This is a genomic window from Actinomycetota bacterium, from assembly GCA_030019255.1.
GTDB lineage: Bacteria > Actinomycetota > Geothermincolia > Geothermincolales > RBG-13-55-18 > Solincola_A.
Genome location: JASEFK010000015.1, coordinates 1 through 51,904, shown reverse-complemented (window position 1 = coordinate 51,904; position 51,904 = coordinate 1). Strand labels below are relative to the sequence as shown.

At 62.5% G+C, this 51,904-nt stretch carries 36 protein-coding genes and 1 tRNA gene; 13 read left to right on the top strand and 24 right to left on the bottom strand.

Features of this window, described 5'->3' with window-relative positions:
* Window positions 1-177 precede the first annotated feature (177 nt).
* Window positions 178-1,755 (bottom strand): AMP-binding protein, encoded by a 1,578-nt coding sequence (locus tag QME84_11185; protein MDI6874827.1) that lies wholly within the window; start codon window positions 1,753-1,755, stop codon window positions 178-180.
* A gap of 636 nt (window positions 1,756-2,391) precedes the next feature.
* On the opposite strand from QME84_11185, the gene QME84_11180 reads away from it, so the two are divergent.
* Window positions 2,392-3,750 (top strand): SdrD B-like domain-containing protein, encoded by a 1,359-nt coding sequence (locus tag QME84_11180; GenBank protein MDI6874826.1) that lies wholly within the window; start codon window positions 2,392-2,394, stop codon window positions 3,748-3,750.
* A gap of 270 nt (window positions 3,751-4,020) precedes the next feature.
* On the opposite strand, the gene QME84_11175 is transcribed toward QME84_11180, so the two are convergent.
* A complete protein-coding gene (locus QME84_11175) occupies window positions 4,021-5,871 on the bottom strand; it encodes a DUF3160 domain-containing protein (GenBank protein MDI6874825.1) in 1,851 nt (616 codons plus the stop codon).
* 775 nt (window positions 5,872-6,646) lie between these two features.
* On the opposite strand from QME84_11175, the gene QME84_11170 reads away from it, so the two are divergent.
* Entirely contained in the window at window positions 6,647-7,624 is a 978-nt protein-coding gene (locus QME84_11170; protein ID MDI6874824.1) for a histidine kinase dimerization/phospho-acceptor domain-containing protein, read from the top strand.
* A gap of 81 nt (window positions 7,625-7,705) precedes the next feature.
* On the opposite strand, the gene QME84_11165 is transcribed toward QME84_11170, so the two are convergent.
* The 3 genes from QME84_11165 to QME84_11155 form a co-directional block, all read right to left on the bottom strand.
* A complete protein-coding gene (locus QME84_11165; GenBank protein MDI6874823.1) occupies window positions 7,706-8,092 on the bottom strand; it encodes a gamma-glutamylcyclotransferase in 387 nt (128 codons plus the stop codon).
* A gap of 1 nt (window position 8,093) precedes the next feature.
* Window positions 8,094-9,773, bottom strand: coding sequence for an FAD-binding oxidoreductase (locus tag QME84_11160; GenBank protein MDI6874822.1), 1,680 nt, complete (start codon window positions 9,771-9,773; stop codon window positions 8,094-8,096).
* A gap of 251 nt (window positions 9,774-10,024) precedes the next feature.
* The gene (locus tag QME84_11155; protein MDI6874821.1) at window positions 10,025-10,714 is read right to left on the bottom strand and encodes a hypothetical protein; all 690 of its coding nucleotides are present in this window, start codon (window positions 10,712-10,714) and stop codon (window positions 10,025-10,027) included.
* A 257-nt stretch (window positions 10,715-10,971) separates the two neighbouring features.
* Between QME84_11155 and QME84_11150 the strand changes: the two genes are divergently transcribed.
* From QME84_11150 to QME84_11135, 4 genes are all read left to right on the top strand, one after another.
* Window positions 10,972-11,847 carry a metallophosphoesterase family protein gene (locus tag QME84_11150; protein ID MDI6874820.1) on the top strand — a complete coding sequence of 292 codons (876 nt, stop codon included), beginning with the start codon at window positions 10,972-10,974 and terminating at the stop codon, window positions 11,845-11,847.
* A gap of 49 nt (window positions 11,848-11,896) precedes the next feature.
* Complete coding sequence (locus tag QME84_11145) at window positions 11,897-12,664, top strand: HEAT repeat domain-containing protein (GenBank protein ID MDI6874819.1); 768 nt, start codon at window positions 11,897-11,899, stop codon at window positions 12,662-12,664.
* A 492-nt stretch (window positions 12,665-13,156) separates the two neighbouring features.
* Window positions 13,157-13,438 (top strand): HU family DNA-binding protein, encoded by a 282-nt coding sequence (locus QME84_11140; protein MDI6874818.1) that lies wholly within the window; start codon window positions 13,157-13,159, stop codon window positions 13,436-13,438.
* 189 nt (window positions 13,439-13,627) lie between these two features.
* Window positions 13,628-13,704: transfer RNA gene (locus QME84_11135), tRNA-Lys, on the top strand.
* A gap of 180 nt (window positions 13,705-13,884) precedes the next feature.
* Here QME84_11135 and QME84_11130 read toward each other — a convergent pair.
* From QME84_11130 to QME84_11120, 3 genes are all read right to left on the bottom strand, one after another.
* A complete protein-coding gene (locus QME84_11130) occupies window positions 13,885-14,991 on the bottom strand; it encodes a 4Fe-4S binding protein (GenBank protein MDI6874817.1) in 1,107 nt (368 codons plus the stop codon).
* A gap of 283 nt (window positions 14,992-15,274) precedes the next feature.
* Complete coding sequence (locus QME84_11125; GenBank protein MDI6874816.1) at window positions 15,275-17,431, bottom strand: S8 family serine peptidase; 2,157 nt, start codon at window positions 17,429-17,431, stop codon at window positions 15,275-15,277.
* 70 nt (window positions 17,432-17,501) lie between these two features.
* A complete protein-coding gene (locus tag QME84_11120; protein MDI6874815.1) occupies window positions 17,502-18,497 on the bottom strand; it encodes a uroporphyrinogen decarboxylase family protein in 996 nt (331 codons plus the stop codon).
* A gap of 1,296 nt (window positions 18,498-19,793) precedes the next feature.
* Between QME84_11120 and QME84_11115 the strand changes: the two genes are divergently transcribed.
* From QME84_11115 to QME84_11105, 3 genes are all read left to right on the top strand, one after another.
* Window positions 19,794-20,324, top strand: coding sequence for a hypothetical protein (locus tag QME84_11115; protein ID MDI6874814.1), 531 nt, complete (start codon window positions 19,794-19,796; stop codon window positions 20,322-20,324).
* The gene (locus QME84_11110; protein MDI6874813.1) at window positions 20,321-20,662 is read left to right on the top strand and encodes a cupin domain-containing protein; all 342 of its coding nucleotides are present in this window, start codon (window positions 20,321-20,323) and stop codon (window positions 20,660-20,662) included. The genes QME84_11115 and QME84_11110 overlap by 4 nt, the downstream gene beginning before the upstream one ends.
* Before the next feature lie 329 nt (window positions 20,663-20,991).
* On the top strand, window positions 20,992-22,572 hold the full coding sequence (locus QME84_11105; GenBank protein MDI6874812.1) for a long-chain fatty acid--CoA ligase: 1,581 nt from the start codon (window positions 20,992-20,994) through the stop codon (window positions 22,570-22,572).
* 23 nt (window positions 22,573-22,595) lie between these two features.
* Here QME84_11105 and QME84_11100 read toward each other — a convergent pair whose 3' ends face one another.
* The 6 genes from QME84_11100 to QME84_11075 form a co-directional block, all read right to left on the bottom strand.
* Window positions 22,596-23,495 carry a metallophosphoesterase gene (locus tag QME84_11100; protein ID MDI6874811.1) on the bottom strand — a complete coding sequence of 300 codons (900 nt, stop codon included), beginning with the start codon at window positions 23,493-23,495 and terminating at the stop codon, window positions 22,596-22,598.
* Between the two features lie 144 nt (window positions 23,496-23,639).
* Window positions 23,640-26,915 carry an ATP-binding protein gene (locus tag QME84_11095; GenBank protein MDI6874810.1) on the bottom strand — a complete coding sequence of 1,092 codons (3,276 nt, stop codon included), beginning with the start codon at window positions 26,913-26,915 and terminating at the stop codon, window positions 23,640-23,642.
* A 723-nt stretch (window positions 26,916-27,638) separates the two neighbouring features.
* The gene (locus QME84_11090; GenBank protein ID MDI6874809.1) at window positions 27,639-27,917 is read right to left on the bottom strand and encodes a hypothetical protein; all 279 of its coding nucleotides are present in this window, start codon (window positions 27,915-27,917) and stop codon (window positions 27,639-27,641) included.
* The gene (locus QME84_11085; GenBank protein MDI6874808.1) at window positions 27,805-30,585 is read right to left on the bottom strand and encodes a hypothetical protein; all 2,781 of its coding nucleotides are present in this window, start codon (window positions 30,583-30,585) and stop codon (window positions 27,805-27,807) included. Before QME84_11085 ends, QME84_11090 begins: the two co-directional genes overlap by 113 nt.
* 545 nt (window positions 30,586-31,130) lie before the next feature.
* Window positions 31,131-31,634 (bottom strand): nitroreductase family protein, encoded by a 504-nt coding sequence (locus tag QME84_11080; GenBank protein MDI6874807.1) that lies wholly within the window; start codon window positions 31,632-31,634, stop codon window positions 31,131-31,133.
* Window positions 31,635-31,691: 57 nt separating this feature from the next.
* Window positions 31,692-35,966, bottom strand: coding sequence for a HEAT repeat domain-containing protein (locus tag QME84_11075; GenBank protein ID MDI6874806.1), 4,275 nt, complete (start codon window positions 35,964-35,966; stop codon window positions 31,692-31,694).
* A gap of 393 nt (window positions 35,967-36,359) precedes the next feature.
* Between QME84_11075 and QME84_11070 the strand changes: the two genes are divergently transcribed.
* Complete coding sequence (locus QME84_11070) at window positions 36,360-37,013, top strand: DivIVA domain-containing protein (GenBank protein MDI6874805.1); 654 nt, start codon at window positions 36,360-36,362, stop codon at window positions 37,011-37,013.
* Between the two features lie 266 nt (window positions 37,014-37,279).
* Here the strand turns inward: QME84_11070 and QME84_11065 are convergent, their stop codons facing one another.
* From QME84_11065 to QME84_11045, 5 genes are all read right to left on the bottom strand, one after another.
* The gene (locus tag QME84_11065) at window positions 37,280-38,860 is read right to left on the bottom strand and encodes a thiamine pyrophosphate-binding protein (GenBank protein ID MDI6874804.1); all 1,581 of its coding nucleotides are present in this window, start codon (window positions 38,858-38,860) and stop codon (window positions 37,280-37,282) included.
* A gap of 84 nt (window positions 38,861-38,944) precedes the next feature.
* Window positions 38,945-40,753 (bottom strand): thiamine pyrophosphate-binding protein, encoded by a 1,809-nt coding sequence (locus QME84_11060; protein MDI6874803.1) that lies wholly within the window; start codon window positions 40,751-40,753, stop codon window positions 38,945-38,947.
* 307 nt (window positions 40,754-41,060) lie between these two features.
* Entirely contained in the window at window positions 41,061-41,567 is a 507-nt protein-coding gene (locus QME84_11055) for an SDR family NAD(P)-dependent oxidoreductase (protein ID MDI6874802.1), read from the bottom strand.
* Window positions 41,568-41,987: 420 nt separating this feature from the next.
* Window positions 41,988-42,482: a PaaI family thioesterase gene (locus tag QME84_11050; GenBank protein MDI6874801.1), complete on the bottom strand. Its 495-nt coding sequence runs from the start codon at window positions 42,480-42,482 to the stop codon at window positions 41,988-41,990.
* Window positions 42,483-42,552: 70 nt separating this feature from the next.
* Complete coding sequence (locus QME84_11045) at window positions 42,553-43,578, bottom strand: ketopantoate reductase family protein (GenBank protein ID MDI6874800.1); 1,026 nt, start codon at window positions 43,576-43,578, stop codon at window positions 42,553-42,555.
* Between the two features lie 305 nt (window positions 43,579-43,883).
* On the opposite strand from QME84_11045, the gene QME84_11040 reads away from it, so the two are divergent.
* Together QME84_11040 and QME84_11035 are read left to right on the top strand one after the other, a co-directional pair.
* Window positions 43,884-45,080 (top strand): MFS transporter, encoded by a 1,197-nt coding sequence (locus tag QME84_11040; protein MDI6874799.1) that lies wholly within the window; start codon window positions 43,884-43,886, stop codon window positions 45,078-45,080.
* Window positions 45,073-45,894: an alpha/beta fold hydrolase gene (locus QME84_11035; GenBank protein ID MDI6874798.1), complete on the top strand. Its 822-nt coding sequence runs from the start codon at window positions 45,073-45,075 to the stop codon at window positions 45,892-45,894. Before QME84_11040 ends, QME84_11035 begins: the two co-directional genes overlap by 8 nt.
* 200 nt (window positions 45,895-46,094) lie before the next feature.
* On the opposite strand, the gene QME84_11030 is transcribed toward QME84_11035, so the two are convergent.
* Together QME84_11030 and QME84_11025 are read right to left on the bottom strand one after the other, a co-directional pair.
* The gene (locus QME84_11030) at window positions 46,095-47,300 is read right to left on the bottom strand and encodes a PD-(D/E)XK nuclease family protein (protein ID MDI6874797.1); all 1,206 of its coding nucleotides are present in this window, start codon (window positions 47,298-47,300) and stop codon (window positions 46,095-46,097) included.
* A gap of 665 nt (window positions 47,301-47,965) precedes the next feature.
* Complete coding sequence (locus tag QME84_11025) at window positions 47,966-48,580, bottom strand: phage holin family protein (GenBank protein MDI6874796.1); 615 nt, start codon at window positions 48,578-48,580, stop codon at window positions 47,966-47,968.
* Between the two features lie 233 nt (window positions 48,581-48,813).
* Here QME84_11025 and QME84_11020 point away from each other — a divergent pair, with 233 nt between their 5' ends.
* A complete protein-coding gene (locus tag QME84_11020; protein MDI6874795.1) occupies window positions 48,814-49,227 on the top strand; it encodes a hypothetical protein in 414 nt (137 codons plus the stop codon).
* A 28-nt stretch (window positions 49,228-49,255) separates the two neighbouring features.
* On the opposite strand, the gene QME84_11015 is transcribed toward QME84_11020, so the two are convergent.
* The 3 genes from QME84_11015 to QME84_11005 all read right to left on the bottom strand — a co-directional run bounded on the left by QME84_11015 (window position 49,256) and on the right by QME84_11005 (window position 51,758).
* On the bottom strand, window positions 49,256-50,587 hold the full coding sequence (locus QME84_11015) for a trehalase family glycosidase (protein ID MDI6874794.1): 1,332 nt from the start codon (window positions 50,585-50,587) through the stop codon (window positions 49,256-49,258).
* Window positions 50,584-50,802 carry a hypothetical protein gene (locus QME84_11010; protein ID MDI6874793.1) on the bottom strand — a complete coding sequence of 73 codons (219 nt, stop codon included), beginning with the start codon at window positions 50,800-50,802 and terminating at the stop codon, window positions 50,584-50,586. Before QME84_11010 ends, QME84_11015 begins: the two co-directional genes overlap by 4 nt.
* A gap of 143 nt (window positions 50,803-50,945) precedes the next feature.
* Window positions 50,946-51,758: a (Fe-S)-binding protein gene (locus tag QME84_11005; protein ID MDI6874792.1), complete on the bottom strand. Its 813-nt coding sequence runs from the start codon at window positions 51,756-51,758 to the stop codon at window positions 50,946-50,948.
* Window positions 51,759-51,904 lie beyond the last annotated feature (146 nt).

Here is a 51,904-nt window from a genome sequence, read left to right as displayed (position 1 = left end):
ACCTGGGATGGGAGGAGGAAGGCTAGGTGGCTGACACAAAATCCTTGACGCTACCCCGCGAGACGTGGGCCAATCCCCGTTCTCCTTCCCGAACGGATTTGGGGTTAACCTCCGCATCCGTTTCCGGATACCAAGGGAGCTTGACCCCACGAGGTTGTTGGGCGTTCCCACCTCTTGTCAGCGGCCGAATTCCTTTTCCAGTTCCTGGTAAAGGGCGTGCTTGTGCACCTTGCCCAGGGGCGTGAGGGGCAGGGAATCCCGGAAGACCACCTGGTCGGGAACCTTGTACTCCGCCAGGTGCTGTTTGCAGAACTCCTTCAGCTCCTCCTCGGTCACCTCCGCCCCCGGCTGGGGCACCACGTAAGCCCTTCCCTTCTCCCCCAGCACGGGATCGGGGTAACCCAGCACGGCGGCGAAGAGCACCTTGGGGTGCTTCATGAGCACGTCCTCCACCTCCGGCGGATAGACGTTCTCCCCACCGCGGATGTACATCTCCTTCTTCCTCCCCAGGATGTGGAGATGTCCATCCTCGTCGATGTAGCCCATGTCCCCGGTGTAGAAGAACCCCTCCTCGTCGAAGACGGCGGCGGTGGCCTCCGGCTGCTTGTAATACCCTTTCATCACCGCCGCACCGCGGATGGCGATCTCGCCCGCCTCCCCGCGCGGCACCTCCCTGCGCTCCGGGTCCATGATGCGGATCTCGATTCCCGGGTTGGGGATACCTATGGTGTTGGCTATCTTTTCCAGGGGGAAATCCCGGCGGGTGAAGGTGACCGCCCCGCTCACCTCCGTGAGGCCATAGCCGATGTAGGGGATGATGCCCATCTTTTCCTTTATCTGCTGGACAAGTTCCGGGGGCACCGGGGCGCCGGATATCACCGCCGTCTTCACGCTGGAGAGGTCGTAGGAATCAAAGTCCGGCTGCATGAAGAGGAGGATGTACTGTGCGGGTACCTGCCCCACGATGGTTATCTTCTCCTTCTCGATGGTCTGGAGCACCTGCTGGGGGATGAAAGTATCCAGCATCACCAGGGTGGTACCGTTGTAGAGCATGCTGATGATGGCCATCACCGCCCCGCCCACGTGGTTGTTGGGGATGTCCATGAGCAGGCGCTCGTCGTCGGTGATATCCGAGGCGTCGACCTGTCCCTTCACGTACTCGATCAGGTTGCGGTGGGTGAGCATGGGAGCCTTGGGAACCCCCGTGGTCCCCGAGGTAAAGAGCTGCAGGACCACGTCCTCCTCCTCCACCTCCGCCTTGCGTGCCGCCAGCTCCTGTTCCAGCTCCGGCCCCTCCACCAGGAAATCCGCGTAGGATACGGCGCCCGGGACCCTGGCCACTTCCTCGTCGCTCCCGATGACCACCACCTGGCGGAGCTCCGGAAGCTGGTCCCGCACGGCGTTGAGCTTGGCGATGAAGTCCGAGTCCATGAAGCCCGGCTCCATGATTACCACGCGGGAATCGGAGTGCCCGAGGATGTACTTCACCTCGTCAGGGGCAAAGCGCCAGGAAACGGGGACCGCCGCCGCCCCTATCTTGGCGCACGCCAGGTAACCGAAGATGAACTCGGGGTGGTTGGGGATATAGAGGCCCACGTTATCCCCCTTCCTCACCCCCAGTTTGAGGAGTCCCTTAGCCACCTTGTTCACCTCGCGGTCGTACTCCGCGTAGGTGATGCGCCGGTCACCGTAGACGATGGCCTCCCGGTCCGGCCTCTCCCTGGCCCATCTCTCCAGCGGCTCGAACAGAAGCATGGCTCACCTCCCTGCCTGAAATACCCTCCCGGATACGCACGCCGCGTGGGACTCGAGAAACCTGAATCCCTGGTCCCGACACCCTCACTAACGTCTTTATGGTTCGGAGCCCGCAGTGTTCTGCGACGATTAATATTATAAGGACAAGGATAAGGACAAGGCCTGGATTGGAAACTGCCAAGCCTCTTTCCCCGTCGAGAGCAGGACAGTTGAAGCCCCTCGATCCCGATATTCCGATATCGGCCCAGGACCTCCCGCACCGTACGCCGGGACTATTGACTGTATGGTTACTTCATGGTATCTTAAACACAGCCGCTTTACATTGTTCACCTTAACCGGATCGCCGGAGTGTAATGGGGGAAGATTCCGGGAACCCAGGGGTTGCCGGGCTTAAATATAGGGCGAAAGGCCGACAAAAGGAGGAAGCAAACCGGGCGGACTTCAAGCGGGCGGCAAAGGGGAGCTGAAGGGTCCGACATTCCCTTTCCAGGACTCACTCGGCATGGATATCGGGCGATCTCTTCCCGGCTAAATCCATTTTTCCCGACGGTTTCCGCGCACCCTGAAGTCCTCCCAAGGTCGGTCAGTATCGGGGATTTACGCCGACCGCAGTTGGATAGCAGGAGGTTGCGGAAGATGTCGAAGGGTGTAAGATGCGCCATTTCCCTCTTGATCATCTCCCTGGTGGCCGCGTGCACCATGCTGGGCTCCATAATGGTCGCCGCGGAGACCCAGACCACTACCGCTCAAAGCACGGAAAATAAAGGGATCATCGAGGCCATCGTCTGGTATGACGGCCTTATCCCGGACAAGAGCGAGGCCAAGGAAGAGGGCATCAACGGTATCCGGGTGCAGTTATACAAGGAAAACGGCACGGACGCTTCGGGTAATATCATTTGGGAAAAATACGGCGAACCCTTGGTTACCGCCCCCGGCCAGAGCAAGGTCACCGGCGAGATCATCCTTGGAGGCCTGGTGACCTTCGAGAATCTCCCAGTGAACACTTCCACGTCCACTCGTTACAAGCTGGAACTTGTCCCCGATCCTTCCTTCGTTCCCCTCAACGGCTCGGAGAGGGTCATCGAGCTCAACTTCTGGAATCTATACAGGCGCTGGTACTTCGAGATGGGGAATCTCGGCCAAGCGGAACAGCCGGCCTTCGAGATCAAGAACGTGAGCGCCGTGCCCGTGGAGAACATAGGGAAGATCGAGGTCGCGGTGTGGGACGACTTGGTGCTCCCCAACGTATCCGATCCCAAGCTGGAAGGCGTGGACGGGATAACCGTCAACCTGTACAGGCTGGACGAGGACGGCAACTGGCAGCTGTACGGCAGCCACAAGACGGGCTACGGCGGTTTCCTCTGGGTCCTGGAACACGGATGGGCCGGGTGGAGCCAGCTCCCGGTGATGACCGACTGGAGAGCGGTGACCCGCTACAAGCTGCAGCTGGTGACCGATAACACCTTCAATCCCCTGAACGGCACGGAGAGGATCGTGGACCTCAACATCACCAACCTGTATTACCGCTGGTACTTCGAGGTGGGAGAGGATGCCGAGCTGCGCGCCTTCCAGATCAGGTCCACCACGGGGACCATCTCCGGAATAGTATGGTACGACGCCAACGCCGACCAGATACGCGAATGGCACGAGCCGGTGCAGACGGACTGGCCCATAGTCCTCACCGACTGCTACGGACGCAGGATCGCCACCACCAGGACCGATGCCCGCGGCTACTACCAGTTCCGGGGTCTCAAGCCCGCCACTTACAAGGTATGGGTGACGAGTAAGAGCGGGTGGAAGCAGGTCTATCCCTACTACAAGCTCTTTACCTGGCCTCCTTACGGCTGCGAGAAGGGCCACCACACCATCAACGTCCAGGCCGGCAAGTACTACGTGAACAACGACTTCGGCATGTTGAGCATGAGGGATTCCGTTTGGGCTACATTATATTACGGCCTCTGGTGGATAGGGCTTCTCCAGTACCAGTTCCAGTAAGCCGGTAAGCGGGGGTAAGAAAGGGCCCCGGTGCCGGGGCCCTTTATATTTTGCAAGCGTCAGACATGCCCGTGCGCACCTTCCCAGGGCGACCGCAAGGTGACCAAAGGCCCCGGAAACGGAGCCCTTTTTCGTATGCCGAACACTTCATCGCTTGAGGGCGGGTCGGTCTCCCGCCGCCTTTTCCCACGAGCCCCTTTACCTTCCCGCATGCTCCATCTCCTCCCCGGAAGGCAGGTGCAGCCCGCCCTCGCTTCGATAGGGTAAACCTCACCTCATGAAGGAGGACGTCCAGGCGGAGGCCTCCGGCACCTGTCCGGATTCCACCATGAGGCGCCATTCCTCCGGAGTCGGCGCGGTATCCAGGGTGTCCACCAGCTCGTAGAGGGAATAGCCGGCCCCCACGGTCAGGGTGGGTCTCCCCTCAACGGGAGCGATAACGTAGTATATGGCAGGTTTTCCCAGGGCCATCTGGAGCACCGTCCCCTCCTCCTGGTCCCGATAGACCTCCAAGACGGTGGAGGGGTCGGGGACCAGGTACCCGTTCCCCTCTTCAGCGGGCATGGAGACCAGCTCAAGGAGCAGCTCGCCGAAGTCCGCAAGTAGCTGGTATTCCTCGGGACTCAGGGGCTGGTTGAGAAGTTCCTTCTCGGCCATAGACTTGAGTCCCATGGAGAGCCGGTAAAAGGAGTCCAGTTTCCGCGCCATTTCCTCGCCCAGGAGCCCGCGTTCCTCGAGTCCCCGGCGCAGGAGGTCCGCATCGGCAGCAAGAAGGGCGTAGGCCTCCGGTCGCGGCTCCACGTAACCCTTCCCCGTTACGCCTCCACTACCGGCAACCCCACCCCTCCCGGGAACCACATCGCCTTCCATCTCCTTCCACGCCCGGTCCCGGGATATACCATCCACCCAGGAAGCCAGGAACAGGTAGAGGTCCCGGTCCTTCCAGGGGTCGCTTTGCATGAATGCCGGGTATCCCTCCCTCGGTGGCCTCAGCAGGGACACGGCGTTTTTCAATAAGCTCCACGCAAGGCAGGCCCGGGTCCAGGCGGGTTCGATGGACGACGTTTCCCCGCGCAGCTCCCGGACCTTCTCCTTGTATCCCGGAAGGCTCGCCTCCCCGTAAAAGCCGTCGAGCAGCTGCAGCGCCCGGTCCGAACCCAGGGCGGCAGGAAGGTCCAGGCTTCGCGGTCTCTTCCTTTCGGGCACATTTTCCGATCCCAGCTCCAGGAACACCCCGGTGCCCGGCTCGAAACAGGCCTCGAGAAAGCGGAACCCGGAACCCCAGGCACCCCACAAGCCGTCCTTCTCGTCCCCGGGCCCGCCGGCTTCTCGCTCCAGCGCCTCCGCCAGCCGGTCCACGAGCGCTTCATCCTCCAGGCGCGAAAGGGGGAACCTCTTTCCCAGCACCTCGCTCAACACACGGCCCGCGGAGACGGCGTTCAGGCTCACGGTACGGCAGGAAAGGAAGCGGGTCACCTGATACAGGTGATCCCACAACACCAGTAGGGATTTATTGTCCACCTTCCCTGTATGCAGCGCCCCCACCAGGAGAGCCGTAATCCTGGCCGCTTCACGTCTTTCCTCCAACGCTGCCCCGCCTTCCCCGCCCGCCGGAAACACCTCCCACCTCCCCAGCCAGTCAACGGCGCGGTGGAATCGGGCCAGGTCGGGGTACCGGGCGTAGAGGCCCTGCGGCTCGTAGACACGGTAATCCTCCCGGCGCCCGAAGAGGGGAGAGATGCGGGCCTCCGAGGCCTCCTCCACCAGCGTCACTTCCTCCTCCACCAGGGAACCCACCTCAGGGGGCAATCGGGGATCCAACCCCAGGAGCGCGGCCGCCACGCCCATGAACCCCAGCGCCTTGCCCGCCGCCCGGCGCACGGCACCCCTTGCCGCATCGTACATCCCTTCTAAAACTTCCAGGAGGGAGACGACCAGGGACTCCAATTCCCGGCGCAGAGCAACCCTTTCCAGCTCCCACCTTATCCCCATGCACATCCCCAGGAAGGCCTGGTAGACGGCGTCCACGGTGACGAACTTGGCGCCGGGGTTCTCCATGTAGGGCTGGAAGACATAATCGTACTCTCCTCCCGCCACGACGGCGAAGCCTTTCTCCTTCAATCCGGACAGGACCCCCGGAGCGAGAGACCTCCTGTCCAGGCCGGCCACGCCGGAGAGATCGGGAGGAACGACGTAGGGTGCGACCTGGGCCCTCGCGTTAACCGGCACCGGGACATAGACGGCCAGGTTCTCCGGAAGTATAGGTGAGCCCTCGAGGTCAATAACCCCGTAAGGTGATTCTACGGAACCTCCGCAGGACAAAACGGGCGACATCGCAACCAGCAGCAGGGCAACGGACAGGAGCCTTGCAATCCTTCCCATAAGGCCTCCGATCGGGAGTTGTGATCCGTCTCCACCCGGGTTAAGGCCACCGCACAGGCAATCCCATTACGGGTACGGCCGAAAAGCCGGGGCGCCGCGGGCCGAGCCCGCCTTTCCTCACTCCCGGGATCGAACTGGAATTCCCTTCCTCCAATTCAGGGGCCGCGCATCGCCGGGCGACGCCGCCTCATGAAAACGCGGAACCGGCTATCCCTCGATACCTCGTCTTTTCGCCCTCCCCGATCCCGCCTCGCAAGCACCGCTACAACCGTCATTATAATCGCACCGCCGCTCATGCGCCCCTGAGAACGTTCCTGCGGGATATATAATCAGGACATGAGAACAGGTCCTGCATCCAGCGGGATGGTAAGGGGGAGAAGCGCTTTCGGCAGGCGCCTGCCCCTCCTCCCCCTGACGGCCCTCGCCCTCCTCGCGCTCTCCTGCCTGCTCCTCGCCGGCTGCCGGGAGAACGGCGCGTAAAACGGGTAAAATATCATGGAGAGAAAGGGCGGGCATGAGAACCTCCTACAGATACCGGTATGCCGTTTGGGGTTTCCTGCTGGCCGTGGCCTACACGGCCCTGCTCTTCGTGCTCCACTACCTGCTCTCCTCCGGCGGTCCCGCCCAGCTGCTGCGCGAATCGCCGGCGGCGGTGATCACCGTCCTCCTCAATCTGCCCATCTGCCTGCTCTCCGGGTGGCTGCTGGGGTCGGAAAGAGACCGGCGCGCCGAGATGAACAGAATCCTGGAAAGGGAAAGGGACCACCTGGAGATGGCGGAGAACCTCTCCCGTCTGCTGCGGAGAGCGGAGGAATCGCGGCGCATGGCCGGGATAGCCGCCCGGGAGATAAAGCACCCCCTCACCTCCCTGGTGGGTTATTCACTGACCCTCAGCCAGTACTGGGAGAAGCTGGATGAGCAGCAGAAGCGAGATTTCCTGCATTATATCCGGGTATCCGCCACCCGCCTGGAGGGGATGATCAACGACCTCTCCCGGATACTGGAACTGGCCCACGAGCCCGCTCACCAGGAAACCACCACGGTAAACCCCTCGGAAGCCCTGAACGAGGCGGCGGCCCTGGTGGAGGACATCTACTCGCCGCGCGGAACCCGGCTAAACCTGCGCCTCCTGAGCGATGTCCCCGTCATGCAGGTGGATCCCTCCCGGCTCTTCGACCTCCTGTACAACCTGCTGGACCTCGCCATGCGCTGCTGCCGGGAGAGGGGTATGGTCTCCGCCTGGTGTTCCGTGCGGGGAGAAAACCTCGTCCTTCACGTGCGGTGCCCTCACCCGGCCCTCGACCCGGAAACCCTGGGTGTCATCGACGTCTGGCCGCCACGCCAACCCGAGGGGGAACTTCCCACCCTGGCCATGGAGTACCGGCTGGCCTCCCGGCTGGCGGAGGATATGGCCGGGAACCTGCGCATGGATCACTCGGATAAAGTCGGCCTATCCCTCTACCTCACCTTGCCCCTCTCCAAAGCCGGCTAAGCTGTCCGCCCTCCGGTAGTCTCCTGCCAGGGCATCGATTATCACGGTGGTGGTGAAAGGGGAAACCACGCGAGCAAGGGTTCAAACCGTGGCCGGCCAGTCGTTTCCGTAATAGGGCTGCGCGTACGGCGGCGCCTCCCGGTAGAAATAGACGATAGCTTCCACCCGGTGCCCGTTCCCGAGTACGACCTCCGCCTCTCCCTTTTCGAAACCGGCTTCCCCCTCGATGACGTCTATGATGCGCATCATCTCCTCGTAGCACCCCTCCAGGGGGACCAGGAGCACCCCGTTGATCATGGTCTCGTCCTCGCCGCCCGACCTCACCAGAAGGGGATAGCCGAAGGGCGTCTCGTAAAGGCGACCCGGAACGCAGGCCGGAATGGCGTCCCTGACGGTATGGCTTATGTGGCGGAACATCTTCTCGCCCGGCTTAAGCGTCCCGTACACGAAGATTGGCGTCTCTTCCATCTCAACCACGCGGTAGAAGCTTTCCCGGATTCATAATATCGGCAGGGTCCATGGTCTTCTTGACCGCCTGGAGGGCCCGGATGGATACTTCCCCCACCTCCCGGCTCATCCAGGGAGCGTGCTCGTAGCCCACGCCGTGATGGTGGCTGATGGTTCCCCCATGCTCCATGATGGCCTCCGAGGCGGCCCGCTTCACCTTCTCCCACTGCTCCTCCTCCTTCCCCTCCCCGGCCATGGGGGCGAAAAAGGTGTAGTAGAGCGAGGCCCCCTCCCGGTAGGCATGGGAGACGTGGCAGGCCACCAGGTTCTTGTCCCCCCACTCCGAAAGCGCGGAGCGGATGGCGCTCCGCACCTCGCCGTAGAGGTGCAGGAGATTGTCCCAGGTGGTGGCGGTCTCCAAGGTGTCCACCATCACTCCCCAGTTGATGAGCTGCTCCCGGAAATAGGCCGTCTCGTGGCGGCTCCGGTACCACTGCTTCCCGGGTCCGGTCCCCAGGTGGAAGCCCCCCAGCTGCCGGCAGAGGCGGAGGATGAGAGGCCTCAGGTAATCGACCTCGTCCGCGCTTCCCTCCAGCCCCAGGACCATGAAGGCCCCGTCGTCGAAGGAATACCCACGCCGGGCCAGGAATCTCAGGGCCGCGTCCTCGGCTCTCCTCTTCCACCGGGGACCGGTGGTGCTTCTGAAGGCCTGGGCCAGGGCCGTCTCCGTGCGGTCGGAGAGCCGCACGCAGGTGGGCACCAGGCCCTGCTGCATCATTTCCCGTATGGCGGAAACCCCCGCGGCGAAGTTGCGGAAGATGAGCCCCCGGTAATCCAGTACCTCGGGCAAGGGCCTTATCCTCATTAGGGCCTCGGTTATCACCCCCATGTAACCCTCGGAACCCACGCACAGCTGGAGGATGGAGGGACCGGCGGCGCTGGAGGGGACCCGGCGCGTGTCCACCACCCCGCGGGGGGTCACCATGCGCAGGGCCAGCACCATGTCCTCGATATCCCCGTAACCCGTGGACTGGCGCCCCGAGGCCCGGGTGGCCAGCCAGCCCCCCAGCGAGGAATGGTCGAAACTCTCCGGGAAATGTCCCAGGGTAAAACCGTGGGGGTTCAGCTGCTCCTCAATCTCCGGCCCCAGCGCCCCGGCCTGGATAAGAGCCGTATGCGAGGTGGCGTCCATGCGCAGTACCCGGTTCATGCGCGCCATGTCCAGGCTGATGTAGCCTTCCTTGTCCCCCATGGGCTCGACCCCTCCGGTGACGCTGGAGCCTCCCCCGAAGGGGATGACGGCCAGGTTCTCCCTCTCCGCCAGGCGGAGGATCTCCACGATCTCCCCTTCCCCGCGAGGCCAGACCACCACGTCGACGGGATGGCGGATGAGCCTCTTGCGATAGCGCAGGAGGTCTCTGTAGCTCTTTCCCATGGAATGGCTCACGCGCTGGAACTTGTTCGTGGACACGTTCTCCGGGCCGCAAAGATCCCGTAGTTTTTCAAGGGTTTTCTCGCTCAGCCTTGGCTCCGGGATTTCGACCTCCTCCAGGGTGGGATCGGTGAAGCGCTCGCTGTCCAGTGGCATGCCCAGGTTCTCCCTCAGGAAGGGCATGATGTTCTCCCGGTTCTCTACGTCGAACCTCTGGTCCAGGTTCCCCCATCCCCACCAGCGCGTCCTCCCCTCCACGTAATCCGACATGGTACTCCTCCCTCTCGAAACCCCCTCCGGTCATCCGAAATATTCGAATTCCAATCCACGGCACTTGCGGACCCACGGCTTCCTTCCGGATGTCCGGCTCCCGCTAGGCCCGCTTGAAAGGCTACTCTCCAAGGGCCTGGTCCTTGTACCGCGCCGCATGCCCCACGGCGCATTCGAAATCGTGTTCGGTTAGCGCAGCCGCCAGGCCCTGCTCCAAAAGCGGAGTGAAGGCGTTGCGGCTGCGAAACGGCCTAGCGCGCCGACCCCGCTTCCCGCTGAGCGGCCTTTTCCGCTTCCGGGGGAAGCTCGATGTGGATCTCGGCGTTGTAATCGTAGGCCTCCATGTACATCCTGCTCCGGTAGGTACCCAGCTGGGGGATATCTCTCATCTCGATAGTCATCTCCATCTCCCTTATGAGATGGTCCTCCTTGCCCACCAACAGGCGGAGGGTGGCACTGAAGCCCTCGGCGGCACCTTCCATGGCCGACATCCACTCTTCCATCTGGCTTCGGGCCTCCTCCCCCGCCTGCTCCCGGAAACGTTCCAGGGAGCGGAGAAGGAATTCCTTGCCCAACACCAGGACCATCTCTTGAGCATCCTCTCCCTCATCCCGGATGGTGGCCTCCTCCACCGACTCAAGGATCAGCTGCAGCTGCTCCTCGCTGATGACCCCGGTGGCAAGATTCTGGGCCTGGTACTGGGCCAGGCTGGTCTTGATCCATCCCTGTCCAGGAATTTCCTGGTAGAAATAATCCCCGTAGATATAGGCCTCGGTGGTAAGACTTCCCATGTCCATGCTCATGTGCTGGTTGGTGTGCCCCTCCACGTTTTGCACCTCGGACTGCACGTCCATCCGCAGGGTGCCGGAATCGGAGGCCTCGCCGCTCCCCGCGCTCATCTCCATGTACCCCCGCATGCGGTATCCACTAAGCCCGGCCATAGAACGAATGGATTCTTCCAGGAGTGGAAGCACCTCCGCCTGCAGGTCGGCCTTCTGCGGCTCAAGGGATCCTTTCCCTCTGCAACCAGAACTTACGATGGCCAAAAGCAAGATCGTAAAGAACAGGACAAGCTTCTTCATTTCCTCTCCTTTCCTCGCTTAAATCATAAACCGAGGAGCCTCAGGCGTCCATAAAACCGCCTCCACAAGGCATTACCTCGTGGGCTGCCTCCAGCTTCGGTGATGGAGAAAGCCCCGTGTTCCACGGGGATAACGGGAAATTCGCCGCTTTCATGGCCTTCATGCACGCCCGGGTGGGAGACTCCGGTTACCGCGGATATAATATGAACCAGGCGAAGGGGGCGCGTTTGAGGTACGCCATATTCTCGGACATCCACTCCAACCTGGAGGGGCTCGAAGCGGTCCTCGCGGAAGCCGTGCGCTGCGGGGCCGATAGGTTGCTGTGCTGCGGGGACATAATCGGCTACAACGCCGACCCCGCAGCATGCGTGGAACTGGTGCGGGAAAAGGGCGTGCGCTGCATCCGCGGGAACCACGAACGCGGCCTTGTCGACCTGGAGGCCGGGAGAGCCCCCAACATGAACCCCCTGGCCAGGGAGGCCTTGCTGTTCACCGCCGACGTCCTTCCCGAGGAGCACGGTCGCTGGCTGGTATCCCTGCCCGATGTCCTCCGGGTGGACGATTGCTTCTACCTCTTCCACGGCTCTCCCTCGGATCCCGACGAGTACATATTCGATCCCTTCGAGGCCGCCTACGCCTTCAAATCTCTGGTCTCCGACTACCAACCTCCGGCGAACTTCCTCTGCTTCATAGGGCATACCCACGTCTGCGCGGCTTATGCCTTCGACCCAGAGCGGCGAATGGTCCAGGAGCTCGACATACAACCCGGCGGAAGAAAAGACATCCGTCCCGGCTTCCATTACATGTTCAACGTCGGAAGCTGCGGCCAGTACCGCGGGGGGATACCCGCGGCCACCATGGCCGTCCTGGACCTCGATGAGATGTGGGTTGAATTCCGCTTCCTGGAATACGACTACCGGCGCACCCAGGAAAAAGTTCTGGCCGCCGGGCTTCCAGCCCCCCTGGCCATGAGGCTGGGTATGGGTGAGTAGGAAGTGATAGAATGGGTTTGTCATGAAAGGCAGGGAGGATTTACAGAAAATGGCAGCCAGGGGAGACCTGCGCTCCCTGGTGGAGGCCATGGGTCATCCCCAGCCCTATATGCGCATGGCGGCGTCCGATATCCTTGCATCCCAGGGACAGAACGCCCTGCCCATTCTCATAGAAGCCCTCGCCCACGAAAACCCCGACGTACGCAAGGGAGCGGCGAGGGCCCTGGGCCTGATCGGGGACCGCCGAGCCGTGCGCCACCTCCTGGACCGCCTGGATAAGGAGAATTCCGGCGTGGGACAGTTCATCGTCGATGCCTTGGCGGAGATAGGTGACGTCCAGGTGGTCCCGGTCCTCTGCAGGACCACCCGCAGCCATAACCTTTCCCTCCGTTACAGCTCCGTCCGGGCACTGGGCAAGCTGGGAGACCGCCGCGCCATCCCCTTCCTCGTCGAGGCCCTGGGGGACACGGCCAGCATCGTGAGACTGCGCGCCGTGGAATCCCTCTCCGCTATGGGCGAGCCCACCTTATGGGTCCCCATAAGCGAGATGCTCGCCGACCAGTCCGCCGGGGTGAGGGCGGTTGCCGCCCGCGTCCTCGGGGAAATGCACTGCATGAGGGCCATTAACTACCTGCTGCCCCTCCTGGAGAGCGATATCGAAACCGACGTACTGGAGGCGGCCCGGGCCCTGGGCAGGATCGGGAGCAGGAAAGCCGTCGAACCCCTGATAAACGCGCGGGAAAGGGAGGGAAGGGAGCGGGTCATCCGGGCCATCGATGAAGCCCTGCAAGCCATCGGCGAGGCCTCCCAGGATTGAAAACGCACCGGGAGCCACGTGCGTCCTGCGATGTACAACTGTCTATTCGATAGTTTCCTCCGCTCGTTTCTCCGGATTGCGAAAGCCGCGTACAAATAGCCACACATCCACCAACTATACCTATCCTATCCCCCGCCGTCCAAGTCGAGCGGCCTCCGGGCTTTTTATCCTCGAACCCGAACCCGCTTTCCGTAATTCGCCGGCCTACCGCGTAAGGCGTTCTCCCTCGCTTGCCCGCCCCAGACGACGGCTGAACCTCATATTTCCCGCTCCTTCCAGCGGAAACCCGGTTGCCGTACCAGGCAAAAGCAACCTCAAGAACAGCTTGAACGGTCTTCTTACCGTCTTCCCACCGGTGGAACCACGGTTTTTGGCTTTTTCTTAAATCATGCCGGAAAATAACCTTATTCGGGTTTATTATGGATAAATAAAGGAAAAAAGATAATGAAAGCGAATAAATGTATTGAAAATAAACGGAAAAGGAGGTGAACCATGAACAAGGCGGAACTGATCGACGCAGTGGCCAAGGGCACCAAGATGAGCAAAAAGGACGCCGCCGCAGCAGTGGACAGCACCATCGACATCATCACCGGCGCGCTGAAGAAGGGTGAAAAGGTCACCCTGGTGGGCTTCGGCACCTGGGAGGTGAAGAAGCGCGCGGCGCGCAAGGGGGTCAACCCGAGAACGGGTGAGCCCATCAAGATCAAGGCTACCAAGGTGGTGTCCTTCAAGCCCGGTGCGGCCCTGAAGAAGGCGGTCTCGGGTAAGAAGTAGAAACGTACGCACCACGCCGAAATCAACGGAAGAATCGCTTCCATCAAGCCGCCCCGCGAGGGGCGGCAATTTTTTTCCGGCGAATTATTTTCCGGCGGGCATATAGGATTCCTTGACGGCCATGTGGGTTCGGGGACTATGCCCCGACGGCTTGCGTTTTATCTTGGCGGAACTCATAATATATGCCGTGCGCCCGTAGCTCAATTTGGCAGAGCAGGGGACTCTTAATCCCAAGGTTGAAGGTTCGAGTCCTTCCGGGCGCACCAGTATTTTCGAATGAACCACGTGTTCCCGTGAACACCCTATCCATAAGAGAAAAACTTTCAGGACCGCGGCGGCCGCCCTGATGAAGAAGGGAAGGCTCCTCGCCGGATTAAATCCCTGGAGTCACGAGGAGCCCCGGCGAATGACGATGAGAGCCGCCGAAAACCGAGCCTTAATCCCCTTTAGGATCCGCCTCGGCGCTTCTCCTTTCCCTCCAGGATGGCCAGGCCCATGTCCACCACGCGCTCGAAGGGTTCCTCGCGGTCCTCACGGAGGACGATGGAGATGGCCTCCGCGGGGCAAGTTCCCGCGCACAGGCCGCAGCCCAGGCATCTCTCCCGGTCCACCACGGCCGTCTCCTCCACGCGCACCGCCCCCACCGGACAGCGCTCCAGGCAGGCTTCGCAGGCGGTGCATTCCTCCGCGTCCACCACCGCCTCGAAAAGGGCGTTGAGAAAATAGTGCTTGTCCATGTCCCTCTTGGTGATCCCCTTCATGGAGGCGCAACAGCAGGGGCAGCAGTTGCAGATGTTGGAGAGGTGTTTGGTGTTCACCCCCGCGTGGACAAGCCCGGCCTGGTCGGCCTCGCGCAATATCTTAAGGGCTTCCTCGGCGTCGATCTCCCGGCCGATACCGTTCTCTATGTAGTACTCGGCGGCGGCACCGAAGCTCAGGCAGGTCTCCCTGGGGTAACGGCACCCCCGGCCGGTCAGGGCAGCCTCCTTACGGCAGATGCAGTCGGCCACGGAGATCACTCGCGCCTTCTTCACCTCCTCCATTAGGTTGAGGTAAGGGTAGGCGGTCAGAGGCGCCTGGACGCGCTCCCCGATAGGGAGGACCTTGAAGCCGGGAATACCGCTGGCGGCCATCTCATCCAGGTAGGCGGTTTCGTAATATTCCCGGTATAGGGACGCCAGTTCCTCGTCCATCTTCTCCACGGAATACTCGTAGAGCCCGATCATGAAAGGGGCCGTGTTGTAGTAGGTGCGTCCGCCTCTACGGGCGCGGAAGATCAATCCTTTTCGGGACATATCCTCCAACCTTTTCGCAAGGTATTCCGAGTCCATCCCGGAACGCGAGGCGATGGACTCGGCGTCCTCGGGCAGGGGCGAAAGGAGCACCGCCAGCTCGGCCTCCTCTTCGCTGAAAAGCCTCTTCAGGATGCGCAGCTCTACCCCGCTCGAAGTGGAAGGAAACCCCAGAGGCATCCGGTCCAGGAATTCCCGCAACTTACGATAGACTTCGTCCCCGCTCACCTTGACTCCCTTCTTCTCCCCGCGAGCCTCCATCCTCTCCACCCGACGGCCGGTGGGAGGCACTCATCCCGGCGGGTCGGCGGCCTATGGATTCCCCGCGACGGCCCGGAACGCTCCCTAACGCCTGGCATGGCGTAAGTGCACTTGTAGTCCCCTTTTCTCCCTCCAAATGATGCCGGACCCCTTTAACCGGAAAGCGAGACCTGCTCGCACGACCCTGCAGCCGTTTCCTCAAATGTGCAGCCATCTTTAAGGCGGCCCGGAATCACGAGGGTCACCGCGATCAATGCTCATGAACGTGCAGGTAACCTCGCCTCTATCTTCCCTGGATGACCAGGGCATAAGGCTGCGGCGCCAGGGGAACGTTCCAGGCTTTCACCTCCACCGTGTACTTTCCAGGTCTTCCGGATACGTCGATGACCACGCGTTCCGTGTTGTTCAACGGGTCCCTGGAGCGCCTTCCGTTGGGATAGTAAGACTCCCCATCGGGGCCGATAACCCGGAGATCGAGGTCGTTTACCAGGCGCATGCGGCTCTGGGGAAGTGAAGGATAGTCCGTCCAGGCCAGGGTGACCCTCAACTCGCTCATGGAACGGACCTCCACACGATATATACGCGTGTCGCCCCCCCTCAACCCCCTCACGTCGTCCACCAGCCTGAGCCACGACGACCGGTTCCCGGTCCAGGAACCATCGGGACGGCCCCACCCCTCAACCGGGTTGGGGGCGCGCGGCACCTCCGGGCTTTCCTCGCCGTACTGCCCCGGGTACAGGTCCTCGGCCCCGTTCACCAGGAGGGCTCTGATCAGGGCTGCCGAGGGTTCCTTTCCGATGCGGGTGCGGACAGCTCCGCGTAGGAGGGCGGCCTCCCCGGCCAGGATTGCGGCGGCCAGGCTGGTCCCGAAGGCCCAGGTCAATGTGCCTTCTCTCCACTGCACCGTGGTGGACGATCCTTCCTCGCTCAGAGGAGTGGGCACCGGGATGCCGGTGGCCGGAGCCACCAGGTCCGGCTTGATCCTCCCGTCGTCGGTGGGACCCCGGGAGCTGAAAGCCGCTATCCCACGGGTATCGCCCACGCTGGCATCCTTCCCCAGGGGAAGGGCGGAAAACCTCCCCGGGAAACTTTCGTCCAGTTCGCTGTATGTGGGGTTGTCGTCCCCGGGATCCTTTCCGCCCTCGCATCCCCCAACACCTATGACGTTCTTGGCGCAACTCCCCCCAAGGAGGCTTCCCGCGTCCACGCGGCCGTCACCATCCGCATCCGTGCCCTCGTTTCCCGCCGGCTCCACGATGAGCATGTCCGGCCGTCTCCAGGCGAAGGCATCCCGCTGGAAGGAATAGGTTCCGTATCGAACCAGTGATTCACCTCCCTCCGGCACGCTCCCGCCCAGGAAGACCCGGGCACCCCTGGTATAGGTGTCCTCCAGCAGGGAGTACATGGATACCGGAAGCTGAGGGATTCCCAGGCCGTAGCCCGTGGCGTAGAGGATAACCCGGATGGGCTTCACTTCCGGCTGCTGCTCGTCCAGGGTATCTCCGGCCAGGAGTACCATCGTCGTCGCCGTCCCGTGACCCGGTAACCACGGATCCCCGCCACCACGCATGGAAACCCTCTCCACCACCCTCCCGGCCAGCCAAGCGGGAAGGGCGTTGCTGGAAGGGTATTCCAGCCCGGTATCCGATACGGCCACCGTTTCCGGGAAACCGGTCGTGCTCGCCACGGAAGACCTTCCCTCATGCGCCGTCCCCCTACCATCAGGCACATTGACCTCACCGGTCCCCGGCCCCACAAGGGAAGGCAGGGTTCCCGCGCCGTAGAGGTCCAGCCATTCCACCGCCGGCAAGGCGGCCACCTCTCTCAACTCCTCCACGGGAAGGCGCATGACCACGATCCCGCACCAGTCGTCGCCGCCCCAGGCAAGGATTTCCAGGGGCATGGTCCGGAGGGCTTCGAGAACCGGCCCCAGCAGGCGGGCGTCGTAGAGCTGGGCCAGCGCCGTGACCTCCCCTCCCTGCACCAGTCGTAGCTGCAGGACCGGCGAGATTTTGTAATAGGGCTGGTAGAGACCGCTCCAGGAGATGAAGCTCAGCCTGCTGACCTGGGAGAAGACGCCGGCGTCCATGCCCGCCACCAGGGTATTGTTGGCCAGGTAACCCCTCGGTTTCGCCCCGCGGCTTTTGATTTCCTCCAGCCAGTCCTCCCTTATGGGTCCCGCGCACTGCACCAGGTAAAGGGCCTCCGTTCCCGCTCCGGGAGCATCCGCCCGGAAGGCGGCCGGAAGATCGGTGACGTCGAAAACCCGTGGGTAGATGGCCCCGTTCACCAGCAGGATGGGGAGGGATTGGGAATCCACGGCCAGCGCCTTCGGCGGGTTGACGAACAAGGTGAGAACCAGGCAAAGAAGCGTAGCGAGCGCCGCGGTCTTTCTCCTTCTCCCCGGTCGGCGAGGCTTTAGGGGGCGAGGGATCTTCATGGAAACATTAAGATCATCCCTTCTCCAGGGATGAAAGACGACAAATGTCCGGAACCGAACGCCCATGATCTCAGAAACCTTCCAGCGGTTTCCAGTTCCTGGTTTCCTCCACGAGGACGTCAATGTTCACCGGTGGCGCATCCGCCGGGAGAAGGCAGCCGGTGGACAGGATGAAATTGGGGTGACGGCGCATGGAGCGCAGCGCCCGGCGCGTCTCCCAGCGAACGTCGTCCTCGCTGCCCCTGCTCACAGTGCGCTCCCCGTCCAGGTTTCCCATGACCAGCATGTTGCGGGGCAGCTCCTCCGCGGCCCGGGAGGGCTCGGTCTCCGGGTCCAGTAGTATGCCCTCCGCACCCGCGGAGCCGATGTCTCCCAGCAAGCGGGTGACGTCCCCGCAGATGTGGTAAAAGCAGGCCGATCCCGCCGACCTCACGATGCCGAAGAGGGCCTTGAGGTAGGGTCGGTAGTGGCGGGCGAAGGCGCGCTCCGGAAGCTCTCCGGCGGCCGGATCGACCACCACCACCAGGTCGGCACGCGAGCCCAGGGCAGCGGCGTAGGAACCGACCACCGCGGTGGCGAAACCTAGAGCTTCCGCCAAATCCGCCTCCGTGTTCAGCTGGGAGGGCCAGCCGTCCTCACCCGCCAGCCGGTCGATAAGGGTAAGAGGGCCGGTAGCGAAAGTCCCCCAAAGCACGTCGTCTTCCCCCGCCAGTTCTTCCAGAACCCTCAGAAGGACGGGCATTCTTCCCGCGCTTTCCGGATCGGGAGGCTCGAGCTCCAGGAAGCGTTTCAGCCTGGGGAGGTCCTGCCTGGGGAGGCTCGGAGGACAGTCGGGATGAAAATCGACCTCCAGCCCCAGGGCTTCCGCCTCCACGGTCAGATCCATGAGCGTGAAGACGACGTCCGGCCCGAACCGCTCCTTGAAAGAGCGCAGGGCCCGCACCTGGATTTCCGCCTCCCGCGCCGCGTCCCCCACGGAGACTCCCGCCAGCCGGGCGGCCACGGCTCCGCCCGGCAGGGCTACCATGCGCCGACCTCGGCTCAGGACGAGGTCGAAAAGGTTCATCTCCCCGCCTCCCCCCGCTCGCTTGCTCGAAGAAGTGCTTCTTCTCCTTCTTTTTCGCCGCCCGGCCGCACCTCAGGCCACTCTCCATGTGTGGTTCCCAGGAAAATGATACTCCAACCCCATCCCGAGGTCATTTCCCCGGGAAACCCATACGCGTAATACGGAGCGGCCCTGAGGACCCGGCAGCGTACGAACCAGGGACACACCGCGGCAAGCGGAGCCCCCCGCCCGGGACGGATAACCGGTGGCGTCCCCGTAAGCAGGGACCATCGCGGCCCGCCCCTGCAAGCACTTCAAGCAAGGCAGGAGATTCCGGCCCGTCTATCGGATACTCACGGGTGCCGAGGCTGGCCGCGTGCGGGATGGGAGAACGCAGGGGATAGAGGGAAGTGTTCCCGCCAGCGCACCCTTGACCCACGAGGTCGGCTGTCCGCTACGCTTACCGGGCGCGCTGGTTACGACCTTTCGGACGGCCTCGCCGGGTCAGGCAAAGTAAAGGTCCGGCGGGAGAAAGGGTTTCTTCCTTTCCTCCCGGATGGAGCTGCGATTAAAGCGCAAGCCCCCGGCACTACCGCAGCGGGAACAGAAAAGGCTCCCGGGGGAAGAAAGCCTTCCGCATAGGGGACAGCAACGACCGCTCCAGGAAATCAGGTGCCCCATCACTTTGGCCTTCGTTATATGTCGTCTCAACCCCGTGACTCCTTCAGGGACGCCGTTGCCGCACTTCCGCCTTATGGGGCGCCACGCGGACTCCACCGCCGCCAGGCTTTTCCCCGTTTATAAACCTCCTCGCGAAGAATTTTGTTCGCACCCGGACCATAATGGCATCGGACATTCGGTGGATTCCTTGCTGACTGACTCCTGATCCTCCGATCCTCCGGCATGGGCCCAGCCTCTTATGTCTTCAACCGCGGCCCGCTGGGAGCATATCCCCTTCCCCTGCCGACGGCGCAGAGGACAGGGGGTCCAGGGGATACAAAGGGTATATTCCCGCGGGAGCCTGGAAACCAGTTCGCGGGAGTGGGTCAAGCTGTTCGAGAAAGGGAAGGTGGCCAATCGTCGTGAAAGTCCCTGGTCCCACGGGGCGGAGTCAAGCGGAGCAAAAGATATTCCTCGGCAGATTTCCAGCTTCTTCCTTCGCAAGCTGCTGTGCCATACGGGCAACAGGTGGTAAAATCCTTGTGAACCGTCGGAAACGGGAGCCGCGAACGGGCTTGCCGGGAGTGATGTGGTTTGGAAGGTTTGTCCCGCCATGGCCGTGAATCTTTCCTCCTATGGCGCGCAGGGCAGGTGGCCGTGGCCACCGGATGCCTGCTCTGCATAGTGTCCACGCTTTTACTTCCCTGGTCCAGGGCCCAGGCCACCTGGAAGGAAATGCCTCTCCTTGGGGACGTGGAGCTGGGTTCTGTCACCGGAAAACTCACCGACAATACTACCCTGGCGGTCATTGCCGTTGTCCTTGCCGCCACCGGGATCCTGAGCCTGGCCTGGAAGCCCCGGGGCTGGTTGGTGGCCTTGATAGTCTCCGGGCTTCTGGCGCTGGTATTCATTGCCTACCTGGTGAGCATCACCACGGAGGCCTACGAGACCCTTGGTTTCTACAGGCGCCTGCTTGATGCCCTGCGTGACGTCCCCTACCTGGGAGCCGTTGCGGGATGGATAGAGGAAACGGTGAGGAAGAACGTGGTCTTCTCCGTGAAACCGCTGGTTGGATTCTACCTCTTTCCCGTTTCCGCCCTGCTGGCGGCCGCGGGCGGTGTCCTGATGCGCTTTCGACCCGAAAGGACAGGGGACGAAAAAACTCAATCCTGTATAATTGGTCCATGAAGATCGTCCATTACACCGAGGTCCCGGCGGAGAACCCGGGAGCGGAGACCAGGGGGGTGACCATCCGCTGGCTCATCTCTCGAGAGGACGGGGCTCCCAACTACTACATGAGGGTCTTCGAGATCTCCCCGGGAGGTTATTCACCCCCGCACCGCCATCCCTGGGAACACGAGGTCTACATCCTTTCCGGGGAGGGTGAGGTGGTGGGCGAGGAAGGAGCGAAGCCGTTGAGGCCGGGGACTGCCGTCTTCGTCCCCGGGGATGAGCTGCACCAGTTCAAGAACACGGGCCAGCAGCTTTTGCGCTTCATTTGCACCATCCCTTCCTCCGGGACCTGAAGCACGGAAAAGGAGGGCCCGGCGAAGACAGCCGCTCCTACCGGTTCGTGTCGGATCGGTCGCCTGCCGGTACGGCACCTCCGCTGATGGCTGAGGTCGGTGAATTCAAGCCTTTCGGATAATGGGCTGCGCCCTCTTTGCCGGACGGGTGGTTTATCTTTCAGCCTTCTTGAAGGGCTTGTCGTGAAAGCGGGAGTCCCCGCGAAGGTCGGGGGTTGTATTCGCCCGGAAACCCGCGTCCGGCATGATTGAAGGCCTTGGACGGCTATCGAACGTGTTTCGGAGCCCGGAGTACGGCGAAGTGGCCCTGAAAAGGCATGGAGGGAGAGATGGAGCTCGAGGAAATCCGGTTAAGGAACATGCGGCAACTGACCATCGGCGAGATGGTCTCCCGCAACGCGGCCAAAATGCCCGGCAGGGAAGCCGTGGTCTTTGAGGGGAAGCGCTTCACCTACCGGGAATTCGACTGCCGCACCAACCGCCTGGCCAATGCCCTTGTCGGCCGCGGCTACCGCAAGGGCGACAAGCTCGCCCAGCTTCTCTTCAACTGCAACCAGCTGGTGGAGAGCTATGTCGGGATGGCCAAGATGGGAGGGGTTAGCGTGCCCCTCAACTTCCGCCTCAAGGCAGGAGAGATACTCTACCAGCTGGAGAACAGCGCATCGCGGGCCCTTCTCTTCGGGGAGGAATTTGTTCCCGTGGTGGAGGAGATACGCGCCGCCGCACCACACCTCGATTATTTCTGCGTGGGGAACAACGTCCCTCCTTTCGCCCGGCCCTACGAGGAGCTCCTGGAGGAGGGCGGCGACGGCTACCCGGCGGTGGTGGTGGAGGATGACGATCCCGCCTTCATCATGTACACCTCGGGTACCACCGGAAAGCCCAAGGGTGCGGTTCTCACCCACAAGAACCAGCTCATGAACGTCATCAACTGCCTCTTCGAGCTGTCCAAGGAGCTGCCCTGGCAGGACCACGAAAGGGTGCAGTTCGTGGCTCCACTCTTCCACGAGGCGGCCCTGGCCCTGGCCCTGGTCACCCTGTACGTGAACGGCACCCTGCTCATCCTCCGCTTCTTCGAGCCCGACAAGCTCATGCGGCAGATAGAGGAGGAGGCGGTGACCGTGACCTTCATGCCCCCGGTTATGTCCACCTTCGTCCTCAACTCCGTGGATGTCCGGGCCTATGACACCTCCAGCCTGCGCATCCTCATCTCCGGCGCGGCCATCCTGCCCACGGAAACACGCAAGCAACTGAACCTGGCTTTTCCCAACGTTTCACTCTTCGACGCCTTCGGGCAGACGGAGATGAGCCCGGTCACTACCATCCTCAAGCCCTCCCAGGCGGAGAGGCACCCCGCTTCCGTGGGCCAGGCGGTGATCAACGTGGAGATCCGCGTGGTTGACGACGAGGACCGCGACGTGCCCCCGGGCGAGGTGGGGGAGATAGTGTACCGGGGACCCACGGTGATGAAGGAATATTACCGCGACCCGGAGGCCACCGCGGAAGCCCTGCGGGGAGGCTGGTTCCACTCCGGGGACATGGTGCGCATGGACGAGGAGGGGTTCGTCTACGTGGTGGACCGGAAAAAGGACGTCATCATCTCCGGCGGAGAGAACATTTATCCCGCGGAGATCGAGGACGTGCTCTACCGGCATCCCAAGATCCTGGAAGCGGCAGTCATCGGCGTGCATGACCCGGTTTGGGGGGAAGCGGTCATGGCCGTGGTAGTCCCTAAGCCGGGTGAATCCCTGACCAAGGAAGAGGTGGTGGAGTGGTGCGCGGAGCACCTGGCGGGATACAAGAAGCCCAGATACGTGGAGTTTATGGACGCCCTGCCGCGTAACGCGGCCATGAAGGTGGTGAAGGGAGAACTACGCTCGCGCTACGGCAAGGCTATTCGCTATGACTGAACCCGGCCAGCTGGTTCCCAGCCTCAAGTGAGGCCGCGGCCCAGGAAATCCTCCTCTTCCAGGGTGTGGATGACCTCCAGGCAATTTTTTACCAGTTCCTGGTATTTATGCCTGTCGCCTCCCAGGTAACCCACCGGGCAGCGCACCGCCCTGATATTCCCCACCAGAATGTCCTTCCGGTCGTGGATGTGCCCGGAAATGGATATGGTTACCTTGGGGTGGGCGGAGAGAATGCCTCCGGTCTCCCGTGACCCGGTAAAGGGTATCCCCTCCACGGAAAGCTCCGCGAAAGGCGGGTAATGGGTGACCACCACTATCTCCCTTACCGACGCATCGCGGCTGAGGGCCTCCACATCCTGGTCCAGGCGGAGGTTGAACTCCCTGGCCACCTCGGCGTCCGCCCTTTTCGCCGGCCCCTCTCCGGGCTGTGCGAAGTTGGCGATGTCCGCCCAGCAGGCCCACCTGCTGTCGTTCCACACGCTATCCAGCAGGTAGTGATGTTCGCGCGGGAAGGCAAGGCCCATCTCCCCCGCGCCCAATGGCGAATCGTACCAGCCTATGCTCCCCGCGAATCCCACCCCCCTGCAGACCACGGGTTCCATCCAGAGGGGGATGAAGTCGTTGCGCCGGCAGGCCTCCGGAAGGTAGAAATAATACTTCTCGTAGGAATCGTGGCCCAGGCCCTGCATCTCCTCGGACAAGACCCAGATGTCCTGGTTTCCGGGCACGAAAAGCTTCAGCCCGCGCAGGCCGGAAAAACAGTCCAGGGCGTACTCCAGATCGCCGATCTCCGGGCTCACGTCTCCGGCCAGCACGAAGACGTCCGGGTCCACCATCTTCAGAACTTCGGCGAGGTAGGGGACCAGTTCCCAGTTGCGCTGGGAGATGTCCACGTGAAGGTCACTGGTGTAGGCAATCCTCAAAACGGCCTCCCCTGCCGCGCCGGTCGGCCTGCCCCTCTCTCAAGCCGGTCCCGCGCAGCAACTCCACTGAACCCAGGCCCCCGAAGCTCCGCCCCAAAACCCCCTCGGGACCGGAGGGCATGGTGGGAGCTCCGTGCCCGACGTTCACGCTTGCAGGGCATCCGCGGGATAACCGGACCCGGACATGCCTCCCTCCGGCTGCGGTATCCGGACGATGAAGGTCGAACCCCTGCCGCGTTCACTGTGGACCTCTATCCTTCCCCCCAGGGCCTCCACCAGCCGCCTGACGAGGTACAGGCCGAGCCCCATCCCCTTGATGGTCCCGCGTTCCACGCCCTCTCCCTTGCGGAAGGGCTCGAAGATGAGGTTGAGGCTCTCCTCGCTGATCCCCGGGCCCTGGTCCCTGACCCCGAGCAGGACCTCCCTGCCCTCCTTCCTGGCGAACACCTCCACCCGGGTGCCGGAGGGAGAGTATTTAACCGCGTTATCCATGAGGTTGAAGAGCACGATCTCCAGCTTGTCCCGGTCCGCCAGCACCGAGCGCGCTTCTTCTGCGATATCCACTTCCAGCACATGGTCCGAATTGCGGGCCTGCAGTTCCTCCACCAGACCCTCGAGGAGTTGTCCTACGTTAACCTCCTCCAGGTCCACGGGCAGCTTGCCGGACTCCAGACTGGAGATCTCCATCATGTTGACCACGCTGCGCCGCAGGCGATCCGCAGCCTTGCCCAGCTTCTCGATTATCTCCCTGCTTTCCGCCCCGTCCAGCCTGTCCCGATAGTCGCGTAGCACCTCGGAGAAGCCCATGATGAGAGTAAGAGGGTGCCTTATCTCGTGGGACGCCAGGTTGATGAGATCGGTCTTGGTCCTCAACTTCTCCTCCTGGCGGCGGCACATGTCCTCGAGAAGCCGTATCCTGGACTGCAGACCTTCCACGCGCAGCGGGGTGGAGAGGACTTCTCCCAGTATCCTGGCGGCGTTCTCCACCAGGCTAGCCCCCCTTTCTCCGAAGGTGCCATTCCTTTCGCTGCCCACCAGGACGAAACCCTTGAAGCCCTCGCCGACCAGGGGGAAGGCGGCGTAGGATCTGATCCCCTTCCTGGCCAGAAGGTCCTCGCCGGGCTCCTGAAAGAAGGCGTTGAGGTTGTTGCGGGCCAGGCGGCCCAAGCGGGAAAGGTTCAGGGGGATCCATCCCTCGCTGTCGGCGATCTCGTCCAGGAACTCTTTCTCCAGCGGGCCTCCCTTCCACCATCCCATCTTCCTGGTCCCCGTCTTTCCCTGGAAGGAGAAGACGGCCAGGTCCAGCCCGATGCGTTCCCCCAGCTCCTGATAAAACGCCGCGCACGCCTCCTCCACCGTCGGAGAAACGGCCAGGCGCCTGGTGATGTCCAGCAACGCCCGGGACTCCACGGCCAGCCCCTCTCCGCGCTCCCTCTCCCGGAAAGCCTCCATCACCGTGGCCGCCTGGCCGGCCAGGAAGTAGGCCAGCCGCTTCTGGTATTCCATGAAATCCCGCCCCCCGGGAAGGCGCTCCAAGAGCAGGGCTCCCAGGACACCCCTTCTTCCGGACAGGGGGATGGCCAGACGCGCGAAATCCGCCGCCGAGCCGCCGTTTTCCTCCTCCCCGGACTGTACCAGGTATCCCTTCTCCAAGGCCTCCACCAGCTCCCTGCGGGCCAGCAGGGAGACGTCCGCTTCCTCCACTCCGCTTCCTGTTTCCAGTATCCCCCGGAAAGTGCCCCCTTCCCTGTCCATCACCAGGACAAGGGCACGGTCGCACTCCAGGAGCTCCCTCGATCCCCGGGCCAGCACCCGGAGGGCGCTCTCCAGGTCCTCACAGACCGAGAGCTCCCCCTCCAGTTCCGCCAGCCTCTCCAGGGCCCGCCGGTAACCCTCGGCAAGCATCCTTTCCCCTACCCCTTCGGAGAGTCCAATGATCAGGTACATGAGGGCGGGGAGCGCCTCGATCTCCGTCCTGGTAAGCCGGGCATCGCTTCCCAGGTAAAATCCACAGAGCAGGAAGCGGTCCTCCTGCCTCGCGGGCACCAGGAGGAGCGTCAGCCCTTCGGCCAGGGCTTGCTCGGCGGCGGGCATTTCCCGCATCGCCGGATTATCCGGCTTGACCACTGCCATGCGGCGGAGGCTCGCCGCGGTGCGCTCCAGCCCGGGGGTGGTGCGGAACAGCTTCTCCCCTCCGTAAACGGAATCCGAGAACCACAGGAACTCCCTCTTCCCGTCGTCCCCCTTCCCCGCGTAGGCAAAGGACATTCTGGATGATATTTCCAGGGAAAGGAGGCGCAGGCAGGAGGAGATAAAATCCCTGACCTCCGGGGACTGGCGCGCCAGGCGCACGAAATCCTCCACCAGGGAGGAGATCCCGGCCCCACCGGCCGGACGGGAACTCGCCGGGCTCAATTCCTCGCCTGCCAAGAGGTCGCCCAGTCGGTGGGTGACCCGTGCCAGGAGGTCCATATCCTGCTGTCCCATGGCCGTGTAAGTACGGCCGAAGAGGGTGAGGAGACCCACCAGGAGTTCGTCCCGGAATATGGGGGTGAGGAGAAAGGACTTCACCTGGTTGGCGTGGAAGTACGGCTTGACCGCCGGGAAAGCCTCGCTGATGCGTCCCGCGTCCAGGCTGAACTCTCCCTCCCCGGAATTCCGTATCTCCTGCAGGTAATCAAGCAGTCCGTCCTCGAAGAGCTGTTCGATGATGTCCGGCATCCCGCCCCATCCGCGGGAAGCCATCAGGGCGGTTGACCTCTCCCCTCCCGAATAACGCACCCGGTGGATGGTCCCCCCCTCCATGTTGAGCATCTTGATGAGCAGATCTAGGCTCAGGGAGGCGGCCTGCACCACATCCGCCCTGGCGATGAGGTAGTCGGAGAGGATACCCAGCTCGACCTCCGGCCTACCGACCCCCTCCCTCACTTCCTCCATCCTCTCCTCGGCGGAGAACATCTCCACCAGCTTCTCCAGGACCACGCTTATCGCCGCCGCCTGGAATGACTGGGGGTCGGGAAGGGGTCTATCCCGCGGCACGCTTATCACCAAGGCCGCCCGCAGATAGGCGTGGCTCCGAATGGGGAAGAGGATGAGTTTCTCCTCGGTTTCCCTGGCCAGCTCGTCCAGCCCCAGCTCCGAGAGGACCCGGCTGTCCAGGGTCAGGAAGCGGCGAGCTGCCTGTCGGGAAATCCATTCCACGGGAAGGAACCTTCCCCGCAACGATTCCCGCTCCCTCTGCACCAGGTTCCACGTCAGCCGGGGCTCGAGGAGCGAAGAGGATGGCCGCCGGGAGAAGAGAATGGCCCTCTCTCCGCCCACCGCGTCCACCACGCTTCCCAGGACCTCCTCCAGGGAAAAACCCTCCGAATACCTCCTCAGTACCTCCCGGTAGAAATCCACCGCGTCCTTGAGTTCCATCACCAACCCGCCCTTCCGTAAAAGATTCAATACTTCACTTCCAAGGGGATGTCCCTACGACCGAGGGCTTCCAGACGCGCGACATCTTCCTCCTCTATTTATAAATATTTAACTTCCAATCGTTCAGTCCTTCCCCTAAACCGTTTCCCGTGCGGTACGACGGCGAGCGGACCAGGGAAATCCGCGGCGCAAACCTTCTCTTATCTCGGACGGCGACCGCAAACGGAAAGTCCGGTTACACTCGTACATCTTCACGCTTCGGGTGAACGTTTTGATGGAAGAATCTGGAGGCGTTCCTGCTATTTTCATTCAGCCGTCAGTCTGCCCCCTCCCCCGGCAAGGCAAACCCCCTTACTACTCGTCCTTCAACCTCCGGCGCCCGCCACCTACGATCTCCGGAAAGCCGAGAGTCCCACGAAGCCATAGGGTCGCCTCTCCCGATTATACCCCAAGCGGCAGGATAGGGGATCACTAATGTTTCTCTCCTTTTATGGGGAGATTTCCCCAAATCTACCTGTTCTTTATACGAACCCATGTGCTGAAGGCCGAAGCCTGCCGCATCGTCATGGACACGGCACGCTGCCGGCTATCCCTGTTTGCCCGACCTCCAGGTCACCCCTTTTTACCACCTGATTTCCGGGCTGGACAAACAAAAGGGCGGACTGTTGCTCCACCCCTAAGACGCCCTTTCCCCACAGCCTCCGGGCTGAGGAATCGCGGAGATCATCCCACCACGGGGTATCTTCTGAGGACGAAGGAGAGGCCCAGTATGACCAGGATACAGAGAAGGGAAAGGACCCCGGAGACGAACACGCTGAGATTCGAGCCCTTCCGGTAATTATAGGTGGGCGGCGTCTGGTAGACAAAGGTCAGCCTGTTGACCTCCGCGTCATCCACCCTTCCCAGGATATGGTCGAACTCCTCGCCCCGCTCCTTGATGGCCTCCAGTTCTCCCTGCGTGAGATAGAGCTGGGCCAGGTTTTCCGCCAGTCCCGCATACATCACCGCGGTCCCTTCGGAGGTGGCCTGCGTCAGTCCTTCCTTGACCTTCTCCACACCGCTGTTCACCTGGTCGGCCCCGTACAGGAGGGTGTCCGGAGAGGTGGTGCTTCCCAGCCCGGTCACCGCCTCGCCCAGCCCGGCGGAAATCATGATCAGGCCTTCCTTGATGCCCGGGGCGCTCATATTCCCCGAGGAAAGGCCGTTCTTCACCCGGTAAAGCCCGTTCTGTACCTGAGCCATGGCGTAAAGGAGGGTGTCCGGCGCTTCGACATCGCCTATGCCCGCCTTCATGAGCTCCAGCCCGTTCTGTACCTGAGCCACCGCGTAGAGCAGGGTGTCCGCAGCGGTTTCGCTGCCTATGCCCGCCTTCATCTGGTTCAGGCCCATGTCCATGGCCGACATGGCGTAAAGCAGGGTGTCCGGGGTAGCGGGAGAGCCGATGCCCGCCTTCATCAACCTCAACCCCATATCCACCTGGGCCACGGCATAGAGGAGGGTGTCCTCGAACACCGGTGAGCCTATTCCCTGGAGCATAAGGTTCAACCCCCCCCTGGACCTGGTCCACAGCATAGAGCAGGGTGTCCGGCATCCCGGCGTCGCCTATACCTGCCTTGAGCATCTCCAGTCCTCCCTGCACCTGGGCCACCCCATAGAGCAGGGTTCCCGGTATGGTGGGAGAGCCGATGCCCTCCTTCATCTCCTCCAGGCCGCCCTTGATCCGGGTCGCGGCGTAGAGCAGAGTGTCCGGGGTGGCAGGAGAGCCGATGCCAGCGATCATCTGATCGGCTCCCCCCATCATCAACTGGCACCCATAATGGATGGAGGGGTTGTTCGGGTCGGTGCTTAAAACGATACCCTGCTCCAGCTGGTCCACAATGGGGCCCGTCCAGGGGGCCAGGATACGGATGAGATTAAGCCCTTGATAAATGGGCCCGTCGGTAGAAGTGTTCAACCATATCTCGTGCAGACCATCTCTTATCTCCTGGATACCCTCGAGCACCCCGGGGTTGGCGGGGTCACCGCTGGAAAGCCCCTTGCTCAACTCGCTTATCCCGTAGAGGAGGGTATCCGGGATGGTCTCGCTACCAAGGCCTTCCAAAATCTGGTTCAGGCCATCGGCCACCGCAGCCAGCCCGTAGAGCATGGTGTCGGGCGTCGAGGATGAACCGATGCCCGCCCTGGCTTCCTCCAGCCCGCCCTGCATGGTGGATAGGGCATAGAGCAGGGTGTCCGGGGTAGTGGGAGAGCCGATGCCCTTCTTCATCTCCTCCAGACCCCCGGCCATCCGGTCCGTGGCGAAAAGGAGGGTGTCCGGTAATGCGGCGTCGCCGATCCCCTGGCTCATCTCCTCCAGTCCCTTGGAGGCCTGGTCCACGGCGTAGAGCAGGGTGTCCGGTTGGTCTTCCGACCCCACCCCGCTGAGCATCTCGCCGAGTCCCTGGCGCATGGCAGCCATGGCGTAAAGAAGGGTATCCGCAACGCCAGGGCCACCTATGCCCGCCAGCATCTGGACCAGGCCTTTGGTGGCTTCGCTCACCCCGAAAAGCAGGGTGTCAGGGGTGGAAGGGTTCCCCACGCCCTGGACCATCTGGTCGACTCCTGGTAATAATTGGGAGTCAAGGTTGACCTTGGCGTAGGGGAGACCGCTCCGGGTATCGGCCATCCGCCGCAGGCCGTCCAGGATGGCGGAGGTCCCATATAAAATCGTGTCCTCCTGGTCCGGGCTCCCCAGGCCTTCCACCCCCTCCAGGAGTCCCTCGTGGAGCTGTTTGACGCCGTCGAAGAGCTGCTCCAAGCCGGCTACGAACTCCGTGAGGGTATCCCTCTGGTTGGTCCGTGGAAAGGTGAAGTTGACCGAGAGCACCAGGGGTGGAAGCCGGAAATCCTTCACGTCCGCCTCCACCCAGATGGTGTGGCTCTCCTCGGTGGCCGGCGGGAAAAGGGGTATGGACCATCCTACCTGCCAGTGGTCCGGGAAGGGGATGGCCACACCGGTGGGGTCGGCTTTCAGGTTGAAGAAGACGTCGTTGTCGAAGTACCAGTCGTAGGGCAGGATGACCAGGGGGAGATAGACTTCCACCTCATCTTCCCTCGTCTCGCCCGTCTCCGGATCCCTGTAGCGAACTGATCTCGGTTCCTTGCTGGTGTTGGTCATGGTGAGCTCGAGGCGGAAGCGGCCGTCCTTTCCGGTTATGGACTCGGGGTCCTCCACCTCCCGGCCGTCAAGGAAGTAACGGTATTCCAGGCGGAGGGGTATCTTCATCCTCACTTCCTCGGCCGTAGCCCCCTTGAACTCCATGGAGCTCATAACGTTGCGGACGCCGTCGACTTTCAGGTTGCGCCACACCAGCTCATCCCCCTCCAACCGGGGCACAGTGAAACCGTGCACTCCTTGCCACCTTCCGTCTCCCTCGAGATCGACGTGCTTGGCCACATCCACGCTTCCCCGACCGGTGAGGCCGAAAAAGGTCACGATCCTGCCCTTCTCCACCTTGCCCCGGTGATCGGTTTCCAGGATCACCGCCTCGGAGCTCATGATCTCTATTTCCTCATCCTCACCGCTTGATTCCGCTCCAGAAGCCGGGAAGACGAAGATAAGGGTCAAGCCCACCGCCAGGGTGAGAGCCATGGCCAGAATCCGCCGCGCCTTTTTAAAAACACCCCTCATCGACTCCACCTCCCTGTCGCCTCCGCCTTCATCACGACCAGAACGCTTGATCCCGCCGATATCCCCTTTCCGTCGGTGCCGTCCTCGGAACCTTGAACGATATAGCCGGGAGTTCATGCACAGAAGGCAAGTTCCTACCCTTTCGTGTCAGTCTTTCTTTTAAAGCCGGTCCGGCCTCGCAACCCCCCTAAAGCCAGGACTTTCTCCTCACCTTTCATGTGCCCGGTATACGGGCATCGCGAAACACTGGCCCGGAAAGCGGATTCTGACGTTTTCCGCACGTTTTACGCGGTAATCGAAAATGCCCCCTTGTTCTCCCTCTTGCCGTCGTGAACAAGCTTATCGGAATTAATGAAATATGACAAGTTATATTTTCTTATATCGGAGGCGTGGCACTCCGCGGGAATCCTCCACCGCCTCCCCCTTTCAAGACTTGCCTCCGCGCCGCATGTCTCCAGGGGAGTGCGAAAAGGGTGATGGTTCCAAGGATGGAAACCAAAAGGTGGAGCAGAAACAAAGGAAGCGAGTGGGCTTTCTTTATCCCGTCAATATCTCCTGTATATCAGCTCGTCAAGGGCCTTGCGCTCCCTGCGGGCCGGACTTTCGGCCGGGTATCCCACGGCGATCACCGCCATAAGCTCGAATTCGGGAGGGACTTCCAGTAATTCCCTCACCCTTTCCTTTTCGCGGAGAATTTCGCCCAGCCACACGGCGCCCAGTCCCCTGTCGTGCGCCGCCAGGAGGATGTTCTGGATGAAGGCCCCCACGGACATGACATCCTTGTCCCGGTCGTAGGACGAAGAATGGTCAAGGAAAACGGCGATGAGCAAAGGCGCTTCCGCGACGATGGACGAATAGCGGGTGCAACGCGACAAGTCCGCGGCCTTCGAGCGGTCCTCCACCAGGACCACCCTCCAGGGTTGGTTGTTCAGCCCCGAGGGCGCCCAGCGCCCCGCTTCCAGCAGGGCATGCGTATCCTCCTCGCTCAAGGGACGGTCCAGGAACCGGCGTATACTCCTCCTCCCCAGGATGACATCCCTCAACTCCAAGGTCGACCCTCCCGAGAGTTCGCTCCCCGATTTCGATCCTTTATCCGGGCCTCCGGCTCAGTCCAGCTCTCGGAGAAGCTCCTTGAATTCCCGGGATCCGCGTATGTCGTCGAGCAGGCAGCGGGCCATCTCCCTGACCTCTGGATCCGCATCTTCCAGCCTCTCCCGCAGCGCTTCTTCCGCCGCCTCCGCCATCTCGGCCAGCTTGTTCCACTGCCGGGTAGCCATGAAATATCGGGCTCTTTCGCGGTCGTCCGCGGGTGTCCAACCAAGACGGTCAAGGGAGGCGGCCACCCGTGCCCTTACGTCCGCATCTTCGTCGGAGAGAGCCTCCGCCAGGTGTCGGCAGGCCCTGGCGTCCCCGAGTTTGCCCAGGGCCCTGGCGGCCCTTCCTCTTACCTCCCCGTCCTCGTCCTGGAGGGCGGAAAGCAGCGGCTCGAGGGCAGCCGCATCGGGGAGGTTACCCAGAAGAGATGCCGCCATGCGCCTTTTCTCCACCTCCGCGTCACGCAAGGTTCTCACCAGCGGAAGCACGGCCGGCTTCCCCAGGTGGGCCACCTCTTCCCACTTCCCTTCTCGGATGAGGCTCTGGGCGAGTTCCTCCTCCTCCCCCGTCTTCCAGCCCAATTCGGCCAGGATATCCCGGGCCACGGCGCGTACTTCCTCCTTGCGGTCGTGGAGCAGGTTGCGCAGGGTCGGCACCGCCGGCAGTCCTATCTGGCGCAGGATGAAGGCCGCCTTCTTCCGTTCACCCTTCTCCCCACTCCTCAATACCTCCGCCAGGGGGAGCACCGCTTCCTCGCCCAGGGCAAGCAATTCCTTCCAGCTGCGCTGGGCGATCAGGGCTTCGGCGTGGGAGGACATGGCACCGACCGGTATTTCCTCCAGCGGCTTTTCTTCGGAAGCACCCGATAGAACGGCCTCCTCCTTCCCGACCGCGGGCAAGAGGATTTCCTCCAGGGGTGCCTCGGCCTCCTCGAGCTTTTCCACCCCGGTTTCTTGTGGAGCGGAAACGGCCACCGGCTCTCCTGCCGGCACCTCAACCTCCCTCGTGAGCTCCGTCGCCCCGAGTACCTCCTCGACCGTCGCTTCCTCTCGTGGCGGTTCTCCCTCACCGACCACCTCCGCGGCCGGTCCCACCTCCGAAGAAATGGTAACTTCTTCCATCTCTTCCACGGCGGCCTCTTCTTCCGCCACGGATACCACTTCCTTGGCCTCCGCGACCACCAATTCCTCGGTTTCCTCCGCCGCCACTTCCTCTGGCTTCCAGCCCAGCTCCCCCAGGGCCTCGGAGGCGGCGGCCCTTACTCCTTCGTCCTCGTCGTCCAGGAGGCGCAGCAATCCTTCCAGTGCGCCGGGATCGCGCAGCTTCCCCAGGGACCTGGCCGCCTTTTCCCTCACTTGGGGCTCAAGGTCCTCGAGGACATCGAGAAGCGGCTCGAGTGCCCGCCGGTCCCCGATCTCCCCGAGAGCCCAGGCAGCCTTCATGCGCGTCTCTCCGTCCTCGGCGGACAAGGCCTCGATGAGGGATTCCACGGCCACGTCCCCCATCCCCGCCAGGCGGTCCCACTCCCGTTCGGCGATGAGCCGCCGCACCTCCTCTTCCTCCGTGGGTTTCCAGCCTAGCTTTTCCAGCACCAGGAAAGTCACCCGGCGTACGTCCAGGTCCTCGTCCTCGAGGACCTGCACCAAGGCGTCGACAGCTTCCCGCTCCCCTATCTCCCCCAGGGCCCAGGCGGCCTTACGTCGGACCTCCGGACTGCTGTCCCGTAGCGCATCGACAAGCGCGGGGACGCCGCGGGGATCACCAATGACCCCCAGGGCCCAGGCGGCACCGCTGCGCACCGATTCGTCCGCGTCCCGGAGGCGGGATACCAGGGGTTCCACGGCGCGGGGATTCCTGATGACCCCCAGGGCCCAGGCCGCTCCGCGACGAACCTCGGGCTCCTGGTCTTCGAGAGCCTCCAGGAGAGCCTCTACGGCGTTCTCCCCCAGCGTGGCCACCTCCTCCCATTTGCCCTCCAGGATCAGCTCCCTCGCCTTGGTCCCTTCCAGCCTCTCCATCGCCGGGCCTCCCTCCGCGGCCACCAATTCGGATGGCTTCAGGCCCATCCTGGTGAGGACGGAAGCCGCAAGAGCCCGGGCGTTGGGATCTTCGGCCGACAGTGTCGCCTGCAGGGCTTCCACGGCGGGCTCGCCTATCTTCTCCAGGGCGTTGGCCGCTCTCCCCCTCACCTTCTCCTCGGGATCCCCCATGGCCTTCACCAGGAAGGGTATGGCCCGCAGGTCCTTAATGTCGCCGAGAACCCTGGCCGCCTCCTTGCGCAGCTCGTCCCCTCCTTCCTGCAGGGCCTGGATGAGGGCATCGGTGCACGGGGTACCGATTTTCTTGAGTGCCCCCGCGGCCTTCACCCTCACATCCCGCACCGGATCCTCCAGCGCGGATACCAGGGCGTCTACGGCACGAGGGCTGCCGATCACCCCCAGGGCCCAGGCCGCCCTGGACCGGACCTCCTCGTCCTCGTCCCCCAGGGCATTGATCAGGGAATCCACCGCCAGCTCACCCATCTCCGTAACCTTGTCCCACTGTCGCCTGGCGATGAAGTAGTCGGCCTTTTCCTCCTCCTCTCCCGGCTTCCAGCCCATCTTTCCCAGCACTTCCGATACCACCTGGGCCGCCGCCTCCTCGACCACTTCCTCCTCGAGCGTCGGCATCCCCGATTCCAGGCTGATTTCCTCCAGCTCCAAGGGACTCAAGAAAGCTTCCTCTTCCGCCTCGAGGACCTTTTCCATTTCGGCTGCTTCCGCCTCGCGCCCCTCCCCGGACAGGATTCGGGATACGATCTCGCGGGCTATCTCGGCCACTCCCTCCAGCTCCAGAGCCCTGTCCAGGGAAGGCAGGGCCTGCTCGCCGAGCTCGCCCAGGGCCCAGGCGGCGCCGCGGCGCACGTCCTCATCTTCGTCCTTGAGGGCCCGGACCAGAGCCTCCGAGGCCCGAGCGTCCCTTATGACCCCCAAAGCCCAGGCCGCACCCCGGCGCTCCTCCACCTCACCCTGCAGCAGAAGTTCCATGAGCGGCTCCGTGGCCAGATCACCCATCTTGCCCAGGGCCCAGGCGGCGGCGCGGCGCACGTCCTCATCTTCGTCCTTGAGGGCCTGGATCAGGGCGTCGAGGGAACGGGGATCACCCACCTCTCCCAGAGCCAGGGTCGCGCTCCGGCGCACGAACCAGTCGCGGTTCCGCATGGCCTGCAAGAGGACATCCAGGGTTTCGGCTCCGCCCATCTCCTTGAGAAGCAGGGCCGCCTCCCGGCGCAGCTCCTCGTCCTCGTCCTCTAGGGCCTGCATAAGCGGGGGCAGCAGCCTCTGGGAGTTTTCACGGACCAGGGCCGCCACCCTGCTCCGGGTCTCCCACCCCTCCTTCTTCAGGGCGCGCAGAAGGTGGGGGAAGGATTCCGCGTTCATCCCCGCCAGCTTATCCCAGTCCCGGTTCACCAGGTGCAGGAAAACGCGGTCCTCCTCCCGCCTCGGCTGCCAGCCAAGCTTGGCCAGGACCGCCGCCGCCAGGCGGCGGAGGTCCTCGTCCCCGCTGCCCAGGTAAGACTCCAGCCCGGCGATGGCCTTGCGGCTGTTCAGGGAGACGAGGGCTGCGGCCGCCTCCCTGCGCACCTCCCTGTCCTCGTCGCGCATGGCCGCGATGAGGGGGTCGATGGCCGATTCGTCGCGGATCACACCCAGGGCGACAGCCGCCTCCTTGCGGGCCTCGGTATCCTCCAGGGTGAGATTGTTGATGAGATATTTCACCGCCGTTGGCCCCAGCTTCTCCAGGGCCCAGGCTGCCGCCCAGCGCACGTTGTCGTCCTCGTCCTTGAGGGCCTTCACCAGCGGACGGACCGCCCGTACGTCCCCGATGGAACCCAGCACCAGGGCTACCTTGGCCTTGGCCTCACCGCTCTCGGTGCGCATGGCATCGATGAGCGAGTCCACGACCACTTTTCCAATCTTTTCCAAAGCCCAGGCAGCCTTCCACCTCACGTCGCCGTCCTCGTCCCGAAGGGCCTGGATGAGAGGCCGGGCGGCGGGCTTTCCTATCTCCCCCAGGGCCCAGGCTGCCGCCCAGCGCACGTCCTCGTCGGCATCGCGCAGCGTCTCTATGAGTGGAGCCACCGCCCGTGCCCTCTTGAGCTTTCCCAGGGCCAGGGCGGCATTTATGCGGACGTTCACGTCATTGTGCCGCAGCGCCTGTATCAGTCCGGAAACGTCGCGCTTGGCCTCCATCTTCTCGATGTTGGGCTTGATAAGCTTCCCCTTGGACGGCTTGAAAATTCCCAACTCAGATCTCCCCTTCACCTTTCCTGACACGGACACGGAGAACTTCCCGCGGGACCAGGATTCCTGCCACGTGCTCGGACCCGTTATCCCAATCCACCCCAAGATATTATGTCAACTCTATGGTAATTAAACAATATTCAGTCTAAAATCTATTACCGGGCGAGGCGACGTTCAACCCCCTTACCGGCGGCGCGAGCGGGACAGCGGTGTTGCGGGAAAGGGCTTGCTGGATTTATAAATATATGGGCTATTGGCTTGCTCGGTAAACCTCCGTGGTTGGCCGGCGCTTTCCTCGTGGGGGAAGTGGTAAAAGGAGGGTAAAGACCTTATACTTAGTTCTTAAGGCGTGGGTCTTCCCTGGAAGGTTACGGATCATCAAAGGAGGAGATGGTGATGGCGATCAGCCCCATGGACATCCACCTTAAGGAATTCACCGTGGTCACCACCGGGGGTTACGACAAGGAAGAGGTGGATTCCTTCCTCGACGCCGTGGCCGAAGAGTTGGAGAGGCTTGCGGGCCGCAACAAGGAGCTGGAGGAAATAGTCGCCGCCATGCGCCAGAAGGTGGCGCAGTTCGACGAGATGCAGAAGACCCTGCAGACCGCCCTGACCAACGCCCAGAAGAGCGCGGGCAACATCCTCCAGGAAGCGCGCAACCAGGCAGCCGCCATCATTAGGAAAGCGCAGGAGAGAAGCGGGAGGATCCTGGAGGAGATGGAGCGAGAAAGGGAGCGCATCCTATCCTCCATAAACTCCGTGCGGGAGCAGATCATCGAGCAGATCCCCCGCATGAGGGAGCTCCTCGAGAAGAGCCGGTCCCTCCTGAACGAGTACGAGGAATATACCCGCAAGGCGGAAATCCCTGCGGCAAAGGGGGAAGCTGAGGAGGAGGCCACCCCAACCGCAGCGACGGAGGTCGTTACCGAGGAAGAGACTGAAGAGCCAATCACCGTTTCCGAAAAACCAGGGGTGGAAGCGGAGGAGAAGGAAAGCGAGTCCGAAGAGGCCGCTCAGGAGGAGGAAAAGGAAAAATACGTCTGGGACTGATCGCCTTTCGGTAGGCGACGATTCGGGGCGCCTCGCAGGCCGCATGCTGGCGAGGCGCCTCTGTTCATCCCTCCTTGAACAGCGCCCACGCCGACTGCCGCCTGGCCCTCGCCGCGCGATGGACTCACGGCACGCGCGCTGCGGTTCCGTTCCTTGCCCCCGGCTTGGTACCTGAAACGCCTATTGGGGCTTTCGGTTGGGATACGAGTCTCGATCCCGCTTCCTCGCCGTTCACCCGCCGCCCCCTCCGGCTTTCTGGTCCATTGTCAACGGCCACCGGCCTCGAACCCGGTGAGGTCCACCACGGCCGCCCTGCCACTTCTCTCCGCCCTGTCCAGGGCGACCATCAACTCGGCGGGGGTCGAGGCCTTCTCCCCGTGCAGGCCGAACCCCACCGCCACTTCCTTCCAGCGGTACCTCTCCCCTACCACGCATATCACCACCCGGATGTCCTCCCGCCTGGCGGTATCCAGTTCCTGGATATGGTGCATGAGGGCTTCCGTGTCGCACAGGGCTATCACCCTGTCCCGTGGTCGGGCCAGCTTGACCCCCAGGGCGAGGGGAAGCCCATACCCATTACCCCTGAGCCCCCAGGACCGGATTCGAGTGGCGGCGTTCTTCGCCGGGCAAAGAAGGGACCCCCAGTAAGTGGAATCGGGTCCGTCTAGGACCAGATAATCCCCGGGGTCCAGGCTCTCCCCCAGCGCGGAAATAGCCCGCCCAGAAGCGTTACCGTGGGCCTCCTCCCTGAGCGCCCGGGCATCGCGCAGATAGGCCTCGCGGGCCTTTTCCCGCCAGCTCCTCCTCTCCACGGGGACCTCTCCTGCCTCTCCGGCGAGGCTTCCGGCTATGGAGGCCACGTCGCCGGCCAAGGCGGCATTGAATTTTCCCAGTGCACCCAGGAGCTCCGGTTGAGGGGAAGTCTGGATGATCCGCGCCCGGGAGAGATCCACCGTCTCCATGACCGCCTCCTGCTCGGAGATGGTGGCTCCCAGAAAAAGAATCGCGTCCGCGCCGCCCACCACCTCCCGGAGGCCGGGAAGTGCGGGGTGGCCCAGTATCCCGGCGAAGGAAGGGTCTTCACTGGCGATGGCGGACAGCGCGGCCGGGGTGAGGGCCACCGGGAGGGACAATCTTTCCGCGAGCGCAGAAACCGCATCCCACGCGGATTCCCTCAGAACCCCCAGGCCGGCCACCAGGACCGGACTGGAAGACGCTTCCAGGATATCGATGGCCTCCCGCAAGTCCTCGGCCGCGGGGTGAAAGTGCCCCTGAAAGCGGCTGCTCCCCGGGGGAGGTATGAGGCGGCGGAGCTTCCGCTCGGTGACCAGGTGGGTCTCGTAGAACACGTCCACGGGAACGTCCATGTGCACCGGTCCTTTCTCGCCGGACATGGCCTCCCGCAGGGCTCTCTGCACCAGCCGCGGTATGCGCTTCCAGCTGTAGGCGATGCAGTGCCAGCGCGTGATCCCAGCCATCATCTCTGCCTGGTAACAACCCTGCAGGGACTCCTGCGCCGGGTACATCTTCCAGGTCTGAACCTGGGGAGATATGGAAAATATTGGGACATGGTCCGCCCAAGCACCCGCCGTGCCCGCCGCCGAGTAGATGGCCCCCGCTCCCACCGTGGAGATGATCACCGCCGGCTTTCCCGAGGCGCGGGCGTACCCGTCGGCCATCATGGCTCCCGCGGCTTCGTTCCGAGGCACCACCAGCCGGAGGCCCGGGTGGCGACCCACGGCGTCGAAGAGCGGAAGAACCTGGCCCCCCACTATGCCGATGAAGTGGTCCACCCCTTCCTGGGCCAGCGTCCGGGCCACCAGGTCCCCGCCGTTGAGCAGGTACACAACACTCACCCCCTATCCGAGGTCCAGGGTTCCGCCCGAACGGACTCCTAAACGAAATTCCGGGAGGTACATTCCTCTCACCCCCTATCGGAAATCCAAGTCCAGGAGTATGTTGGCCGCGTACTTGGCCCGGTTTACCAGGCGCCGGTCTATCTTCATCTTGGGAATCCCCAGGGCCCGCAGGGGATTGATGCGGACACCCTCGAACTCGCCCAACGCGAAACTGGCCAGGGTCTCCGGGAAACAGTCCGGGTCCACCAGGACGTCCACCACCGCCGGCCCTCCCGCCTCCAACGCCTCCCGCAGGGCAGGTGCGATATCCGAGGCGCGGGACACCCTCCTTCCGTAACAACCCAGGCCGCGCGCCACGGCCGCGTAGTCGATATCCCCCAGGATGGACCCCACCCGCCGGCTCCCGAAGAAGAGGTCCTGGGCCCCCTTGATCATGTTCCAGCACCCGTCGTTGAAGATGACCACCACGAAGTCCATGCCCAGGCGACGGGCGTTCTCCAGCTCCTGCACGTTGTAGAGAAAGGACCCGTCCCCCTGGATGACCGCCAGGGGGCGGTCGGGGTCCGCGGCCTTGACCCCCATGGCCACGGGGATGCCGCACCCCAGGGTGCCCATCCCCGCCGGGAAGAGGGCGCTCTTGGGCTTGTGCTCCATGCAGAACATCCCCGCCCAGAGGGTTGTGTTGCCGCCGTCGATGACCAGGAAGGTGCCGGGCGGCAAAACCTCCCTGATGGTCCTGGCCAGGTAACCCTGGTGGATGAGTGGCCAGCGGTCATGGGCCTCTCCCTCGACGCGCGAACGCCACCTCCTCCTCACCTCCTGGAGGTGCTGGAGCCAAGCCGCATGAGCGGGGTTGGGACCGGCCGCCCCCTCCTCCACCAGGCGGATCATCTGCTTGAGCACCGCCCCGGCGTCTCCCAGGATGGATACCTCCACCGGGATGTTCAGGCACATGTTCACCGGGTCCACGTCCACCTGGATGAAGCGGATGTCCGGGTTCCAGAAGGGCGGCTGCCCGAATCCCTCCAGGCCGCCCAGGGCGGCACCCACCACCAGCGCGCAATCCGCGCGCTTGATGGCCCGGTGAAAGGCCTCGCCGCCCACGTAGCTCGGACCGCCGATGTAGCAAGGATTGTCACCCCGGACACCTCCCTCCCCGGCCACGGTGGTGGTGGCGGGCACGCCGAGCATGCGCACCAGCCGGTCCATCTCCTCCCAGGCCTGGGCGTGGATAACCCCTCCCCCGGATACGATGAGGGGACGTTCCGCTTCCAAAAGCGTCTTGAGCCCCTTTTCCACGAGTTCCGGATCGCCCTCCATGACCTTGGCCTCCAGGGGGCCTAGTCCCTTTTCGATCAAGTCCTCCAGTTCCTCCTCTTTCACCTCCCTGCTTTCCAGGAGCGCCTCTTCCTCGATGTCCAGGTGCACGGGGCCATGGCACCCGTTGAGGGCCTCCCGGAGGGCCTGGCCCAGGGCCACTGGTATGTCTTCCCAGTCCAACACCCGGGTACCCCACTTAGTGAAAGCGGAATAGGATTCACCCTGGGTGCTGCCCGGAAGCTTCATCTCCAAGCGCCTGGGGGAACGCACGGTCATCATGAGGAGGGGGATCTTGTCCGCCCAGGCCGTGCCCAGGCCGGTAAAGGCGTTGGCCGCCTCCGCCGGGGTGGAGCATAGGACGGCCGCTGGGAAATGATGGTAATAAGTGTTCCCGTAGGCCATGAAGGGGCCGGCTATGTCCCCCAGGGGCGTGATGGTCCTCACCCCTTCCCGCTCCCGCAGGAGACGGATGGTTAGACCAAGCACCCCACTCTCTTTCCCAACCGCGAACCGTAAACCCGCCTTACCTAGAGCACGAGCCAGAAGCTCTCTCCCTTCCACCAGCAAGCCGATCACCCCCTCTTTTTCGCCATTTTGGAAGAGAATGACACGTCATTCATCATATTGGCCATTTCGCCCGAGATCAAGGAGCTGCAACCGTGCTTCGGCGTTGATTATCCATCCGGGAGGATCGCTTGTCCCGGGTCGGACCCCGGTCATCCCCACCGTTATCCCGCTCCCCTCGGAGAACTTAACCACCCGGGGGCGGGCAGGACCCGGATTTCAAGCCCCACCTTTCCCGTAGTTCCAATTGTTCGCGGGAACGCCGGAGAACGTTCCGGCGGCCGGCTGGTTCAGCTTTCCCGGATCACGTGCCTTCCCCATCGAGCCCACGGTACCAGGCCCGGGTTAGTAAAGCCAGGAGTCGGGCATAAAGCCCGCGGCTCAGGCGATGAAGGGCGCCCCCCAGGTGAACCTCCCAGCAAACGGGAACCACTCCCCGGTTCTTCTGCACCGCCTCCACCACCTTCTCCGCCACCTTCCTCGCGTCACAGCGACGCCGGGAGAGAAGCCTCTCGGTGCGGACCACGGAGTCCTCGGGCTTATCCCCGGGTAACACGGTTCGCTGTCGCGAGGAACGGAAGATGTTGGTAAGGATGAACCCCGGGCATACCACCGTCACCCCAATGTTGTGCCGGGCCGCCTCGGCGCGGAGGGTCTCGGAAAATCCCACCACGACGTACTTGGTGGTACAGTAGGGAATGGAGCCGGGCAGCGGGGCCAGGGCCAGGCCCGAGGAGATATTGACGATGAGGACCCCTCCCGCTTCCACCATGCGGGGATAGAAATAGCGGCACCCGTTGACGACCCCCAGAGATTACCCCCATTATCCATTCCCAGTCCCCAAGGGTTATGTCCTCGAACAGCCCCGGCCGAGACCCCGGCATTGTTGCAGAGGACATCCACCCTGTCGAACTCGCGGTATACGTTCTCGCAGAAACTCTCCACCTGGAGAGCGGCGGAGACATCCACCACCTGTGTGTATACCGGGACGCCGTGACTTTTCAGCTCCTCCGCTGTTCTCCTCAGTCCATCCGCGTCCAGGTCCGCAAGGGCCAGGGCAGCCCCCCGGCGGGCGAAGGCCTCGGCGATGGCCTTACCTGTTCCGCTGGCCGCCCCGGTGACCACCACCATTCTGTCACCGAAGTCCTTCATCCCCCCGTTTCCGGTCCAGAAAAGAACTTCCCTTTATTCCACAAGATTCCTGCTCGCCCAGTCCTTGCCATTACTCTTCTCAGGATTTCGTATCCCCGCGCCTCAGGCGCTCATCGACGGGGTCCCTGGACTCGCGCACCTGGGACTCGCCGCTCCGGATCACGAAGACGGTGGTCATCCCGGCAGCCACCAGGTTGCCCTCCTCGTCCCTGACCTCTCCGTATCCCACCCCCGTGTAGCGCCCCTTGTGCAGGGCCCTTCCCTCCGTGTACAGCACCCCCTCCCTCACGTTGGAAACAAAGTTAATCCTCTGGTCCAGGGTCACCGCAGCTTCCCCCGGAGACAGGAGGGTGCCTACGGCAATGGAACAGGTGGAGTCGAGCAGGGAGGCGAGCACCCCACCATGCAATATCCCGTAGAGGTTCTTGTGCTCGTCCTTGACCACTAGGCGCAACCTGGCCAATCCCTCTCCCGTCTCCACCACCTCCATGCCCAGGTGGCGATAGTAAGGCGACCCGTTGAGCAGGGCGACCATCTTCTCCCTCAATTCCTTCCAACCGGCTTCCCCTGTCATTTCCATTTCCTTCCTTTTCCTCGCACAACGCGCGCGAGCCCCGCCCAGTCCCGGCCTTGAGTGACACGGATCACACGATCTCTTTCAGGGGGCGCACCTCGATCATGTCCAGGTTGTCGAAGCTCAGGGGGTACCTGCCCTCCTGGATACCCCGGATTATCTCCGTGACCTTGTCGTTGACCGGGGTGGGCACCCCCGCCTCCGCCGACTTGGCCGACAGGTAGCCGTTGAGGGTCTCCACCTCGCAGGGAAGCCCCTTGCGCAGGTCCTGGAGCATACTGGGAACCTGGTCCCGGTGTCTTCCCCAGACCATGCGGATAACGTTCAGGGCGTTCTCCTCGCTCTCGCGGATGATGTCCAGGAGCACGTTGGGGTCCACGCCCTGCATGGGTTCCATCCTGATACCCAGGGCCCGCGCCGTCTTGAGGGTCTCCACGATGATGGAGGTGGCGGCGATGAGCGCCTTCTCGTTGTCCAGGATGTCCCCGTAGGTGCAGTTCAGGGCGGTGCCCAGGCCGCTCATGGATACGTTGGCCAGCAGCTTGGTCCAGCGCGTCCCCACCAGGTTGGTGGTTATCTCCGCCTTTCCCGCCTTGTCCAGCACTGCCTTCACCGCCCGGATGCGCTCGGTGACTGACCCGTCCATCTCGCCGATGTCGTAGGTCATGGCTTCCACCTCGCTGGTGAGCTCGGAAACGCCTGGCTCCAGGAGGGTGGCCCCCCAACCGATGGCCCCTCCCAGGGTGCGCTCGCGGCCCACCACCGAGGCCACCCGCTCCTCCGGCACCCCGTTCTGGAGGGTGATGACCGCGCTGTTCTCCCCCAGGAAAGGAAGAATCTCCGGCAGGGCGCGGTCGTCGTAGGTGGTCTTCACCAGGTAGATGACCAGGTCGTAGATCCCCTCCATCCGGTCCGGCGTGATGGCCCTCACCGGAACGGTGAGTTCCATGTGCCCGGTGATTCGCGCTCCCTTCTCGTTCATGGCCTTGACATGCGCCTCGTTTACGTCCACCAGCACGATGTCCTCCCCGCCTTTGGTTAAAAGGGCTCCTATGACCGTGCCCATGGATCCCGCCCCTACCAGTGCCATCCTCATCTTCCTCACTCCCTTGTTTTCTCCGCAATCGATCCGCTCCAGGCCTTAAAAACTCGCTTCCGATCTCACGACAGGACCCCTGCTCCTTCACTCCCGAGTCCCCATGGCGACCGGGGTTCATTGCATCCACGCCCAGCCACGTAGACATTATACTCTGCGGCCACGAGGCTTTTTGATAACCATGTTCCTCGATCGGCATCCGGGGATTTAACACCATGGCCCTCAAGCGGCACCAGGGGGATTCGGGAGCCGTCCTCTGCTACAATCTTTGCATCGGGGCATCGGCCGAGACACAGGAGGGCTTGATGGAGGGACCTGAGGAACGCCTGATGACCCGGGGTTTCCTCCTGGTGTGCGCCAGTAATTTTCTGGCATTTTTTGCCATATACATGGTCATCCCCATCCTTCCCGTCTTCCTCGAGGAAAGGGGTTATTCCAACGCCTTCATAGGGTTCCTCATGTCCGTGGCCACCATGGTGGCGCTCCTCCGCCCCTTCTTCGGCCGCCTGGCGGACGATCACGGGCGTAAGCGTCTCCTGGCGACGGGGACGCTGCTTTTGGGCCTCTCCACCTTCTTCTACGCCTCCTTTTCCACCGCCGTGCCCCTGCTGATCATCCGCTTCCTCAACGGGTGCGGACTGGCCGCCTTCCACACCGCCGCCTATGCCATGGTCGGGGACCTGGCCCCGCCGAGTCGACGCCTGCAGGCCATCGCCATCTTCTACATCTCCGTGGACGTCTCCATAGCCCTTGCTCCCCCGGCCGCCAAGGCCTTGCGCCTGGCCTGGGGGTACACTCCCGCGTACCTGCTGGCCGGCGTCATCGCGGCGCTCTCCTTCCTTTCCTCCCTCCTGGTCCCCGAGACCATGACCGCCACGGCGACCGGCCGCAACGGGAGGGCGAAGACCGGTTTCACCCCCCTGCAGAAGGCCATCTTCGCCGCCACCATGGGGTTCACCCTCACCTTCGGGAGCCTGCAGACCTTCATCGTCCTCTCCTCCCAGAGCAAGGGGGTAGGCCAGGGGGAACTGTTCTTCACCGTCTTCGCAGCCACCCTCATCGCCTTCCGGCTGGGAATGGGAAAGAAGGCCGACAGGATAAACCGGCGCCACCTGGTGCTCGCATCTGGACTCATGACCCTGGTGGGCCTGGCCATGCTGGCTTACGCGAACAGCCTGGCCCTTCTTCTTTCCGGAAGCCTGGTCTACGCCATCGGCTTCGCTTACCTGCCCACCACCCTCTCCGCCCTGCTGCTCGACCACACTCCGCAGGAGATGCGGGGGAGGGCGCTGGGCATGTTCATGGCCGTGTTCGACGTGGGGATAGGCCTGGGAGGCATCGCTCTCGGTCCGGTGGCCGACTCCCTGGGATACCCGCCCATGTACCTCCTGGGCGGGGCGCTCGCGGCATCAACCCTCGTATACTTTTACGCCCGCACCGTTGGCATCGCCCTGCCTTCCGCGCAGGCAGCCGCCACGATCCAAGGAGGAAAGGATGAGTGAAGCCAGCATCTACCGCGAAAACACCGTGGAGGCCAATGGCATCCGCATCTACTACCGGGAGATGGGAAGCGGAGACCCCCTCCTCCTTATCATGGGCCTGGGGGGCAACGTCGACTGGTGGACGCCCAAATTCCTGAAATCCCTCGCTTCACGGTATCACGTTGTGGCCTTCGATAACCGTGGCGCGGGGAGGTCCGAAAAGCCTCCCGGTCCCTATTCCATCCCCCAGATGGCCGATGACGCCGCGGCGCTCATGGACAGGTTAGGGTGGTCCTCGGCCCATGTCCTGGGAATGTCCATGGGGGGAATGATCGCCCAGGAACTCGCCCTGCAGCACCCGGAAAGGGTTCGCAAACTGGTCCTTCTGGTCACCACCTGCGGAGGCCCGGAGCAGGTTCCCGCTTCCCCGGAAGTGCTTCAGGTTCTCTATTCCCCGAAGGAGGGAATCTCTCCCGAGGTCATAGCGCGATCCACATTATACCTCCTGTACCCTCGCAAATACATTGAAGAGAACCCGGGGAAGATGGAGGAGGTGGTTAAGGCCATGCTCTTGGCCCCCATACCTCCCGCGGCCTTCGCCCTCCAGCTTGCCGCCATCATCAACTGGTCATCCCATTCCCGCCTCAAGGATATCCACAATCCGACCCTGATCATCACCGGCTCCGAGGATATCCTCATCCCGCCGGAGAACTCGCGCATCCTGGCCCGTGCCATTCCCAACAGCCGCCTGGTGGAGTATCCGGGTGGGGGACATGGCCTGATCGGACAGTTCCCGGTGGAGGTAGCGGGGGAAATAGCGGCCTTCCTTGGCTGAATCGCGCACGGTTTGACCGAAGGGCGAAGCTCGCCGGGTTGAGGGTTCGGGAACGATGACCCCGCTCGCCTCGCTCCCGGGAACCGCGCCTCCCGTGATCGATCCCGCCTACAGAGGCGGAAATCGACGCCGCGGAAGCTTCGCCCCCGTTCCTCGCCCGCTTCGGGAATCAAGGGCCTCGGGATCCCGGCCAGGCAGCTTCAGGTCCCTGCCTGGTCCGGCAGCTTGCGAATCCTCAACGTTACGCTCTCTTCCCAGGACAGGAGCTCGCGTAGGCGGGCCCTGGTCTCCTCCTCCACCTCCTCCGCGGAGACCAGGGAACCCACTCGGATCGGGTTCAGCGTACACACCTCTTCCCACTTCCCGGCTTCTCTGAGCGTTTCCTCCAGCCTCCTCCTCTCCTCGCTCCCGGCGGAAGGAAGCACCGGCCGCACTGCTCTGGAGAGGCTCAGCACACTGGAGGTCCCCTGTATCTTCTCCACCCCGTGGAACTCGGCGAACTCCAGGATCTCCTTCCGCACCCTTTCTAGGTTCTCCTCCGCCTCCTTTTTCCGCGCGTGCCACTCCGCGTACTCGTCGACCAGCTGGATGCCGCGGTCCATCCCCAGTTCGCGCTCCGGCAACCTGGACACCATGTACAGATGCTTGCGGCGGGGGCAGTATTCCTGGACCTCGCACCAGTCGCATAATTCGCTCTCCCGGGGAGGAAAATCCTTAGCCTCCTCGATTTCCCGGATCACCCTCAAGGCGCCCGCGGCCACCTCCTCCAGGCTCTCCCTCTCCCGCCGGAGGCGCAGCTCGCGGTCGAAGACCAGGTAATGCCAGACCAGCTCCACCTCCCGCGCGTCCGGGAAAGCGGCCTCCACCGCCAGCTGGTAGAGGCTCAGCTGTCGGTCCCCTTCCAGCGCCTCCTGGGAGGGCAGTATCTGCGAGGTCTTATAATCGTGGATCTCGTACTTCCCACCCTCCAGGTAGTCCAGGCGGTCCAGGATGCCGATGAAGTTCACCTGGCGGCCCTCCTCGTCCCGGAGGGGTATCTGTACCTTCCTCTCCAGCCACAATGGTCTGCCCCCGCCGCGGAAGGGATAATACCGCCGGTAGTAATCGCCCAGGCACCTCAGCCCGGTGTTCAGGTAATCCTCCTCGCTGTACTCGCTGCGTACGATGAACACGTCATCGCCGTAGGAAGCCCTCCAGTTGTCGATGAAAAAGCGGTTCAGCTCCTCCAGTTCCGGAAGACGGGACATCCGGAGGTCCCGGTAAAGCTTCTCCAAGGCCGAATGGACCAGGGACCCCATGAAGGCCTCTATGCTCCTCCTGCCCGCTTTCACTCTCTCCAGGTAGAGTATGCGGTACTTGTGGGGGCACTTCTCGTAGGTCTCCAGCTGGGAGTGGGAGTAAATCAAGACGCTCACCTCCCACGAATATTTTAGTCCCTCCCTGCGACATCAAGGGCTTTCGGACAAGGAGGTTCGTGGAGCCTTTAACAAGGCAGGATATTCCAGATGGACGTGATTCCCTCACCAACCTGATCGCTCATTGGTGAATGCAAGAACCCAATCGTTGGCCAGGGTATCCCCTCCTGCCATATAGCAATTAAACGATCGTGGTTCAGGGTAGCCCCTCCAGCCGAATAGCCAGTAAACGATCGCTCGGGTGTGAATGCAAGAGCCCAATCACAGTCGAAAAAGAATTATAAACCTAAACCTTATGTTTATTTTAATTGCCGCTGTCCTCGAAATTTTGACTTCTCCGTTCTGAAAAATAAATTTTAACGCGAGCAAACTTTATTATTTAATAATCAAACTTACCACCGAGAAGCAGGTGGAAGACTCGAAAGCAGTGGTCGCGCGAGCCGCCCCAAGCCCTAAACCTCCCCCGCAATAGAATTCGTTCTGAAAGACTCCATTTATGGCTGTCTTTCTCCAGGTGAGGGTATGAATCTACTTCCGGCCTCCCTCCCCCGGGCAATGAACTTCGACGAAGTCCCTTATATAAATATAAAGTTTATGTTTATGCCTTCATCCTGTTGCCCGCGGCATCGATGTCGGGTTAAAGCAGGGGCTTCGTCTTAGCCTTCCTCTTCCTCAATCAGCTCCTTCACCTGCCGGAGGAATCTCTTCCTCCTCGCCTTCACCACCCCTTTCACGAGCCGGTACCCCAAGTACGCGCCCACCAGGTAAGGGGCCACCACCTTCAGCTGGTTAACGGCTTCCTGGAGCTGCTGCTGCCTCGCCTCGGCCTCCTTACGAGCCATCTCCTGTAATTCATCTAAGGTCTCCTTGATCTCCTCCCCGGTGCTCTTTATCTCTCCCACCACCTCTTCGCCCGGCTCCTTCAGGCCCCCGGCCCCCTTCCTGAGCATGCTTATCCCCACGGCCACGATGATCCCGCCCAGCAGAAAGGAGCCGAACACCACGATGAGGGCGGAAAGCCAGAGGCGGTCCAGAGCGATGTTCACCAGCAGTGTGACCACCGCGATGATGTAGACCGCCGCCACCGCGATGACCGAGAGACCGAATAGGGCGACGGCGGCGCCTATGGCGATTCGCTTGCCGCTCTCTTTGAGTTTGCCCTTCAGCTCCTCCCCGGCCGGACCGCCCAGGGCGGTAAGCTGCGATTTCATCCTTGACCCCAGCCCGATGAGGCGCTCGACCCGCGTTTTGACCTCTGAAATTCTGCTCACCCAGACCTCCTTTCCCTCGAACCTGCGATCGGCGATATATTTTCTTAATATTTACTGGCCCCTAGGGACCTCGTAAGATCATCCCGCCGGTAATTTCTCCGGAAAAACTTCTCCGGGTACCGTCGAACCACCTTCCGCCGGCAAGCCCTCCCGCATCCTTCCCGCAGCCCGAACTTGTAGGATCATCATGTATGGGATGTGCATAGTTTATTACGTTTGGGTATATAAATGCTATGCCACAGGGAAACTGGATAATATTGCTCCACTTTCTGGCCGTATGGATGAGCGTGGCCACCAGCCTCATGGCCGGGTGGTCGGTTCCCCTCCGCCCCTACATCTCCCTGCCCCTGGGGGTTTTGATCTGGCTTCTGGGCTTTTTCCTGAACCTGAGGATCATGGAAACCCAGCGACGCAGGAAGGCCACCCATAGCAGGGCCCACGTGCAGCAAAGCTACCGCAGGATCGCCGCCCGCACGTTGATGAACCTGGGAATCGCCCTTGGTTTCCGCTCCTGGCTGACCATGGTCATCGCCTGCATCCTCATCCCCTTCTACCTGGAGGCCGCCAAGAAGAGGAGGATGTACCTGGATTACCTGCGCACGGGCATGTTGAGGGACGCCTTTCCCAATCGCATCCCCCGCAAGTGATCGCAAGGTAATCCCGGTGACGCATTCCCTACCCTTCCTCCTCGTCTACGATTTCCGGCCAGAACCTGGCTACCATGTCCAGGGCCAGTGCCGGCCAGCAGAAATCGGGTATCCTCCTGCCCTTCCCATCGCGGGAATCGTAGAACTCGTAGAAGCCCTCCCGGAGGATCATCCTTACCGCCCGGCGGGTGATCTCTCGCGCCACGTCCCGGTATCCGTACTCGTCCAGCGCAATGGCAAGCATCCAGCAGAAGTTGACCCACACGCAGTGCCCGGCCCAGAGGCTGTTCTCCACCCACCTCTCCTCTCTCTCCAGCTCGTCCAGGGGGTTGAAGGGGACGGGGTAGGGGGTGAAGAACTCCCTGGGATTCAGAAGGTGGTCCTCGATCAGCCTCACCGCCCTTTCCTCCCTGCACAGGCCCCCAAAGAGGGGCATGAGGGAATCGGCGGTCTTCTTCCTGGCCAGGCGCGGCCTCCGGAAACCGAAGCGCGGGAAGTAGCATCCCTTTTCCTCGTCCCAGCACAGATCGTCCAGCGCCCCCATGATGTCCATTGCCCTCTCCTCGTACCTTCTCTCCCTTTCCGGTTCCCCCATCTCCCGGGACAGTAGGGCCATGCTGCGGCAGGCGCGAATGGTCAGGCAATTGACGGTGAGCTCCTGGCAGACGAAGCGGTCGGCCCGGGCCAGCTTTTCCGGGTCCCATCCCAGCGCCCGGTTGAAGGCGAAGAGGGCAGTGGGGTAGAGATCGGAGCGCAGCACGCTCCGCAACCCCCCGCGTTCCAAGCCCATGGCCTGGAAGAACTGGGGGGACATGTCGGTCCCCGATTCCCAGGGGTGGAAGATGGTGACCAGGCCGTCGCCGAACACGTTCCGTTTCTCCAGGAGAAAGTCCAGGCTCCGGCACATGTTCGGCCACAGCCTATTCAACCACTCCCTGTCCCCCGTCCTTTCATACACCAGGAGAGCGGCGTAATGGTAGCTGGGAGGATCGATCATGTAGGAGGCGCCCCGGCGATCGAACTCCCAACGCACCAGCCAGGTCTGGATGTTGCGCAGCCAGGGATGCTCGGTGCGATGGGGCAACAGGACCTCGTGGGGGAGGTGGCCGTCATCCCTCACCTGCCGGAACAGGGTCTCCAGCTCCCGGGCCGCCTTGCGGACATCTACGTGCAGCATAGCCACGGCGTGAAACCCGCTGTCCCACCCAAAGAGGGAGGGATAATGGTGATAGGAGGGCATGTGATAGTAGATTTCGCCCTCGTCCACCTCGTTGAGCTCGAGGACCCGGATGGATTCCTGGAAAAGCCTGCGCCACTCCGAGGGGGTCAGCGGCCCAGGCTCGATCCCCGGCCCGGTCATTCCTGTGGAGGCTTCTGGTAAGCGGGGACCCCGTAAACCTTTTCATAGGCCCGGCACCAGGGGCAGAACTTCAGGCGTGATTCCAGCTTGGCCAGCTGGTAAAAGATCCCTCCGCCCTTCTCCCTGCCCCGCTTGCAGACCGTGCACTTGTTAAGGCAGAAATCCGCCCTTTTCCGGGTCTTCTCATCCCACTGGGTCTCCGTCATTTCCTGCATCCCTACCTCCTTCCTTCACCCCTTTTGTTCCGTCACCACCGACCCCCTACCCCGGCCCCTCATCATTCTATATTTTCCCTCTCCGCCCACCTTACCTCCCATGAATCCCCGCCCTCACGCCCCACATCCGGCAGGGGCCGCGTTCACGACGCGTCCCGGCCCTCCATGGCCTTCTCCACCAGCTGGGGAAGCATGAGTACCTCAACCCCCTTCTCCAGCGGCACCGCGGCCAGCGCCTGGCCGTAACAGCCCGTGCAGATGGTGACCAGCGTGTCCGCGCGGAGGTTGTCCACCAGGTGGGCTATTCCCTCGGGCTTGTAGCAGCAGCTCGGGGCGCCGATGCGGTTTACCTGCAGGCCTCTTAACCTGGAAAATACTTCCTCCGCGGATTCCAGGTCCATGGGCACGGGTGAAAATTTCCGGTGCAGGCGGTAACATCCCGCGTAATAATCCACTTCCCCTTCCCAGGGGATGACGTCCATGACCTCGGCCAAGGCCTGGGGATAGAAGACTATGTCCTCCTCCGGGAAGGCGTGCCGGTAGATCGGGTAGCAGGGAGAACAGAAGATGATGAGGCGCCGGGCCCCGAGTTCTCCGGCTTTTTCAAGGTTCAGGGCCACGAACTTCCGGGAGAGTTCCCGGCATTCCTCCATTGCTTCCTGGTCGCGAGCCTGGATGGCCGGGCGATAAAGGTAATTGCCGCAGCAGTACTCCCGGGAGAGGAAGGTGTAGGACATACCTCCCTTTTCCAGCACCCGGGCCAGGGAGGCTATGACCTGCGGGAGGAGGTACATAACCTGGCAGCCGCTGATCACCACGTTCTCCGCCTCCCGGTCGTAGGGCAGACCGTGCTTCTCCAGGACTTCCACCCTTGGAGGCAACCCGGCGGCGGTATTCCCGGTCTCCAATATGGTCTGGACCATGTTCTCATCGATGAGCGGGTTGTTTGACGTCAACTTGATTTTCCCTCCTCGTTGCCTCATCAAGAAATGTTACCATCATGAATCATCAGCGGGATAGTAGCAAATCATCGCTTGCATCCCGGTAGGTAAAGCCCACAACCCTATGTAAATTCTCGCCCTCCAAGACAAGGGACTGCTTT

Bases quoted from the DNA above. Each gene is read 5' to 3' on its own strand.
- QME84_11185 (MDI6874827.1), bottom strand. From the start codon at position 1,755: ATGCTTCTGTTCGAGCCGCTGGAGAGATGGGCCAGGGAGAGGCCGGAC.
- QME84_11180 (MDI6874826.1), top strand. From the start codon at position 2,392: ATGTCGAAGGGTGTAAGATGCGCCATTTCCCTCTTGATCATCTCCCTG.
- QME84_11170 (MDI6874824.1), top strand. From the start codon at position 6,647: ATGAGAACCTCCTACAGATACCGGTATGCCGTTTGGGGTTTCCTGCTG.
- QME84_11165 (MDI6874823.1), bottom strand. From the start codon at position 8,092: ATGGAAGAGACGCCAATCTTCGTGTACGGGACGCTTAAGCCGGGCGAG.
- QME84_11160 (MDI6874822.1), bottom strand. From the start codon at position 9,773: ATGTCGGATTACGTGGAGGGGAGGACGCGCTGGTGGGGATGGGGGAAC.
- QME84_11155 (MDI6874821.1), bottom strand. From the start codon at position 10,714: ATGGCCGGGCTTAGTGGATACCGCATGCGGGGGTACATGGAGATGAGC.
- QME84_11145 (MDI6874819.1), top strand. From the start codon at position 11,897: ATGGCAGCCAGGGGAGACCTGCGCTCCCTGGTGGAGGCCATGGGTCAT.
- QME84_11140 (MDI6874818.1), top strand. From the start codon at position 13,157: ATGAACAAGGCGGAACTGATCGACGCAGTGGCCAAGGGCACCAAGATG.
- QME84_11130 (MDI6874817.1), bottom strand. From the start codon at position 14,991: ATGGAGGCTCGCGGGGAGAAGAAGGGAGTCAAGGTGAGCGGGGACGAA.
- QME84_11125 (MDI6874816.1), bottom strand. From the start codon at position 17,431: ATGAAGATCCCTCGCCCCCTAAAGCCTCGCCGACCGGGGAGAAGGAGA.
- QME84_11120 (MDI6874815.1), bottom strand. From the start codon at position 18,497: ATGAACCTTTTCGACCTCGTCCTGAGCCGAGGTCGGCGCATGGTAGCC.
- QME84_11110 (MDI6874813.1), top strand. From the start codon at position 20,321: ATGAAGATCGTCCATTACACCGAGGTCCCGGCGGAGAACCCGGGAGCG.
- QME84_11105 (MDI6874812.1), top strand. From the start codon at position 20,992: ATGGAGCTCGAGGAAATCCGGTTAAGGAACATGCGGCAACTGACCATC.
- QME84_11095 (MDI6874810.1), bottom strand. From the start codon at position 26,915: ATGGAACTCAAGGACGCGGTGGATTTCTACCGGGAGGTACTGAGGAGG.
- QME84_11090 (MDI6874809.1), bottom strand. From the start codon at position 27,917: ATGTATGCGGGACTGGCGGAAAACCTGGCCCAGCTCTATCTCACGCAG.
- QME84_11085 (MDI6874808.1), bottom strand. From the start codon at position 30,585: ATGAGGGGTGTTTTTAAAAAGGCGCGGCGGATTCTGGCCATGGCTCTC.
- QME84_11070 (MDI6874805.1), top strand. From the start codon at position 36,360: ATGGCGATCAGCCCCATGGACATCCACCTTAAGGAATTCACCGTGGTC.
- QME84_11050 (MDI6874801.1), bottom strand. From the start codon at position 42,482: ATGACAGGGGAAGCCGGTTGGAAGGAATTGAGGGAGAAGATGGTCGCC.
- QME84_11045 (MDI6874800.1), bottom strand. From the start codon at position 43,578: ATGAGGATGGCACTGGTAGGGGCGGGATCCATGGGCACGGTCATAGGA.
- QME84_11040 (MDI6874799.1), top strand. From the start codon at position 43,884: ATGGAGGGACCTGAGGAACGCCTGATGACCCGGGGTTTCCTCCTGGTG.
- QME84_11035 (MDI6874798.1), top strand. From the start codon at position 45,073: ATGAGTGAAGCCAGCATCTACCGCGAAAACACCGTGGAGGCCAATGGC.
- QME84_11020 (MDI6874795.1), top strand. From the start codon at position 48,814: ATGCCACAGGGAAACTGGATAATATTGCTCCACTTTCTGGCCGTATGG.
- QME84_11015 (MDI6874794.1), bottom strand. From the start codon at position 50,587: ATGACCGGGCCGGGGATCGAGCCTGGGCCGCTGACCCCCTCGGAGTGG.
- QME84_11010 (MDI6874793.1), bottom strand. From the start codon at position 50,802: ATGCAGGAAATGACGGAGACCCAGTGGGATGAGAAGACCCGGAAAAGG.